Raw genomic sequence first — 57,671 nt, 5'->3', positions numbered from 1 at the left:
ACGGCGTCCGTCAGGTACACGGAGAAGACGAACGTGAGGATCACGGCGTTGAAGGCGGCCGATCCCCAGTCCCACAGCCCCCACGCGACAACCTGTCTGCGCGTCGCGGCCTCGCCGATCCCGGCCGGCGGACGAACGTCGGTGCTCATGCCCGCGAGCCTATGCGAGCGAACGGGAAGTTCGTACGGTCTGACGCGACGAGCGTCCCGTTCGCACGGAACAACTAAGTGTGCACTCAGTTGCATACGCACCTCGTTGCATACATACTTCGGTTCGTGGCACTCGAACATGCGCTCCTCGTCTCCCTGACCGAGCACTCCGGCTCGGGCTACGAATTGGCGCGCCGGTTCGACAAATCCATCGGCTTCTTCCAGAGCGCCACCCACCAGCAGATCTACCGCGTCCTCAAACGCATGGACGAGTCGGGATGGGTCGACGCCGAGGTCGTGGCGCAGGTCGGCAGACCCGACAAGAAGGTGTACCGGGTCAGCGCAGCCGGGCGCGCGGAACTCGAGCGCTGGATCGCCGAACCGACCGAGCCCAACCACCTGCGCAACGAGCTGGCAGTGAAGATCCGCGCTGCTCAGCACGGTGACATCGCCGCACTCACCGCCGAGGTCGCTCGCCACCGCGACGGCCACGCCGCCCGGCTCGAGGTCTACCGCATGATCGAAAAACGTGACTTCCCCGCACCGGCCCAGCTCTCCGGGGCAGCCCTGCACCAGTACCTCGTCCTGCGCGGCGGAATCCGCGTCGAAGAGGGATTCGCCGACTGGTGCCAAGAAGTACTCGACGCGCTCGCACAGTAAGGACACGCCGCCAATGACACAGTTCCCGCAGCTCCTCGCTCCGCTCGACCTCGGTTTCACGACGCTGAAGAACCGGGTGATCATGGGCTCCATCCACACCGGGCTCGAAGATCGCGCCAAAGACGTTCCCCGTCTGGCCGAGTACTTCGCCGAGCGCGCCCGCGGAGGTGTCGCGCTGATCGTCACCGGCGGATACGCACCCAACCGGACGGGCTGGCTGCTGCCGTTCGGCGCCAAGCTCACCAACCGTGTCGAGGCACGCAGGCACCGCGCGATCACGAAGGCGGTGCACGACGAGGGCGGCAAGATCGCCCTGCAGATACTGCACGCCGGCCGGTACAGCTACCAGCCGTTCAGCGTCTCCGCCTCGTCGATCAAGGCCCCGATCAACCCGTTCCGGCCCCGCAAACTCACCGGCCGCGGCGTGCGCTGGCAGATCCGCAACTTCGTCCGCTGCGCCCGGCTCGCGCAGCAGGCGAACTACGACGGCGTCGAGATCATGGGCGGCGAGGGCTACTTCATCAACCAGTTCCTGTGCGAGCGCACCAACAAGCGCACCGACAAATGGGGTGGCACTCCCGAGAACCGCAGGCGGATGGCCGTCGAGATCGTCCGCCGCACTCGCAAGGCGGTGGGCCCGAACTTCATCATCATCTTCCGCCTGTCGATGGCCGACCTCGTCGAGGGCGGTCAGACGTGGGACGAGATCGTCGCGCTGGCACAGGAAGTGGAGGCCGCGGGCGCGACCATCATCAACACCGACATCGGCTGGCACGAATCCCGTGTTCCGACGATCGTGACCTCGGTGCCGCGGGCCGCGTTCGCCGACATCACCGGCAAGCTCGAGAAGCACGTGAGCATTCCCGTGGCCGCGTCGAACCGGATCAACATGCCGGAGGTCGCCGAGGAAATCCTGACCCGCGGTGACGCGCAGCTCATCTCGATGGCGCGCCCGATGCTCGCCGATCCCGACTGGGTGCGCAAAGCCGAAGCGGGCACCCCCGACGAGATCAACACGTGCATCGCGTGTAACCAGGCCTGCCTCGACCACGCCTTCGTCCGCAAGCACGTGTCGTGCCTGCTGAATCCCCGTGCAGGCCGGGAGACGGAACTGACACTCTCCCCCACCCGGGCCGCGAAGCGTGTCGCCGTCGTCGGCGCCGGACCCGCCGGACTGTCGGCGGCACTGGGCCTGGCACAGCGCGGCCACTCGGTGACCCTGTTCGAGGCGGATTCAGAGATCGGCGGCCAGTTCGGCATCGCCCGCAAGATTCCCGGCAAGGAGGAGTTCGCGGAGACGATCCGGTACTACAACCGCCAGCTTCCGCTCGCCGGTGTCGACGTCCGGCTCGACAGCCGCGTCACCGCGACCGAGTTGGTCGGCGAATACGACGAGGTGATCGTCGCGACCGGGGTGACGCCGCGCGTTCCGTCCATTCCGGGTATCGACCACCCGAAGGTGCTCACGTATCCGGAGGTCGTGCGGGGTGGCAAGCCCGTCGGGCAGTCGGTCGCGGTGATCGGAGCCGGCGGGATCGGCGTCGACGTCAGCGAGTTCCTCACCCACGAGCACTCCCCGACGCTCGACCTGAAGGAGTGGAAGCAGGAGTGGGGTGTCACCGAACCCGAGGCCGCGGCGGGCGCCCTCACCACACCCATTCCCGAACCGTCGCCGCGTGAGGTGTACCTGCTGCAGCGCAAGAGCGGCCGGATCGGCGCCGGACTCGCGAAGACCACGGGCTGGGTTCACCGGGCAGCGCTGAAGAACAAGGGCGTGCAGGAACTGTCCGGGGTCAACTACGAGCGCATCGACGACGACGGCCTGCACATCACGTTCGGCGCCAAACGCGAGAAGCCCCGCACCCTCGCCGTCGACAACGTCGTGATCTGCGCAGGTCAGGAATCGGTGCGTGACCTCGTCGACGAACTGACCGTCGCCGGCGTCACCACCCACGTCATCGGGGGCGCCGACGTCGCCGCCGAACTCGACGCCAAACGGGCCATCGAGCAGGGCACCCGGCTCGCCGCGCGCATCTGACGCACTACGCTGCTGACCGTGAGCTTGCCGAACCCCACTCCCAGTGCCCGCGCCGTCGTGACCGGCGCCTCGTCCGGAATCGGCGAGGCGCTGGCCACCGACCTGGCCTCCCGGGGCCACTCCCTGATCCTCGTCGCGCGCCGCGGCGAGGTGATGGAGTCACTCGCCGGGACCCTGCGTGACGAGTACGGCGTCGAGGTCGACGTGCGCGCGTGCGATCTGTCGGACCGCGACGCGCGGGCCACCCTCGTCACCGAACTGTCCGGACGTGAGATCAGCGTCCTGTGCAACAACGCGGGCATCGCCACGTTCGGCCCGGTCGCCGGACTCGATCCGGCGTACGAGCGGGCCCAGGTGGAACTCAACGCCGTTGCGGTGCACGACCTCACCCTCGCGGTGTTGCCCGGGATGCTCGAACGCAAGTCCGGCGCCATCCTCATGGTCGGCTCCGCGGCAGGCAACATGCCCATCCCCCACAACGCCACCTACGCGGCCAGCAAGGCGTTCGTCAACACCTTCTCCGAGTCGCTGCGCGGCGAACTCAAGGGAACGGGAGTGAACGTCACGCTGCTCGCACCCGGCCCGGTCCGCACCGAGGAGCCCGATCCGGCGGACGCGTCGATCGTGGACAGGCTGGTGCCCGACTTCCTGTGGATCTCCAGCGAATACACCGCCAAGGTGTCGCTCGACGGTCTCGCCGACAACAAGATGCGCGTCGTGCCCGGCATCATCAGCAAGGCGATGTCCGTTGCCGGGCAGTACAGCCCGCGCGCCGTGGTCGCCCCGATCGTCGGAACGTTCTACAAGAAGCTGGGCAGCTAGACACTGGCGTGCAGCGGGTTTCACCGCCTGCGACGTTTACCCGTCCCGAAGATGCTGCGGGAGATTTCGCGGCCGGCGGCCGACGTGGCCGAGCGGAAGAAGCTCTTCACCGCGGAGTTCCCGAGAATCTGTTCGGCCATGTTCGGACCCTCCGGCTGTGCGGGCGGTGGTGTCGGCAGGTCGGGCAGCGGGGGCAGGTCGAGACCTGGTTCCGCGGCCGGGGCTCCGGCGACCTTGGCCGTCAGCTTCTCGTACGCCGATTCCCGGTCGACGGTCTGCCCGTACTTCGCCGACAGCGGGCTCGACGACGCCGCGGCCGTGATCGCGTCGGTGCCGATGGTGTCCATCAGCGAGCGGGGAGGCCGAATCCTCGTCCACGCCACCGGCGTCGGTGCGCCCCGTTCCGACAGGACCGTGACGATCGCCTCACCGATGCCCAGTGAGGTGAGGGCCTTCTCGAGGTCGTAGTTCTCGGTGGTCGGGTACGTTCGTACCGTTTTCGCGAGCGCCTTCTGGTCGTCGGGAGTGAAGGCGCGCAGCGCGTGCTGGATCCGCGCACCGAGCTGCGACAACACCGCATTCGGGACGTCCGTCGGCAACTGGGTGCAGAAGAAGACCCCCACACCCTTCGAGCGGATGAGCTTCACGGTCTGTTCCACCTGCTGCAGGAACGCCTTCGACGCGTCCGCGAAGAGCAGGTGCGCCTCGTCGAAGATGAAGACGAGCTTGGGTTTGTCGAGATCGCCTTCCTCGGGCAACGTCTGGAACAGGTCGGCCAGCACCCACATCAGGAAGGTGGTAAACAATGCCGGTCGCGCGGCCTGGGCGCCCAACTCGAACAACGTGATCACGCCCTTGCCGTCGATCACCCGGAGCAGATCCTCGGTCTCGAGCTCGGGCTCCCCGAAGAACGTGTCGCCGCCGTCGGCTTCGAGATTGACGAGGGCCCTGAGGATCACGCCGGCCGTGGCCGGGGACACGCCTCCGATGCCCTTCAGATCGGCCTTGCCCTCGTCGCTGGTGAGATGCGCGATGACCGATCGCAGATCCAACAGGTCGAGAAGCGCAAGCCCCTGAACGTCGGCCCAGTGGAAGATCAGCCCCAGCGTGGACTCCTGAGTCTCGTTGAGCCCGAGAACCTTGGCGAGCAGGATCGGCCCGAACGCCGTGATGGTCGCGCGGACGGGAATGCCCAGACCTTCCGTTCCCAGCGAGAGGAATTCGACCGGGGACGCCGCCGGCCGCCACTCGCCGTCACCCGTCTCGGACGCCCGGGTGGTGATCTTGTCGCCCGCCTCACCCGGCTGCGACAGGCCCGACAGGTCGCCCTTCACGTCGGCCATCACCACGGGAACCCCTGCAGCCGACAACTGCTCGGCAATACCCTGCAGCGTCTTCGTCTTTCCCGTCCCGGTGGCGCCGGCGACGAGTCCGTGCCGGTTGACCGTCGCGAGGGGGATACGCACCCGGGCCGCCGAATCCACGACGCCGTCGAGAACCACCGTTCCCAGCTCGAGAGCCGCACCCTCCGAGGAGTATCCGGCCGCGATGTCCGCGGCGGCACCGGAGGAGGCGGCGACGCCTGCGGGAGCACGGTTCTCCGCGGCCTCCGCGTCCCGGGCTTCCTTCTCGGCCGCCTCTGCCGCTGCCGCAGCCTCCGCCGCGATCCTGGCCGCCTCGGCGGCCGCCGCCCTCGCCGCCACCGCCCTCTCCGCCGGGGTCGAGGTCGCGTCGCCGTCCTGCGATTGCCGGGTCATCCAAGCCCTCCTCGGATCACGCACGTCGGGAGAAAGTGTCCACCGCAGACATTATCCCGTCACTCACGTGACTACTGTGTTCCTGGTGCAGGACAAACTTGTGTGGATCGACTGTGAAATGACCGGGCTCCGGCTCGGCACCGACAAGCTGATCGAGATCGCAGCTCTGGTCACGGACAGCGAGCTGAACGTGCTCGGTGAGGGTGTCGACATCGTCATCCACGCCGACGACGACGCGCTCGCGGCCATGCCCGACGTGGTGACCAAGATGCACGAGAACTCGGGACTGACCGACGAGGTCCGGAAGTCCACGGTCACGCTCGCCGAGGCCGAGCAGCAGGTGCTCGCCTACATCCGCGAGCACGTGCCGGTCGCCGGGACGGCGCCGCTCGCAGGCAACTCGATCGCTACCGACCGCGGATTCATCGCCCGCGACATGCCGGACCTCGACACCTACCTGCACTACCGGATGATCGACGTCAGCTCCATCAAGGAACTGTCCCGGCGCTGGTACCCGCGGATCTACTTCGGTCAGCCCGAAAAGGGTCTCGCCCACCGCGCCCTGGCCGACATCAAGGAGTCGATCCGGGAACTGAAGTACTACCGGAAGACGGCGTTCGTGCCCGAGCCCGGACCGTCTACCAGCGACATCGCCGCAGTTGTCGAGGAACTCGGGCCCGCCTGAGATACCGATTGGCTTCTCGGGCACCGGACGCGCTAGTATCTTCCTCGCCGAAGTTACTGCCCCCGGGCGGTGCCTGAAGCACATGGTGAGTGTAGTTCAGTTGGTAGAGCACCAGGTTGTGATCCTGGCTGTCGCGGGTTCGAGTCCCGTCACTCACCCCATACGGAAAGCCCCCGGCCTCGGCCGGGGGCTTTCCTCTTTGCGATTGGTCTGACGCCTGCCGTCAGGCGTTGGCGTTGCCCGCCTTCCACACATCCCACGGGATGTTCCAGTCACCGAGGCCGTCCGTGCCCGACAGCGTGCCGCCCAGCGTGTTCTTGACGATCACGATGTCGCCGCGCTTCGTGTTGTCGTACACCCACTTCGCGTTGGACGGGCTCAGGTTCAGGCAGCCGTGGCTCGCGTTCGAGTAGCCCTGCTGCCCCACCGACCACGGCGCCGAGTGGAAGAAGATGCCGCTGTAGGACATTCGCGTCGCCCAGTCGACGGGCGTCTTGTATCCCTGCGGGGAGTTGACCGGCACACCGTAGGTGGACGAGTCCATGACGAGGTTCGCGAACCGGTCGCCGATGATGTAGACGCCGTTGTCGGTGGGCGTGTCGTCCTTACCCATCGACGTGGGCATCGTCATGATCACTTCGCCGTTGCGCTCGAACGTCACCTGCTTGGTGTTGTCGTCCGCCGTCGCGATCAGGGCGTCGCCGATGGTGAAGGCCGTGTGAACATCCTCCTGGCCGAACAGTCCGTCACCGAGATCGCGCCCGTACACGGCGACCTTGACGTCCACGGCCGTGCCGGGGGCCCAGTAGCTCTGCGGACGCCACCGCACCTCACGGTTGTTCACCCAGTAGAACGCGCCCTCGACGGGCGGATTCGTCGTGACCGTGATGCCGGCCTCCGCGGCCTTGCGGTCGGGAATGTTCTCGTCGAACTGGACCGCGATCGGCTGACCGATGCCCACCACGTCACCCTCCGACGGCATCACGTACGGCTTGGTGACGTTGCCGGGCGCGCTGGTCGTGAACGCCGACGTCGAAGTGGTGCCGCCGCCGAGTCCGTTCGCCTTCACCTCGAGCCGGTACTCCTTGTCGTAGCCCAGCGGCTCCGTGTTGACCCAGGACAACCCGTCGGGGGCGATGGCGCCGTCGACCGGCTCGCCCTCCGGGTTGAGCATGGTGACCGCCGCCAGCGTGCCGTCGGCCACAGTCACCGTCACCGGCTGTCCGGGCGAGAATCCCACCGCACCATCGACGGCCGACGCCGTCAGCTTCGGCTTGATGAGTTCGGTGACCGGATTGGAATCGATCGGCGCCTCACCTTCCGACGTGACGCTGTCGGCACCGGAGACGGTGCACCCTGCGATCGACACTGCGAATACGAGTGATGCCGCCACAATCGTCGCCGTCTTCGAGACGGATCTCACCGATTGCGCACGCACGCGCCCGCCACGCCCCACACCCATGGATAACCCCACTTCACGTCCTCGCTCCGAATTCACGTTCAAGCCGGCACGTCCCTCGCCTTCGCAAGACGAATCAGCACGTCGAGACCGTGTGGTCTTCAATGATGCCAGCCACTGGAGAGCGGTTCCAACCAAGCGCCGAGCCGCTCAATAACGTTCGAATATCAATCGTGACCAGCGGCGCTCTTGTTACGCGCCACCGTGTGGATGGGGTCGCCACGGGCAGTCGCCACCAGGCGATTTGCATTCTCGAGAAGCGACCCGCTAATGTTCTGTCTCGCAAGAGCGAGCGCCTATAGCTCAGTTGGTAGAGCAAGTGACTCTTAATCACTGGGTCCGGGGTTCGAGTCCCTGTGGGCGCACTTGCACGAAGGCCCCCATCCTCTCACGAGGATGGGGGCCTTTCTCGTGTCACGATCTCACCGCACCGAGTGGGCGGCCGGATGACGAACGGGCCGCCGGAACGTGAAGTCACTGCGAACTTCACATCCGACGGCCCGTCACTGACGAGGGTCGTTCAGCGCAACGCTTTGCGGAGCACCAGGAGCCCTGCCACCGCACCCACGGCGATCAGTCCGTACTTGACCGCCGGCTCGTTCAGCTTCGCGATCAGCGTGCGCTTCGTGCTCTCCACGAGACGCTTCGGGTTGGTGCGGACCGTCAATTCGTCGAGAGTGCTCGCGAGCTGATTGCGCGCGTTCTCGATCTCACGCTCGATGCTCTCGGTGTCCCTGGGCACGTGTCCTCCAACTTGTTCGACTGGTTCGATCAGCGAGAGCGACGCTACCGCGACGATCCCACACTTGCGTCAACCGTAGACGAGAACTCCCGACCTGCGACTCCGTCTCCCCCGATCGCGCTTCGGGCCACGTCCACCCCGTCCCGGTAGCCTGACTTCTCGTGACCGACAACAACAGACTCGCCCCCGGAGACACCGCACCCGCCTTCACGCTGCCCGACGCCGACGGCAACGAAGTGTCGCTCGCCGACTACCGCGGCCGCAAGGTCGTCGTGTACTTCTACCCGGCGGCGAGCACGCCGGGCTGCACCAAACAGGCCTGCGACTTCCGCGACAACCTCGCCGACCTGAACGGCGCAGGCCTCGACGTGATCGGCATCTCACCCGACAAGCCGGCGAAGCTGGCCAAGTTCCGTGACAACGAGGAACTGACGTTCCCCCTGCTGTCCGATCCCGACAAGGCCACACTCGAGGCGTGGGGCGCGTTCGGCGAGAAGAAGATGTACGGCAAGACGGTGCAGGGTGTCATCCGCTCCACGTTCCTCGTCGACGAGGACGGGAAGATCGAAGTGGCCCAGTACAACGTCCGCGCCACCGGCCACGTCGCGAAACTGCGGCGAGACCTGTCCGTCTGATCGACGCGACGGGCGGCTGCGTGTCGTCGGCCGCCCGTCACCGGCGTTGTGGTGGGTCGGAATGCAGCCGTCGGCTACTTGTGGGCGATCACATCGTTCACACCGAAACGGCGCGAGCAGTCTCCTCGCCCAGGTGAAACCCGACGCGTCACCGGGAGGGATCTTCGGAATCCGGACGAAAGACGGATAGCCTGGGGCGGTGGAGTCTTCAGTCAGCAAGCAAGCGCCGCGCCGAGTGGACCCGGCGTTGGAGCTGCAGTCGGACCCGCAGGAACTACTGCCCCGCAGACGTCCGACCCAGGAACGTAGTCGCCGGAAGTTCGACGCGCTGCTCACGGCATCGCGGGAGTTGCTGGTGGACGTGGGATTCGAATCGTTCACGTGCGAGGAGGTCGCCGCACGCGCGGACGTCCCGATCGGCACCCTCTACCAGTTCTTCGCGAACAAGTACGTGATCGTCTGCGAACTCAACCGGCAGGACCTCGTCGGCGTCCAGCACGAGATCGCCCAGTTCAACGGTGAGGTCCCGTCCCTCGACTGGCTGCGGTTCCTCAATTCCTTCGTCGACCACATGGCAGGCCTGTGGACATCCGACCCGTCGAGGCGCGAGGTGTGGCTGGCGATGCAGTCGACGCCCTCGACCCGCGCCACCGGCGCCATCCACGAGAAGGCGTTCGCGGAGCAGGTGTCACGGATGCTCGCGCCCCTCACCCCGCGGACGTCGCGGGAGCGGCGCACGATGATGGCCGAGGTGCTCGTCCACGTCGTGTACTCGATGCTGAACTTCTCCGTGCAGGACAATCAGAGCCACGCGGACGCCGTCGCCGAACTCAAACGGCTGATGGTGGCATACCTGCTGGTCGCCGAGAAGGAATCGCGCTCCACCTAGCCGTTACGCGCCTGTGCGCCCTTCCGGTTGCCGGAGCTACCAGAAAGGCGCACGGGCGCCGGAGGCGCCTACACGGACTCGATGACGGCGAACGCGCCCGCCATGTCTCCGTCGTGTGTGAGGGAGATGTGAATCTTCACGTCGGTCAGATGCTTGGCGACGTCTCCGCGTAAGCGGATACTCGGCCGTCCCCACGCATCCGTCACCACCTCGATCAGGTGGTGGATCATCTCGGGCAGCACCGGCGGGCTGGCGAAGAGAGACGTGGACCAGGCCTTGATCACTGCCTCCTTCGCAGCCCACCGGGCGGCGAAATGTCTAGCCGGATCGGAGCTCCGGGTCACGGCGTCCCGACGCTCGCCCGGTGTGAAGTTGTCGAGCATTGCCGTCCCTGGCCGGTCCAGCTGCTCGGCGAACTCCGACACCGTCACGAGATCGAAGCCGATCCCCAGAACTCCCATCCGTTGTTCCTACTTGCAGCCGGGCAGACCCGAGCTGTACACGTCGTCCGCTCCGAGGCGCGCGGCCTCGGTGAGCAGGACGTCCGCCTCGAGCTGACGGGACGCTGCGGCCGGGACACTGTCGCCGCCGAAGCGACGATCCGCCGGACGCTCGTACAGGCTGCCGCCTCCGACCATGGCCTTCGCCAGACGACGCTGACCCTCGACGGTGCGCTTGCGTGCCTGCTCGAGGTACGCCTCACGCTTGTCGGCCGGGATGGCCTCGACGAACGCCTGCGAGTGCACGACGGCGATCAGTCCGGAGACGTGACCGAAGCCCAGGCTCGTGAGCAGACCGGCCTTCAGGGGGAACTGCTCACCGAATCGGAGCGGCTCCCGAGCCCACACGAGGTGTTCGAACTCGGCCATCTTCTCGTCGACGCAATCGAGGCTGCGGTTCGGCGGGACGACACCTTGATCCAGCACCTGGCAGAGACCGATCAGCTGGAATGCTGCGGCACCACCCTTGGAGTGTCCGGTGAGGCTCTTCTGCGAGACCACGAACAGCGGCGCACCTTCGCTGCGGCCGAGTGCCCCGGCGAGGCGCTCGTGCAGCTCCGCCTCGTTGGGATCGTTGGCCGCGGTGGACGTGTCGTGCTTGGAGATCACCGAGATGTCGTCGGCGCTGACACCGAGCTTGCCGAGGGACTGGGCGAGCTGCGAATCCGCTCCCCCACGACCTGCACCGAGCGCACCGATTCCGGGAGCCGGGATCGATGTGTGGACACCATCCGCGAACGAGCTGGCGTAGGCAACCACACCGAGGACGGGCAGACCCATCTCGAGTGCCACGTCACCGCGAGCGAGGAGGATGGTGCCACCGCCGGCCGACTCTACGAACCCGCCGCGTCGACGATCGTTGGCCCGCGAGAAGCGGCGATCCTCGATGCCCTTGGCGCGCATGTCGTCGGTCTTGGCAGTGGCAGACATGTCACCGAATCCGATGATGCCTTCCGTGCCGAGGTCGTCGTAGCCACCGGCAACGACCAGCTGCGCCTTGCCGAGCTTGATCTTGTCGACGCCCTCTTCGACGGACACCGCAGCCGTGGCGCACGCCGCAACCGGGTGGACCATGGCGCCGTAACCGCCGACGTAGGACTGGACCACGTGCGCCGCAATCACATTCGGCAGGGCTTCCTGCAGGATGTCGTTCGGCCGGTTCTCACCGAGCAGCGTGTCGATGTACAGCGACCTCATGGAGGTCATGCCGCCCATGCCGGTGCCCTGGGTGTTGGCGACCAGCGAGGGGTGCACCCACCGCAGCAGTTCGCTGGGTGTGAACCCACCGGTGAGGAACGCGTCCACCGTGGCGACGATGTTCCACAGGCCCACGCGGTCGACGGAATCGGCCATGTCGGCGGGGATGCCCCACTTGGTGACGTCGAATCCGGTCGGGATCTGACCACCCACGCTGCGCGTGAGCTTCATCTTGCGGGGGACGCGGATCTCGGTGCCCGCACGGCGGGTGACCTGCCAGTCACCGCTGTCCGGAACCGGCGCCGCGACCGTGTTCTCCGGGTCGGCCTCGACGAAGGCCAGTGCCTCCGCCTCGGTGCTGACCACGAAGCTCAAGTCCTTGTCGAGGAAGACCGACGTGAGGAGCGGTGCGGTGTTCTCGATCATCGCGCCTTCGTCCACGTAGCGGCGGATGCCGCAGCGCTCGACGACTGCGTCGTGGTACTTGTCCGCGATCTCGGCCTCCGGAACCAGTTCCCCGGTCTCGGCGTCGTACCAGCCTGCGGACGGCGTGGTCTCCCACACGACGAGTCCGGTGTTCCAGGCGAGTTCGAGAACGCCTGCCGCCGAAAGCTCTTCGTCGACCTCCATCTCGAAGCGGGTACGCGAGGAACCGAACGGTCCGAGCTCACCGGCGCCGACGATGACGACGAGGTCTTCCGGAGCCGCCGTGACGCCGGACCAAGCCGGTGCCACCGACTCGGAAACCCGCGGCGGGGCGGGCAGAGCCGCGATGGTGTCGAGCTCGACTGCATCCGCATCGGCCTCGGCAGCAGCGGTCGCAGCTTCCTGAGCCTGCTTCGCCAGCGCGGGCAGGTCCAGGTTCGCCTGGGCGAGCCCACCGGTCAGATCGGCCGCGAGCGGCTCGGTGGAGGCGAGGCGACGTGCCTCGGGCTCGCACCACTGCAGCAGCTCGGTGGCCATTTCCTGGGTGGACCAGGTACGGACTCCGGCACCTTCGACAGCCTCGACCAGCGGGTCGTTGCCGCCCATGAGGCCGGTTCCGCGGACCCAGCCGATGAGAGCGTGCACCAGGGTGACGCGCTCGGCCCAGTTGCGCTCGGCCTTCCAGCGGCCGACCACAGCGTCCAGCGCGGCCTTGGCCTCGCCGTACGCACCGTCGCCACCGAACAGGCCGCGGTTCGGGGAACCGGGCAGGACCACGTGCAGGTGGGTGTCGACGTCACGGTCGTAACCGACCTTCGACAGTCCGCCGATCAGACGCTCCACCGACCACAGGAGAACGCGCATCTCCATTTCGGCGCGGGCGCCGGCGTCGGCGAGGTCGCCTGCCACGCGGGGCGCGGCGAACGGGAACAGCAGCGTCGGGGTGACCGCTTCCTTGACGAGCTTCTTCGATCCACCGGCCGTCTCGTACTGCGCTTCACCGATCCACTCGATGAGCGCGTCGATGTCCGTGTAGGACGCCATGTTCGCGGGGACCACCCACAGGGCGGCACCGGCGCGAGCATTGCGGCGGTAGAGGTCGCGGTAGAAGCCGAGACGCTTGTCGTCGAGACGCGAGGTGGTCACGAAGACCGTCGCGCCGCCGGCGAGGAGCTTGCCTGCGACCGAGGCCGCGATGGAACCCTTGCTGGCACCGGTGACGACGGCGACCTGGTCTGCCCATTCCGGGGTCTCGTCGGTGACGACGACTGCCGCCTCCGCGATACGCCCGTACTTCTCGGCCAGAGCCGTGCGACCCTCGTCGGTTGCGCGGGCCTGCCACCATGCGGCCTGCGCCGCAACGGACTTGCCTGCACCGGCGAAGCCTTCGATCTCGAGAGACTCCACGCCTGCCGCGTCGATCCACAGACGAGCCAGATCCTCACGTGCACTCGCCCAGCGGTCGTCGAGCAGTACCGCCCGCTTGGCGTCGAACGCGGGAGCAACCAGTCGCGGCCAGTCGGAACCGAGCTCCGCCGACACGAGGTCGACGAGTTCGGTGTCGGTCGGCTGCGCTGCCGTCGCCGCGTCGCCCGCGAAGCCGAGCTGCTCGAGCACGAGGCGGGCGGCCGAGGCCAACACGCCGTCGCGGCCCGTGATGTGCTCGGTGAACTCGCCCAGCGCCGCGGCATCGACGGTGCCACCGGCTCCGCCACCCGAGGACGGGAGGGAGACGCTGATCCCGCGGCGCGAGGCCACTGCGGCCACTGCGCTGTCGATGACGGCGTCCACTGCGGCGCCGTCGGCGAGACCGCCGCCGGCCAGGCCGCCGAGGTCACCACCACGGATGCTGGAACCGTCGCGGGTTCCGAGCGCCACCTCGGCGGTGACGTGGTAGGCCCAGCCGTCGCCGAGTTCCCAGACCTTCTTCACGCGGTCCGCGATGGCCGCCGGACGACGACCCGAGGGGCCGAAGACCTTGCGGAGGTGATCGTTGATCGAGTCGGACAGCACCGGGCCGAACGGCTTGTACGTACGGGCCAGGGAGTCGACCGTGCCGGCGAGCGAACCCATGTCGGCGTCCGCGGCACCGTCGATCGCACCGAGCGAGAGCTCGGAGCCGAGGTCGACGAGCAGCTGGTTACGCCGCGAGGACACGCCGTCGCACAGCGCCTCGATCGTGTCGACGGGGCCGACCTGATCGGGACGGAGCTTGGTCCACAGGCTGATCAGGACCTTGGTGGCGTCGGCGGCCTTGAACGCGATGTCGTCGGGACGCGGTCCACCGGACGGTGCAGCGGCCGGGGCCGGAGCCGCGGCGGGTGCGGCCGATGCGGCGGGCGCCTCGGCTGCGGGTGCTGCGGGCTCGTCGTCCTCGACCGGCGCCGGATCGACGTCGGTGGAGTACACGATGGACGCTTCACGCTCGATGTTGAGGACCTCGACCGGGTAGCCGAAGCGGCCCGGCAGCTTCAGGGTCTGCGAGGCGAGGTTCGCGACGGTCGGGACGGAGCCCAGACCGATCTCCACGAACCGCTCGACACCCAGTCCACCTTCGGACTCGTCGGCGAACAGCAGATCCTGCGTCTCGATCCAGCGCACCGGGCTGGCGAACTGCCAGGCCAGGAGCTCGGTGAGGACCACGCGGGTGAGCTGGACCGGCTTCTTCGTCCAGGAGTCGAAGTCCTTCAGCACCTTGTCGAGGGGCTTCGACGGCACCAGGTCGGCAATCTCCTGCACGAACTCCTTCTTCAGGGAGAACGGCTTGGGGACCAGGTTCGGGATGTAGCGCCCGATCAGGATGGCCGGGTCGATGTCCTGCGGAAGCAGTTCCTCGAGACGTCCACGGAAGTCGTCGACGCCGCCACGCAGCACCGTCGAGTGGAACGGGACGTCGATGCCCGGAACCATGATGTACGCGCGCTTGCCACCGAAAGCCTCACGGCGGATGTCGATTTCCTTCTCGAGCGCGTTGAGCCCGGCGACCGTGCCCGCGATGGCGTACTGCGAGCCACGCAGGTTCAGGTTCACGATCTGAAGGAACTCACCGGTCGCCTCGGCGACACCGGCGACGAACGCCTCGACGTCGTCGTCGGCCAGACCGATCTGCGACGGGCGGATGGCAGCCATCCGGTAGTCGGAACGGCCGGCCTCGTCGCGGGGAACGAGTGCGTGCATCGCGGAACCACGCTGGAAGACCACCTCGAGAACAGCTTCGAGAGGCAGCACACCGGCGACGGCGGCGAGAGCGTTGTACTCACCGACCGAGTGGCCTGCGAGCAGGGCGCCCTCGACGAAGGCACCGGATTCGCGGAGCTCGGCGACCTGAGCCACACCGAGCGTCGCCATCGCGACCTGGGTGAACTGGGTCAGGTGCAGAACACCGTCCGGGTGCTTGTGCTCGACACCACGGGCCTTGACGACCGTCGGGTTGTCGCGGACCACGGCGAGGATCGAGAAGCCGAGGGCCTTGCGGGTGTGCTTGTCGGCGCGGTCCCAGATCTCACGGGCGGCCTTGGAGCGGGCGCGGGCGTCGAGGCCCATGCCGGGACGCTGGATGCCCTGTCCGGGGAACGCGTAGACGGTCTTCGGGGCGGCGGTGCGACCCGTTGCGACCATCACCAGTTCACCGTCGATGCGGCAGCCGACCTCGACGATCTCGGCGCCACGGTCCACCGCGATGCGGTCGACGCGGACGTCGATCTCGGCGCCCGGGCGAACCATGCCCAGGAAGCGTGCGGTCCAGGCGGTGAGACGACGCGGCGGCGTCTTGGTCTCGGCCGGATCCACGGCGGTGACGACCTGCTGGGCAGCGGCGGAGAGCCACATGCCGTGCACGATCGGGCTGCCGAGGCCGGCGAGCAGTGCCGCGTTGTCGGAGGTGTGGATCGGGTTGTGGTCGCCCGACACCTGGGCGAAGGAGCCCATGTTGCGGGGAGCGACGATCGTGGTGTCGCGGCGACGACGACGCGGGGTGTCGACGGCCTCGTCACTCAGCGAGCCACCGGCGCGGGCCGGGTCGGACAGTTCGCCCTTGCCGGTGCGGCCGCGGATCGCGAAGCGCTCCGACAGGGTGACGACAGCAGGCGCGTCCAGGCCCTCACCGAGCATGGCGCCGACCTCGACCTTGACCTCGACGACGCGGCCCAGGTCGGTATCGAGAACCGAGGCGACCTCGGCCTTGACGACGAGAATGCTGGTCTCTGAAGGCAGTTCGCCGACGAAATCGACGCTGTGGTCCAGGTGGACCAGGTCGAGCATGCCCTCGATGACGGACAGCGAGTCTTCGGTCTTGGCAGCACCGAGCACGGCGAACACGGCCGGCCAGCAAGCGCCGACGACCACGTCCGGGACAGCCTTGCCGCTGACGCTCAGCGTCGTGGGCAGACCCGAACCGGTGACACCGGCGTGGTCGGCGACCAGGTCGGGCGTCCAGGCGAGGTTGAGGCGTGCGACACCGTTCTTGACGGCGGGCAGTTTCTGACCGGCCGCGACCGCAAGGAGTGCGGTCATCGACTTCTCGGCGTCGGCCTCGGTGACCACGGGAGCGCCGCCGTCCGCGACGGACGCGGGGACGGTGATGGTGATCTGGACGGACTTGGCTGCCACCAGCGGGACGGTGAGGAGCACCTGCTGGTCGTCGATGACGGACAGCTCGGCACCGGTGGTCTCGTGCACCGCGAGGGTGTCGGACTCGATCGACCACTTGTCGAGGTCACCGAGCCGGCGAACCGGGTTCAGCGTCAGGCGCGAGGCCCACTGGATGTCGGGAGCCGACAGCACGGTGTCGAGGAGGCCGCGGGCAATGTCCGCGTGACGGCGTGCGGGCAGCGACAGCGGCGCGACACCGGCGGTGACCAGCTCGTCGTACGTGGCCTTCTCGAAGCGGTCCAGCAGCTCGCCGACAGGCTCGTCGACGCGCGTGATGCCGGCGACGGCGACGGTGCCGGGGATGACGCAGACCTGGTCGGCCGTGTAGCGAGGATCGTGTGCCTGCCACAGCGAGTCGGAACGCCACCAGCGGCGGACGTCACCGTCGACGACGGGCACGAAGTTGACCGGCTTGCCGGGGGTCTTGCACAGCGAGACGAAGAAGGAGACGTCCGCGGGGTGCAGAACCGTGGTGGCGTAGTCGGGGTACTGCGCCTGCAGGGCGCAGACGGCCGCCTCGGGACGCTCGAGAATCGCGTCGTCGGCGAACAGGGTGGGGATGGGGCCACGGTCGACCGGGTGCAGACGCGACTCGGTGCGCTGCAGCATCTCACCGAAGCGCGCACGCCAGGTGATGTCGAGCCACGGGCTCTCGGTGGCCTCGGTGATGGCGTCCTGGAGGTCGGTGCCGCAGTCGAATGCCTTCGCCGCGTCGATGCCGACGGCCAGCTCGAGGTAGCGGCGCAGCCACTGCTCGTACGTCATGGTCGCGACGTCGCCGAAGTACGGCTTCGCCGTGATGTTCAGTGCCTCGATGATCTCGTCGCGACGCTCGGCGACGGCGTCGGCGTCACCGGCGACCTCGTCGAGCAGACGGCCGGTGCGGGAGGCGGCGTTGTCGATCTCGTGGATGTCGGCGCCGAGCTGGCTGCGGCCGGAGGCCATGCCGCCCTCGGCGGTGCCTGCTCCGACCCAGTCCGGAGTACCGGGGGTGTCGACGAGGAGCTGCTTCACCTCGGCAGAGGTGGTCGCCTCGAGGGTGGCCATGGCGGCGGTGCCGACCAGGATGCCGTCCAGCGGCATGGCCGGGAAGCCGTGTGCAACGGACCAGCGGCCGGTCAGGTAGTCGGCAGCCTGCTCGGGCGTGCCGATGCCGCCACCGACGCACAGGACCAGGTTCGGCCGGGTGCGCAGCTCGGCGTAGGTGTCGAGGAGCAGGTCGTCCAGGTCTTCCCACGAGTGGTGACCACCGGCGCGGCCGCCCTCGATGTGGGCGATGACGGGGAACGAGGGAACCTCGTTGGCGATGCGGATGACCGAGCGGATCTGCGCGACCGTGCCCGGCTTGAACGCGACGTAGCTGAAGCCCGCGTCGGTGAGGTCGCCGATGATCGAGACGGCGTCCTCGAGTTCAGGGATACCGGCGGTGACGACGACACCGTCGAACGGGGCACCCGCGGCACGGGCCTTCGGCACGAGGCGCTTGCCACCGACGTGGAGCTTCCACAGGTAGGGGTCGAGGAACATCGAGTTGAACTGCACGGCGCGGCCCGGCTCGAGCAGCCCGGTGAGCTTCTCGACGTTGTCGGCGAAGATCTGCTCGGTGACCTGGCCACCGCCGGCGAGCTCGGCCCAGTGGCCTGCGTTCGCTGCTGCGGCGACGATCGTCGGGTCGACCGTGGTCGGGGTCATGCCTGCGAGCAGGATCGGCGAACGACCGGTCAGCTTCGTGAACGCGGTCTCCACGCCGATGCGGCCGCCCGGCAGCGACACCGGCTTCGGGAGGAACTCGGTCCACGCGGCGGGAACCTCGGGGGTTGCGCCCGGGGTGAGGAGGTTGCGGTGACCGCCACGGGTCGCGGCGGCAACGATGCCGACGCCCTGGCCGCGGACACTGGCCGACGTCATGCGGGTGAGGAGGTCACCGGGTCCGAGGTCGAGGATCCACGCGGCACCGGCTTCGAGGGTGCTGTCGACGGCGGCGACCCAGTCGACGGGATCGACGAGGCAGGCGCTCGTGAGAGCGCGGGCCTTCTCCTCGTCGAGACCGCAGCGCACGGCCCACTGGCCGACGATGTCGATCGTCTCCGCGAGTGCGGGGTGGTGGAAGCCGATCTCGACCGCGAGGGGCTCGAAGACGGGCGCGAAGATGGAGCCGCCACGCTTCTTGGCGTCGCGCTCACGGGCCTCGTCGGCCTCGATCTGCTCGCACCGCTGCTGGACGCGTGCCAGCTGGGCGGGCGGGCCGGACAGTACGACGCGGCGACGGGCGTTGCGGATGCCGAGGACGGCTGCACGCTCGGGCTCGAGGCCCTCCGCGAGCTCCTCGACGATCTGACGGAGTCGTTCCGGGTCGACGTTGGAGACAGCGAGCATCGGGGTGGAGTCGGCGGCGGCGATCACTCCGCGACGACGGCCGACGAGGCCGGCAGCCGCACCGATGAGCTGAGCGAGGGCGAGGAGTTCGCCGTCCTTCTGACCCGAGGAGGCAACGGCCTCCGCGGCGAGGAGTCCCTGGGAGTGGCCGATCACCGACACGGGAGCCGTAACCGCGGGATCGAGGCCCTGAGCTGCCAGCGCACGCAGCGCTGCGATCTGGGTGAGGAAGACGCCGGGGAGAGACACCGCCGCCGAGGTGAGCGCTGCCGCGGAGGGACCGGCCGCCTGGGCGCCGTCCTCTTCGTCGGCGAGTTCCTGCTCGAGGATCCAGGCGATGGGGTCGAATCCGACCGGGCGCACGACGAGGAGTTCCTGCGCCACGGGGGCCAGGTAGTCGGCCGCGTCGTTGACGATCGTGGTGAGTGCCGGCTCGAGTCCGTTGTCGCGGCTCAGTTCCTCCAGCGAGCTCAGCCAGGGCGCACCCTGACCACCGAAGGCGAGCGCGTACGGCTCACCTCCGAGCAGACGATCCACGAGGGTGCCCTTGCTCGACGACCGAGTGTCGTCCCGGTCTACGCCGATGCGCCGCGAACCCTTCGAGTTTTTTCCGTTTCCTGCGGGTGTCGTGTCGTCAATCGTCACGCGTATGTCCTCTCCTGGTCCCCTCTGGGGGGAGGTGGGGATAGTGTCTGCCGCCCTCGGCATCGTGTGCCAGCTGTATCGGCTCTGATCAGCTCTTCCGGGCTGTTCAAGGTTGACACAGAATCATGAGGATTTCCTCACGTTCACGAGCCGTCGGGGTGTCACAGCCGTGCATCGGAGAAATATCGCGTGATGTCCCTCACAGATCTCCCGCGAAGTGACCGGTGAGTAGATCGCGTCCGTGCTGGACGAGGGCGGTGCGAGGACGTCCAAGAACCTGAGGAAAGCCTCATATTAATCGTTATCAATCTGTTACCACCTTGACGAAGTCCCAGGTTCATGCAGGTCTGCGCCCTCGAATCCGGGTCCGCGACCTGCGAAAGCGAACCTGTCGGACCCTCGCACGAATGTTCGAGTCCAGGAACAGCCGACAGCCATTCTCCGGGGGGAAGAAATGAGCACAGCCCACGTCCGCGCCTTACTCGATCACGTCGCCGCCGAACTGCCACCAGAGTCGTGGCCGCACTGGACGGAGGGCTGGCCGTGCGAGATCGAAGCCGGTCTGCTCGATGCCGCGTTCTCCGCCCGCGCCACGTACGGCACGCCCACCACGGGGGTCCGCGCCGTCATCACCCGCTGGCGCGATCACCGGGCCGCACCTCTCGACGACCTCACGGCGCTCGCCGCGCACGCCGCGCACGCCGACGAACCCGAAGGCCTCCTGGCCGTCCTGGACAACCGGCAGCGAGCACCGGGGAACTACACCACCAAGGCCGAGGCCGTCGCCTCGGCGGCACGCTCGCTCGCCGAGCTGGGCTGCACCACCTCGGCGGATCTCCGCGACGACGAGGCCCAGCGGAGCGCCCTCGTCGGGGTGCCCGGGTTCGGTCCCGCCACCTGGGAGTGCCTCGCCATGCAACTCGGCATCCGCACCGCCGACTCTCACCGCGTGGTGGGCGAGTTCCTCGGCGAGGCGCTCGACCTCGAAACACCCCCATCGACTGCAGACGCCGAACACCTCGTCGCCGAGGCAGCAGCGCGGCTCGGGATCACGCCCGCCACCTTCACCCACGCCGTCTGGCGGTACCAGCGCGCGCAGCGGCGGGTGGCGGGTGCGAGATGAAGTACACGCGAGAAGTGCTCGAGCAGGCGGTCGCAGAATCGACGAGCTACGCCGGCGTCATGCGCTACCTCGGCCTGAAACCCGCGGGTGGGACACACGCGCACCTGCGGCGCCGGATCAACACTCTCGGCATCGACACGTCACACTTCACGGGCCAGGCGCACACCAAGGGCAAGCGTGCCCGCAACCGAATGACGTGGCAGGAGATACTGATCCGTCGCCTGGCGGGCAGCAGGCGCGTCCAACCCCACCTCCTGAGAAGGGCTCTGATCGAGGCAGGAGTGCCGTACAAATGCGTCGCATGCGGCGTGCAGGACGAGTGGTGCGGACTCCCGCTGATCCTGCATGTCGACCACATACGGGGAGACCCATCGGACTCCCGCTTGCAGGAAGTTCGATTCCTGTGCCCCAACTGCCACAGCCAGACTCCATCGTGGGCCGGGCGAAAGAGCCTCGACCGGGGCCGGCGATCCGATTGACATGTGCTGCGGGGGGTGCCTTGTTCATGGCGTAGTCTGTGCTTCGCGCGCGAGTGGCGTAATTAGGCAGCCGCGTCAGGTTTAGGTCCTGGTGTCCGAAAGGACGTGGGGGTTCGAGTCCCCCCTCGCGCACTGCTCGGGTTCTTTGCCGATTTTTCGGCGGCCCTGTTTCGCTTAGATCGACGGCTCGTCGGGCGCCTGCGGCGGCTGTGACGGCCGCCATAGGCGCAACCTCTCCTAGCAGCGCATTCAGCGATTCAGGTACCGTCGTTACGTGTCCGGTAACCGTAAGCAACGCCGCCCCGCGCTGGTCCTGTTGGTGGTCGTCGGGGCTGTCGGGTGCCTCGCACTCGGCTGGTGGCAGTGGACACGTTTCGAAGCGGTCGGCGGGACTGGCCAGAACCTCGGATACGCGTTCCAGTGGCCACTGTTCGCGGCGTTCCTCGTCTACGCCTATCGGCGATTCGTGCAGCTCGAGGATGCCGAACCAGCTGACACCACCGACGTCCCGGATGCTCCCACCGAACTGCGGGAGATCCCGGCCGACGTCTTGCCCCCTCGCCCCTCGGTGGCCGAGGACGACGATCCGGACGACCTCGAGAGCCGGCAGATTTCGCAGTACAACCAGTACCTCGCCGAGCTGTCTGCTCGCGAGACCGATAGGAGCACCACGTGAGCACGGGCCAAGACGAATCGACTGCCGGTTCGGTCACAGACACCGCGAAGCAGAAGAAGATCGCCCCCGCGCTCCTGCGCTACCGCGTCCTCGCCTACGCCACCGGTGTGTGGCTGCTGGTCCTCACCGCAGAGATGGTGGCCAAGTACATCTTCAAGGTCGACAACCTGCCCAGCTGGATCGCCGTGGTGCACGGCTGGGTGTACTTCGTCTACCTGCTGGTGACGCTCGACCTGGCGGTCAAGGTGCGCTGGCCTGCGGGCCGGACGGTCGGGACGCTCCTCGCGGGCACCATTCCGTTCCTGTCGTTCTACGTGGAGCACCAGCGGACCAGGCAGGTCCGCCGCGACTTCGGTCTCTGATCGAACCGGTCGGCTCCCTCACATGATGACCGGCTGCCCGGTGATCATCGCGATCACGTAGGTCAGCCAGCCGAGCGGTGTCTGCGGCACCATCATCGGCGACATGCGAAACCTCCTCCCGTGAAGCGTAGCGAGGGTCACTGCCCGGTGAGCGCCGCCAGGGCGGGGACGAGTTGAACGAGCGCCCGCCCTCGGTGCGAGGACGCGTCCTTCTCCTCGGGTGACAGCTGGGCGGCCGAGCGGGTGTCTCCGTCGGGCACGAAGACCGGGTCGTAGCCGAATCCGCCGTCGCCGACCGGCTCGCGGGCGATGCTTCCCCGCCATTCGCCGCGGACCACCGATTCTTCGCCGCCGGGCACCACGAGCGCGCACGCCGAGACGAACGCCGCTCCCCGGCGGTCGTCGGGCACGTCACCGAGCTGAGCCAGGACCAGGGCGGTGTTCGCGGGATCGTTCCCGTGCGTGCCCGACCACCGGGCGGACAGGACTCCGGGCATGCCGTTCAGCGCATCGACTTCGATTCCGGAATCGTCTGCGACACAGGCCATTCCGGTTGCGGCGGCACCGTCGCGCGCTTTCGCCAGGGCGTTCTCCTCGAACGTCGCACCCGTTTCGGGGGCCTCGGGGTACTCGGGTACGGCATCGAGCCCGACCAGTTCGATCCCGTCGACACCGGCCGCCGCGAGCACCCGATGCAGTTCCCGGAGTTTCTTCGCGTTGCGGCTGGCCACCAGCACCCGTGTGGTTGGCACCGAGCTAGCCCCCGAACTTCTTCTTCGACGTCTCCGGGACCTTCGGCTCCGGAAGCGCACCGGGGTAGGGCAGTTCGAGCGCGGCCTTCTGGATCTCGAACAGCTGCTCGCACCCTGCGAGTGCGGAATCCAGCAGTTTGTCGAGCGTGCTCCGCGGGAACGTCGCGCCTTCGCCGGTGCCCTGGATCTCGACGAGGGTGCCCGTGTCGGTGGCCACCACGTTCATGTCGACCTCGGCGCGCGAGTCCTCCTCGTACGGCAGGTCGAGGCGCACACGGCCGTCGACGACGCCCACGCTCACCGCGGCGATGCCGCAGGAGATCGGCTGGGGGTCGGCGAGACGGCCGGCGGCGCGGAGGTAGGTCACCGCGTCGACGAGGGCCACATAGGCGCCGGTGATGGCTGCGGTGCGGGTTCCGCCGTCGGCCTGCAGCACGTCGCAGTCGAGGGCGATGGTGTTCTCACCGATGGCGGCGAGGTCGATGCAGGCGCGGAGGGAGCGTCCGACCAGCCTGCTGATCTCCTGGGTTCGTCCACCGACCTTGCCCTTGACGGACTCTCGGCCACTGCGGGTGTGGGTGGCGGCGGGCAGCATGGCGTATTCGGCCGTCAGCCAGCCGAGTCCGGAGCCCTGACGCCAACGGGGAACACCGTCCTCGACGCTGGCCGTGCACATCACCCTGGTGTTTCCGAATTCCACCAGCACCGATCCCGCGGGATGAGTGGTGAAGCCCCGGGTGATCTTGACCTCGCGGAGTTCGTCGTCCGCCCTACCGTCTTCTCGTGTGGTCACGGCAGAGAGCCTAGTCGCCCCCGTGCGGGGCGCGGGCACACGGCTTCAGACGGTGTAGACGCCGCCCGCGGACACCGCGTGCACGGGGCCGGAGAATTCGGCCTTGGCCTCGGCGATGACGTCTTCGCGGGACGTCCACGGCGGTATATGGGTGAGCAGCAGTTCGGCGACACCGGCGCGGTGTGCGACCTGACCGGCCTCGGTCCCCGACAGGTGGATCCCTTCGGGCCGGTCCGGGCTGTGCGTCCACGACGCCTCGGCGAGCAGTACGTCGGCCCCGCGGGCGAGGTCGATCACTTCTTCGCACATGCCGGTGTCGCCGGTGTAGACGAGGGTGCGCCCGGCGCCGTTGGTCAGCCGGAACCCGTACGCCTCGGGCGGGTGGTTTACCCGGCGCGCGGTGATGGTGAGGTCGCCGAACGTGACCGGTTCGCCGTCGGTCCAATGGTGCAGGTCGATCGTGTCGGAGATGTCGTCGATGTCGCCGCCGCACTCCGCGGACGCGACGCCGATCCGGCGGGCGGTGTCGGACGGGCCGTAGACGAGTGCGCGCCCCTTCGGCGGGTGCGGATGATAGCGACGCCAGACGAGCAGTCCGGGGAGGTCCAGGCAGTGGTCCGCGTGCAGGTGGCTGAGGAGGACGGAGACCTCGCCGGGATCGGCGAACCGCTGGAGCGCACCGAGGACACCGGGTCCGAAGTCGAGTACCAGCGGCGGTGTGTCCGGCGCGGTCAACAGATAACCCGATGCAGGTGAGTCTGGTCCGGAGACGCTCCCTGAACATCCCAGGACGGTAATGCGCATACCCGCCATGCTGCCACGGCGACCCGTTTCGGAAAAAGCTTCCGACGGAATTGGCGCGTCGACCTCACAACCGATGGGGAACTGTGACCTGATCGCAAGGCGTCGAGGGCCTGCGCCGACCGGGCTGGCCCGATCACCCGAACGATTGAGGCCCCACCGCTTTCCGGGCCCGCTGCCTCCTGGCGTCCGCGGAGAGGAGCCAGGCCGCGACGACTCCGCCGACGGCGCCGAACAAATGCCCCTGCCAGGACACACCGGGAGCGCTGGGCAGGACACCCCACAGCAGGCTGCCGTAGACGACGAACACCACCACGCCGACGAGGATCTGGCCGAGGCTGCGGGCGAAGATTCCCCGGACCAGCAGGTAGGCGAGCCAGCCGAAGATCAGGACGGAGGCGCCGATGTGGTTGGAATAGGATCCGCCGGTCAACCAGGTGCCCAGACCTCCGACCACCCAGACGATCCCGGTGGCGGCGAGGCCGCGGGCGATGCCCGACAGCAGCACGAGGAACCCGAGGACCAGCAGCGGGACGGTGTTCGCGAACAGATGCGCCCAGTCGTCGTGCAGGACCGGGGCGAACAGAATCCCCCACAGCCCGTCGATGGAGCGCGGCCCGACGCCGTTCTCTTCGAGTCGCTCGTCGGACGCCACGTCGACGATCTCGATGACGTACAGCAGCATCGTGAAGGTGCCGATGAGGATTGCGGACTGCAGCCACAGCGGTTTCGACTTCGAGGCGGGCGCCGGCTTCGCGCCACCCCTGGGCACCGGCGAGTCGAATCGCGAGGAGTCGAACGACGACGTCATGATCCACACACCCCTGTCGTCATGCCCACAACTGCCCTTCCAGTGCTTCTTCTGCTTCCTCGACCGTACCGCCGTATGCGCCGGTCGACAGATATTTCCATCCGCCGTCGGCGACGATGAACGCGATGTTCGCCGCGCGTTCGGCCTTGACGGCCTTTCGTGCGACCCCCAGCGCGGCGTGGAGGATCGCGCCGGTCGAGATGCCCGCGAAGATGCCTTCGTTGTCGATCAGTTGCCGGGTGCGGCGGACGGCGTCGGCGGGGCCGACGGAGAACCGCGAGGTGAGGACGGATTCGTCGTACAACTCGGGGACGAAGCCCTCGTCGATGTTGCGGAGGCCGTACACGAGTTCCCCGTAGCGGGGCTCGGCCGCCACGATCTCGATGCCGTCGACGTGTTCGCGGAGATAGCGCCCCACGCCCATCAGGGTGCCGGTGGTGCCGAGACCCGCGACGAAGTGGGTGATCTCGGGAAGGTCGCGCAGGATCTCGGGGCCTGTGGTCTCGTAGTGGGCCAGCGCATTCGCGGGATTGCCGTACTGGTACAGCATCACCCACTCGGGATGCTCCGCGGACAGCTCCTTGGCCACGGCCACAGCCTGATTCGATCCGCCGCGCGCGGGTGAGTCGATGATCTGCGCACCGAACATCGCCAGCAGTTGCCTGCGTTCCACGGACGTGTTCTCGGGCATCACGCAGATCAGCTGGTAGCCCTTGAGTTTCGCGGCCATCGCGAGCGAGATCCCGGTGTTCCCGCTGGTCGGCTCGAGGATCGTCGCCCCGGGCGTCAGGGTGCCGTCGTTCTCGGCCTGCTCGATCATGCGGAGGGCGGGCCGATCCTTCACCGAACCGGTGGGGTTGCGGTCTTCGAGCTTCGCCCACAGCCGGACCGGCGCTGTGCCGTTCCAGCTCGGCGACAGGCGGGGCAGCCCGACGAGGGGTGTGTCGCCGAGGGTGTCGATCAGCGAATCGAACCGCGCCACGGCCGCGATCAGCCTCCGGCGACGGCGGGCAGGATCGTCACGGAGTCCCCGTCGGCCACCTCTGTGTCGAGTCCGCCGGAGAATCGGACGTCCTCGTCGTTGACGTACACATTGACGAAGCGGTGCAGACGGCCGTCGTTGATCAGGCGGTCCTTGATGCCGCCGTAATTGCCGTCGAGATCGTCGATGACGGCGGAGAGTGTGGGACCTGTTGCCTCCACCCGCTTTTCACCGCCGGTGTGGGTACGCAGGATGGTGGGGATCGAAACTGTGACAGCCATGGTCGGCTCCTCGGGATGTGGGTGTCTTACCTGCCGCGGGCCCGTCGCGAGGGACGGCGCCGTCACTTGTCGGGGACGTCTGCCACGGACGTGTGGGCGAACTTGTAGCTTTGGACCACGTCGACGGGTTCCTCGGTGACGACACCGTCGACGATGCGGTAGCTGCGCAGTTCGTGGACGTCGGGGTCGCGGGTGGAGATCAGCACGTAGTGGGCGTCCGGTTCGGACGCGAAGGAGATGTCGGTCCGGCTCGGGTACGCCTCGGTGGCGGTGTGCGAGTGGTAGATCACGACGGGCACCTCGTCGGCGTCGTCCATCGCCCGCCACACCTTCAGTTGCTCACCCGAGTCGAATCGGTAGAACGTGGGCGAACGCTCGGCGTTGATCATCGGGATGTGCCGTTCGGGGCGGTCGGAGCCTTCCGGCCCGGCGATGACCCCGCATGCCTCGTCCGGGTGGTCGGCGCGCGCGTGCGCGACCATCGCCTCGACGAAGTCCGATCGAATCACCAGCACGTCATCTACCTCCGTGAGCGCCATCCTAGGTGCGCACCGGCGAGTCGGCCACCGACCGGCCGGTACCTCAGGAACGCAGTGCTGAAGGGAACAGGTCGCGGTAGGTGGGAATTCCCGCGACGGGGGTGGCGCTGAGGACGGCGTCGACGATGGCCTTCTCCACCACTTCGGCGGCCGCGGTGCAGACGGCGTCGACGACGGGCAGATCGGGCGGGAACGCGTCGGGCACTCCTGCCGGGTGGTGGACCGGGTGGATGCCGGTGGAGAGCGCGAAGATCGTGTCGCCGTCGAGCGGCGAATGCGCAGGCCGGATCGCGCGGGCCAGCCCGTCGTGACCGGCGACGGCGACGCGGCGTAGCGCCGCCTTGCCCAGGACGGCGTCGGTCGCGACGACGCCGATGGTCGTGTTGAGGACGGTGCTCTTGGCGATCAGTTCGCGCGCCGCCGACACCTCGGCGGCGACGGGGGGTCGGAGCCCGAAAGCGGCTGCACCCACGGTGGCGACACCCCAGGGCAGTCCGGTCGCCGGATCGAACACGGTTCCGACGGGATTGGCCACCATCAGCGCGGACACCGTGATGCCCTTCGCCGGACCGTCCGTGACGACGACGCTCGCCGTACCGACACCGCCTTTGATCGCGCCCGCCCGCGCCCCGACCCCGGCGCCCACCGAACCGGAGAGGACGGTGTGCGACGCAGAATCTGCTGCCCGGTAACCGAATTCGGCGGTGGGACGCGTGCGCCAGTCACCGACCGGCAGATCGAAGATCACGGCAGCGGGAACGATCGGGACCACCTGATCGGGTTCCCCCATGGCGATTCCGTGACCGTGCTCCTCGAGCCACCGCATGACGCCGTCGGCGGCGGCGAGTCCGTACGCGCTGCCGCCGGTCAGGACGATCGCGTGCACCTTCCGGACGCTGTGACTGGGGTCGAGGAGGTCGGTTTCCCGGGTGCCCGGTCCCCCGCCACGGACGTCGACCGCACCGGTCGCGCCGTGCGGCGCGAGGACCACGGTGCATCCGGTGGCGGCACCGCGTCCGAGCGCGGCGTCCGCGTCGAGTTCGTGGTGGTGCCCGACGCTCAGGCCCACCACATCGACGAGCGAATCGGTGCGGCCCGGCGTCGTGGCCGTCACGGTGCGAGCGCCTGAACGAGCGAGTCCTGCATCCAGGTCAGCCAGTGGTAGATGTCGAGGTGCGGTGCGCGGGGATCGGCGGGATCGAGTTCGTCCGGCGTGTCGGCGTCGATGCCCAGGTTGGTGCCCAGCGCCAGCCGCACGTCGTTGAGACCGCTGAGCCAGGCGTCGGCCTGCTCCGGCGTGAGCAGCACCTTGCCGCCGTTCTCCGGCACCGTGTGGAGAATGACCGAGCCCGCCGCCACTTTGGCGTCGATGATCTCCGGTTCGTGGAGTCCGCGCAGCGCACCGTTGATGTCGGCGTTCGATTCGGCCCGGATCTCGTCGTCGTCCGGCGCGTCCATGTCGGGACGGTGGAAGTCGGGCAGCAGCCGCGCGAGGACCTCCTCGTCGGGTGCCGTCGTATTGCCGGTCCGCATCCCGGTGAGCGCCGCGAGTTCGTCCTCCGGGGCGGACGCGGCCCGCTCCTCGAGAAGACCGAGGACGGAGGCGACCAGCGATCGCAGCACCGTGGCCTCGTGCGCGTCCATCTCCGAACGCAGCTTCACACCGCCGAGCGAGTTCTTCCTGCTCCACATCCGCACGTCGCGTACCGAGTTCCTTACTGTCCGAACGGAAAGTTAGCTGCCGTCGTGCTGCATCGTGGCCCACAGGCCGGCCGCGTGCAGCTTGCGTACATCGTTTTCGACCTTGTCCCGGGAGCCGCTCGACACCACGGCCTTCCCCTCGGAATGGACCTGCATCATCAATTCCGTGGCCTTGGCTTTGCTGTACCCGAAGAGCTTCTGGAAAATGTAGGTGACGTAGTGCATCAAATTCACCGGATCGTCCCACACGACGGTGACCCAGGGACGATCATTGGCTTCATCGATCTCGACGACCTCCGACTCTGCAGGGGTGACCTGCGGCGATGCCGGCATGGCATCCACGAATGGAGCTGTCGTCGAGCAATGAGCCATGACACCAGGGTACGACGCTCCTCCACTGGGCGACACCGCGGCTTACAGTGGCCGGGTGTCCAGAGACAGCACCGCCTTGTTCACCGACCAGTACGAGTTGACGATGCTGTCGGCGGCCCTCGCCGACGGTTCGGCCCACCGACGCTGCAGTTTCGAGGTGTTCGCCCGCCGGCTCCCCGACGGTCGCCGGTACGGAGTCGTCGGCGGCACCGCCCGTCTGATTGCCGCGCTGTCGAACTTCCGCTTCGGCGAGCCGGAACTCGCGATCGTGTCCCGCTTCCTCGACGAGGCGACCGTCGCTTGGCTACGTGACTATCGCTTCAGCGGGGACATCGACGGCTACCGCGAGGGCGACTTCTACTTTCCCGGCTCACCGATCCTCTCCGTCCGTGGAACGTTTGCCGAATGCGTCCTGCTCGAGACGCTGAGCCTGTCGATCCTCAACCACGACAGCGCGATCGCGTCCGCCGCCGCACGCATGGTCAGCGCTGCCGACGGACGCCCCATGATCGAGATGGGTTCGCGGCGCACCCACGAGGAATCCGCGGTGGCGGCCTCCCGCGCCGCCTACCTGGCGGGGTTCACGGCCACGTCGAATCTGGAGGCGGTCCGCAGGCACGGAGTGCCCGGTGCGGGTACCAGCGCGCACGCGTTCACCCTGTTGCACACCACTCCGGACGGGCCGGACGAGGCGGCGGCGTTCCGCGCGCAGGTCGCGGCACTCGGAGTCGGGACCACGCTTCTCGTCGACACGTACGACATCACCGACGGCGTCAAGACCGCCGTCGAGGTGGCGGGCCCCGAACTCGGAGGCGTCCGGATCGACTCCGGTGATCTGGGTGTCCTGGCGCGGCAGGTCCGCAGGCAACTCGACGACCTCGGTGCGACCGGGACGAAGATCGTCGTCTCCGGCGACCTCGACGAATACGCCATCGCCGCGTTGCGGGCCGAACCGGTCGACGTCTACGGCGTCGGCACGTCCGTCGTCGTCGGCTCCGGCGCGCCGACCGCCGGAATGGTCTACAAACTCGTCGAGGTGGACGGCATCCCCGTCGAGAAGAGGAGCAGCAACAAGGCGTCGCGGGGCGGCACCAAACGGGCGTTGCGGTTCGCCCGGGACACCGGAACCCTGGTGGAGGAGGTCGTGTACTCGGCCCACTCGGACGCACCCGGCTCGGCGGGTCTCGACGCGCAGGAACTGCTGGTCCCACTGGTGCGGGGCGGTGAGACCGTCTGCGACACGACTACCCTGGAGGACAGCAGATCCCTCTTGGCGGCGGGCCTCGTCAGCCTGCCCTGGGAGGGCCTGAAGCTCTCCCACGGCGAGCCCGCGATCCCGGTGCGCTTCGCCGAACCCGAGTCCAGGAGGGCACCATGACCGACATCGAGAACACCGACGCCCGGCGCGCACTGCTCGTGGTCGACGTCCAGAACGACTTCTGCGAGGGCGGCTCCCTCGCCGTCGACGGCGGTTCCGCGGTCGCGGCCGCGATCACCCGCTTCCTCGCCTCGAACGAGTACGACGCCGTCGCGGCCACCATCGACCACCACATCGACCCGGGCCACCATTTCTCCGACGAACCGGACTACGTCGACACGTGGCCGGTGCACTGCAAATCGGGAACGTCCGGCGCGGACTTCCACCCCGACCTCGACCTGACCGGCATCGAATCGGTGTTCTCCAAGGGCGAGTTCTCGGCGGCCTACTCGGGCTTCGAGGGCAGGAACGCCGACGGCCAGAGCCTGGAGAAATGGCTGCAGGCGGCCGGAGTCACCGAGGTCGACGTGGTAGGGATCGCCACCGATCACTGCGTGGTCGCGACGGCACTCGACGCCGTGGCCGCCGGGTTCCCGACGCGCGTCCACCTCCCCCTCACCGCCGGTGTCGCCCCCGCGACCGTCGAGGCCGCGATCACCGCGATGCGGGCCGCCGGGGTGCGCCTCGTGGGCCGCGACTCGGACACCCCCTCGGACCGCGTGACAATTTCTGACGTAGGTCCCGAGTAACCTGCTCGGGTGCCTGAAAACCTCCCCAACGTCCCCGAGCTGTTGCGCACGGCGGTGCGGTCGCTGGGCGGTGCCGAGCGGTCCAACCAGCTGACCATGGCTTCCGCCGTCGCGCATTCGATCGATACCGGGGAGCATCTGGCCGTCCAGGCCGGGACGGGCACCGGCAAGTCCCTCGCCTACCTGGTGCCGAGCGTCCGGCACGCGGTGCAGAGCGGGAAGACGGTCATCGTCTCGACGGCCACCATCGCACTGCAGCGTCAGCTGATCGACCGCGACATGCCGCGGCTCGCGGACGCGCTCGAGGATTCCCTCGGCCGGAGACCGCACTTCGCGATCCTCAAGGGCCGCAACAACTATCTGTGCATGAACAAGATCCACACCGGGTCCGCCGAAGAGCCTCCCACGGACGAGCTGTTCGACCCGTTCGCGGTGTCGCGGCTCGGACGGGAGGTCCAGCGCCTCACCGAGTGGTCCTCGGACACCGAGACCGGCGACCGCGACGACCTGACCCCCGGGGTCAGCGACAAGGCGTGGCGCCAGGTCAGCGTCACCGCCCGGGAATGCCTCGGCAAGTCCCGGTGCCCGGTCGGCGAGGACTGCTTCGCCGAGCGCGCCCGCACGGAGGCCTCGCAGGTCGACGTCGTGGTCACCAACCACGCCCTGCTCGCCATCGACGCCATCACCGGAATCGCGATCCTCCCCGAACACGATGTCGTGGTCATCGACGAGGCGCACGAACTGGTCGACCGGGTCACCAACGTCGCCACCGCGGAACTGGCGGCGTCGACGATCAGTGCCGCGGCGCGGCGCTGCGCGAAGCTCGTCGAGGAGCAGGACGCGGACCGTCTCGAGGCCGCGGGTGAGGGCTGGGCGGCACTGCTCGAGGAGCTGCGGCCGGAACGGTGGGAGGCGCTGCCGCCCGGCGCGGCCCCCGCGCTCGCCGCGGTCCGCGACGCCGCGTGGTCGCTGCGCACGGCCATCGGCCCGTCCCGTCCCGGTATGGCGTTGAGCGATCCGGAGGCCGCCGCGGCGCGCAACACCGCACTCGCGTCGGTCGAGGAGGTCCACGACAGCGCCGTCCGCGTTCTCAGCGCGTTCGACGAGCCGGATCCGGCCAAACGTCACGACGTGGTGTGGCTGGCCGCCGACGACAATCGCGGTTCGATCCGCCGGGTGGTGCGGATGGCGCCGCTGTCGGTCGGCGGGCTGCTGCGTTCCCGGCTGTTCGCCGAATCGACCGTGGTCCTGACGTCCGCCACGCTGACCGTGGGCGGGTCGTTCGACGGTCTGGCGGTCAACTGGGGACTTCCGGCCGAGTCGTCCGTCGTGATCGATCCGGCGATGGCCACCGGCTCCGAGGCACCGTCCGATTCGGGCACACTCAAATGGAACGCCCTCGACGTCGGGTCGCCGTTCGACCACGCCCGCGCCGGCATCATCTATATCGCGAAGCAGCTTCCGCCGCCGGGCCGGGACGGCCTCTCCCCCGCGTATCTCGACGAGATCGCCGAACTCGTCGAGGCGGCGGGCGGGCGCACACTGGGATTGTTCTCGTCGATGCGGGCCGCCAAGGCCGCGTCCGAGGCGATGCGCGACCGGCTCGACACCCCGATTCTGTGCCAGGGCGACGACTCGACGGGCGCCCTCGTCCGGGCATTCGCCGGCGACGAGCCGACATCGCTGTTCGGCACGCTGTCGCTGTGGCAGGGTGTCGACGTGCCGGGCCCGTCCCTGAGCCTCGTGATTCTCGACCGCATCCCCTTCCCCCGCCCCGACGACCCGTTGCTGGTCGCCCGGCAGAAGGCCGTCGAATCGCGCGGCGGAAACGGGTTCCTCTCCGTCGCAGCCAATCACGCGGCACTGCTGCTCGCCCAGGGTGTGGGACGTCTGCTGCGCAGCGTCGACGACAAGGGTGTGGTGGCCGTCCTCGATCCGCGGCTCGCCACCGCCCGCTACGCCGGGTATCTGCGGGCCTCGCTTCCACCGTTCTGGGAGACGTCCGATCCGGAAGTCGTGCGTAAGGCACTGGGGCGGATTCGCGATTCGCGCCCCTGAACCGCGGCCGCGCACTGAGTCGGACAGCGACGGGGTGCGCACCTATGCTCGACCGATGGAGCTTGCGATCTCAGTCCGCGGACTCACCAAGAAGTTCGGCGAAGTCCTCGCCCTCGACGGCCTCGATCTGGAGGTGAAGTCGGGCGAGGTGCATGGATTCCTCGGACCCAACGGCTCGGGCAAGTCCACCACCATCCGGGTGCTCCTCGGTCTCCTGCGCGCCGACGGCGGTTCGGCGTCCGTTCTCGGTTCCGATCCGTGGCAGGATTCCGTTCCCGTTCATCGGCGACTCGCCTACGTTCCGGGGGATGTGAACCTGTGGCCCAATCTGTCCGGTGGCGAGGCGATCGACCTTCTCGGGCGACTGCGCGGCGGACTCGATCCGGTCCGTCGTGCGTCGCTGATCGAGCGGTTCGAACTCGACCCCACCCGCAAGGGCCGCACCTATTCGAAAGGCAACCGGCAGAAGGTCGCTCTCGTGGCTGCACTCGCCGCCGACACCGAACTCCTCATCCTCGACGAGCCGACGTCGGGCCTGGACCCGTTGATGGAGGCGGTGTTTCAGGAGTGCATCACCGAATTCGCGCGCGGAGGACGCACGGTGCTGTTGTCCAGCCACATCCTCGCCGAGGTCGACGCGCTGTGCCACGCCGTCACCATCATTCGCGCGGGCAGGACCGTGCAGGCGGGAACGCTGTCCGAACTACGCCATTTCACCCGCACCACGGTGACGGCGACCACCCGGATCAAGCCCACCCCCATCGCGAATGTCCCGGGCGTGCACAACCTGCAGAAGGGTGAGGACGCGAACACGGTGACGTTCGACGTCGATTCCGATCAGATCGATCCGGTCATGACCACGCTGACGGGGCTGGGCATCGTCTCGATCACCGCCAACCCGCCGACGCTCGAGGACCTGTTCCTCCGCGAGTACCGCGACGAGGTCGAGGCACTCGGGATCGGACGGCCGCAGTGAGTCGATTGAGCGGAACGGGTGTGCTCGCCGAACTGGCGGTGCGCACCGACCGGGTCCGGATTCCGGTGTGGACGGTCGCGGTGGCGGGCCTCACCGTCCTGATCACGTCGAGTTACTCGACCATCTACCCGACCGCCGAATCACGGCAGGCCCGTGCCGAACTCATCTCGTCGCCGGCAGCCACGGCACTCGCCGGGCCGGGTTACGGCCTGGACGACTACACGCTCGGTGCGATGGTCGCCAACGAGATCGCCGGCATGACGATGGTGGCCGTCGCGATCATGTCGGTGCTGCTGGTGACGCGGCATCTGCGGACGGAGGAGGAGACCGGACGCACGGAACTGGTACGCGCCGGCGTCGTCGGGCGGTACGCGGGAATCACGGCGGGACTGATCTCCGCGGCGCTCGCAAACCTGTTCGTCGCGCTTCTGCTCGTCATCGGGCTGCTCGGTGCGGGTCTGCCTCCGGCGGGTTCGCTGAACATGTCCGCGGGTGTGCTGGTGGTGGGTCTGGTGTTCACCTCGCTGTCGGCGCTGGCGTCCCAGTTCACCGAACACGCCCGCACGGCAAGCGGTGTCGGGATCTCCGCGATCATCGTCGCGTACCTGCTGCGGGCGGTGGGCGACGTGCAGCAGGGACACAGCGGGAGCCTGCTGACGTGGGTGTCGCCGATCGGCTGGTCGCAGGCCACCCGCGCCTATGTCGACGAACGCTGGTGGCCGTTGCTGATCGGCATCGTCGCGGCGGCGCTGACCGTCGGGTGTGCGTATGCCGCCATCGGTCGCCGGGACGTCGGGGCGGGGCTGCTTCCGCCGCGGGGCGGGCGCGCCGAGGCGTCCCCCCGCCTGACCGGTGTCACCGCGCTGGCGGCGCGTCAGCAGCGCGGTCAGATCCTCGCCTGGGGTGTCGGTGTGTTCGCGCTGTCGCTGCCCATCGGTTCACTCGGCAGGCAGATCAGCGATTTCATCGACCAGGATCCCGATCTCGCACAGTTGCTGCCGGGTGGCGCCGCGGCGGCGGCCGACGGTGCGTTCGCCCTGTATCTGGTGTTCCTGGTGGTGATGGCGGCGATGTACGCCGTCGGTGCCGTCATATCCATCCGCTCCGAGGAATCGTCCGGTCGCGCCGAGGAGGCACTGGCCACCCCCGTGTCGCGGGCGTCGTGGCTCGGTGGCCAGCTGGCCGTGATCGCCGCTGCGGCGGTCGCGATCGCGGTGGCGGCGGGGGTCGGCATGGGGATCACCGCTGCATTCACGCTGTCCGATGCGGGGGCGCTCGGCCGGTTGATCGGCGCGGCCCTGAATACCGTGCCTGCCGTGCTGGTGATCGTCGGTTCGTGCGCGGCCGTCTACGGCCTGAGCCCCCGCGCGCTGCCGGCGTTGTGGGCATTCCTGGGTTACGTGCTCGTCGCCGGAATGTTCGCGGAAGTCCTCCCCGACCAGTTCGGGGTGCTCTCCCCCTTCCACTACACACCCGCCCTGCCTGCCGAGAATTTCTCGGCCACTCCCCTCGCGGTTCTGCTGCTTCTCGCAGCCGCCCTGTTCCTCGCCGCCGTCACCGGATTCCAGCGCCGGGACATCGGCCGGTGACGGCTCGGTAGCGCCGGTCAGGGATTCGGCGCCGTCACCAGACCCAGCTCGGACGGGGCCACGAGCAACCGGTGGTGCGGAAGGACCCGCACCGTGTATCCGACCGACCCAGACAGCGGCAGGGCCAGGTCGGCGACGAACAGTTCCCCCGACTCGTCCGATGCGGAGTGGGTCATCGGGACCGTGACGATGTCGGTGAGCTCCTCGTCCGGTCCGGCCTTCCCGATCACGGCCTGCACGGTGACGTCCGAGACGGACAGTTCGCCGAGGCGGATGCGGGCGCGCAGCACCAGGTTGGCCCCGATCTCGGGAGTGTCGGGCAGTCCGGCGCCGTCGACCTGCAGGACCGCCACCGCCGGCCAGGCGGCCTCGACACGGCGACGGAACGCGGCGAGTTCGCGGGCCCCGGCGTAATTCTCTTCCGCCACCGTCCGGGCCGCTTCGGCTGCGGGCGCGTAGTACTGGACGGCGTAGTCGCGCACCATCCGCGACGCGAGCACCTTGGGTCCGAGATTCTGCAATGTGTGACGGACCATCTCCACCCAGCGCACCGGCAGGCCGTCCGCACGGTCGTAGAACCTCGGCAGGACGGCGCGTTCGAGCAGTTCGTACAGTGCGCTGGCCTCGAGATCGTCGCGCCGTGTCTCGTCGACAACGCCGTCCGCGGTCGGGATGGCCCAGCCGTTCTCGCCGTCGAACATCTCGTCCCACCAGCCGTCACGGATCGACAGGTTCAGTCCGCCGTTGAGGGCGGACTTCATCCCCGACGTGCCGCACGCCTCGAGCGGGCGCAGCGGGTTGTTGAGCCACACGTCGCAACCCCAGTAGAGGTACCGCGCCATCGACATGTCGTAGTCGGGCAGGAAGGTGATGCGGTGCCGGACGTCGGCGGCGTCGGCGAACCGCACGACCTGCTGGATGAGGGCCTTCCCGCCGTCGTCCGCGGGGTGACTCTTCCCGGCGACCACCAGCTGCACGGGCCGCTTCTCGTCGAGGAGCAGGGCCCGGAGCCGCCCGGGGTCGCGGAGCATCAGCGTCAATCGCTTGTAGGTGGGCACCCGCCGGGCGAAGCCGACGGTGAGCACGTTCGGGTCGAACACCTCGTCCGTCCAGCCGAGTTCGGCGGACGTCGCACCGCGTTCGATCCAGGATGCGCGTACCCGGCGGCGCACCTCCTCGACCAGTTTCCCGCGCAACGCGTTGCGGGTCGACCACAGTTCCTCGGCGGACAGGTCCTGCAGCCGCTCCCAGCCGCGGGCTTCCTCCACCAGTTCGGGGCCCAGGATGCGGGTGGCGAGATCGATCCATTCGGGTGCGGCCCAGGTGGGCGCGTGGACACCGTTGGTCACCGAGCCGATCGGTACCTCTTCGGCGTCGAATCCCTGCCACAGCGGCTGGAACATCTCGCGGCTGACGATGCCGTGCAGCTTGGACACGCCGTTGGCCCGTTGCCCGAGCCGCAGGCCCATGTGGGCCATGTTGAACACCGACGGATCCGATTCGCGGCCGAGTCCGAGGATCCGGTCGATCGTCAGCCCCGGCAGCAGGGAGGATTCGTTCGCACCGTTGTCGCCGCCGAAGTAGTGCCGCACGAGGTCGGCAGGGAACCGGTCGATTCCCGCGGGCACCGGGGTGTGGGTGGTGAAGACCGTGCCTGCCCGGACCGTGGCCAGTGCCTCGTCGAAGTCGAGCCCGCCGGTGGTGACCAGTTCACGGATCCGCTCGATGCCGAGGAAACCCGCATGCCCCTCGTTCATGTGGAAGACGGCGGGGTCGGGCAGGCCGTAGGCGTGGGTGTAGGCGCGCACGGCCCGGACACCGCCGATGCCGGCGAGGATCTCCTGTTTGATGCGGTGGTCCTGGTCGCCGCCGTACAGACGGTCGGTGACGCCCCGCATCTCGGCGTCGTTCTCCGCGATGTCGGAGTCGAGCAGCAGCAGCGGGACGCGTCCCACCTGGGCGATCCACACGCGGGCGCGCAGAACCCGGCCCCCGGGGATCGCGACGTGGACGAGGACGGGTGCCCCACCCGAGGACTGCGGCCCGGACTCGGTGAGCAGACGCAGCGGCAGGCCCTGCGGGTCGTGCGGCGGGTAGTGCTCGGCCTGCCAGCCGTCCGCGGTCAGCGACTGCCGGAAGTAACCCGAGCGGTACAGCAGGCCGACACCGATCAGCGGCAGGCCCAGATCGGACGCCGCCTTCAGGTGGTCGCCCGCGAGAATTCCGAGTCCACCGGAGTAGTTGGGCAGCACTTCGCTGACCCCGAACTCCATTGAGAAATACGCGATCCCACCGTCGAGCGACACTCCCTTGGCCTGCTGGTTCTGATACCAGCGGGGCCGGGACAGGTAGTCGTCGAGGTCGGCGGCCGCGGCGTCGAGCCGGGCCAGGAACGCGACGTCCTCGGCCAGTTCGTCGAGGCGGGCGGGATCGACCTCACCGAGCATGCGGACCGGGTCGAACTGCACCTGCCGCCACAGTTCCGCGTCCAGCAATCCGAACAGTTCCTGCGTCGCCGGATGCCACGACCAGCGAAGATTGGTGGACAGCGGACCGAGGGCAGCGAGCCGCTCCGGAAGGTGGGCTCGGACAGTGAACCGACGCAAGGCTTTCACCTCGCGAACGATAACGCACTACGGGCGTCGTTGCGCCGTGTCGGGGCGGGTAGACGTCAGATCTCCAATACGGACAGGAACCGGTCGACTCCATTACGGTTGAACGGGCGGCCCAGCCCACGAGCCGCCGGCAACTTCCGGCTATGGAACGGAGCCCAGCGTGACAGGTCGACTCGGTATCGACGACGTGGAACCGAACATCGGGTGCGGCCGGTACCCCGCCAAGGCCGTTGTGGGTGAGGTGTTTCCCGTCCGGGCAACCGTGTGGCGTGAAGGTCACGACGCCGTGGCCGCCACGCTCGCGGTGCGGGGACCGCGCAGTGCCGCGTCGGGCGGCTCGGCGACCTTCCGCATTCCGATGACCGGCGGTCCGGTACCCGACACCGTCGACGGTTCCTTCACCCCGACCGGCGAGGGTGTCTGGACGTTCCGGATCGAGGCCTGGAGCGATCCGGTCACCACGTGGAAGCACGCGGTCGAAGCCAAGCTGGCGGTGGGGCAGGGGCCGGCCGAACTGGCCAACGACCTCGAGATCGGTGCGCGGTTGTTCGAGCGTGCCGCGAAGGGCGTGCCCCGCGCGGACCGCTCGCGGCTGGCGGGGGTCGCGGCGTCGCTGCGTTCCGACCATCACCTCTCCGAACGTGTGGCCCCGGCGTTCGGGTCGGACGTCACCGAACTGCTGCGCGCACATCCGCTGCGCGATCTCGTCACGAAGAGCGAACCGCACACCGTGCTCGTCGATCGCACGCGTGCACTGTTCGGGTCGTGGTACGAGTTCTTCCCGAGGTCCACGGGCGGCTGGGACGAGAACGGCAAGCCCCGGCACGGCACGTTCGCCACGTCCGTGGCCGCACTTCCGCGCATCGCGTCGATGGGATTCGACGTGGTGTACCTCCCACCGATCCACCCGGTCGGCAAGATCAACCGGAAGGGCCCCAACAACACGCTGACCCCTGGCCCCGACGACGTCGGTTCGCCGTGGGCCATCGGCTCGGACGAGGGTGGCCACGACGCGATTCATCCCCAACTCGGGACGATGCGTGATTTCAAGGCGTTCATCGCTGCCGCCGAGAAGCTGCACATGGAGGTGGCGATCGACCTGGCCCTGCAGGCCGCACCCGACCATCCGTGGGCGAAGAAGCACCCCGAATGGTTCACCGTCCTCCCCGACGGCACCATCGCCTACGCCGAGAACCCGCCGAAGAAGTACCAGGACATCTACCCGGTCAACTTCGACGACGACCGCGACGGCATCTACGCGGAGGTCCTGCGGGTCGTCCGGCACTGGGTTGCGGCGGGCGTCAAGATCTTCCGGGTCGACAACCCGCACACCAAGCCGCCGGACTTCTGGGAGTGGCTGATCGCCGAGGTCAAGAAGTCGGATCCGGACGTCCTGTTCCTGTCCGAGGCGTTCACCCGTCCTGCACGGTTGTACGGTCTCGCCCGCCGCGGTTTCACCCAGTCCTACACGTATTTCACGTGGCGGACGGACAAGTGGGAGCTGACGGAGTTCGGCAAGGAGATCGCCGCCAAGGCCGACGAGGCGCGCCCCAACCTCTTCGTCAACACCCCGGACATCCTTCACGAGAGCCTGCAGACCGGGGGCCCGGGAATGTTCGCCCTGCGCGCCGCGCTGGCGGCGACACTGTCCCCCACGTGGGGGGTGTACTCGGGATACGAACTGTACGAACACGTTCCGGTGCGACCGGGCAGTGAGGAATACCTCGACTCGGAGAAGTATCAGCTGCGCCCCCGCGATTTCGAGGGCGCCGCCGCGCGCGGCGAGTCCCTCGAACCGTGGATCACGGCGCTCAACCGGATCCGCAGGCAGCATCCGGCGCTGCAGCAGTTGCGCAACATCCATTTCCACCACGTCGACAACGACGCCCTGATCGCCTATTCCAAGTTCGACGCCACCACCGGGGATGCCGTGTTGACGGTGATCAACCTCAACCCGTACGGCGCCGAGCAGGGCAACGTGTGGCTGGACATGCCCGCGCTGGGCCGCGACTGGCACGACCACCTGACCGTGCTCGACGAGGTCACCGGGGAGCAGTATCACTGGGGGCAGACCAACTTCGTGCGCCTGGAACCCTGGCGTTCGGTGGCCCATATCCTGGCATTACCGTCGATCCCCTATCCGGCCAGAACGAAGCTGGCCTACCGCGGAGGTACATAGTGACCGTCGAACCGCCTGTCGCCATCGCACCGGACGCCGCCGACCTCGACCTGCTGTCCCGGGGTGAGCACCACAACCCGCACTCGATCCTGGGCGCGCACCCGCACCCCGACGGCACGGTGATCCGCGCACTGCGCCCCCACGCCGAGGCCGTCGACGCCGTCATCGGGGGGACGAGCTTCTCGCTGGAGCACCTCGCGCACGGTGTGTGGGGGGCACTCGTCCCGTACCGGGATCTGATGGACTACCGGCTGTCCACGACGTGGCCGGGTGGCCACAACGACGTCTCCGCCGACGGGTACCGGTTCCTGCCCACGCTGGGGGAACTCGACCTGCACCTGTTCGGTGAGGGCAGGCACGAGCGGCTGTGGGAGATCCTCGGCGCGCACCGCCGCCGCTACGACACCCCCGACGGCACCGTCACCGGCACCTCGTTCGCCGTGTGGGCTCCCAATGCCCGCGGAGTGAGTGTGATCGGCGATTTCGACGGGTGGAGTGGGCGGAACTACCCGATGCGGGTGCTCGGCTCCACCGGGGTGTGGGAGTTGTTCGTTCCCGGTATCGAGGTCGGCGACCTGTACAAGTTCCGGGTCCACGGCCCCGACGGCAGTGTGCGCGACAAGGCCGATCCCATGGCCTTCGCGACCGAGGTCCCGCCCGCCACCGCGTCCCGGGTGTCGGTCAGCACGTACGAATGGAACGACGCCGAGTGGCTGGCGCAGCGCGCGGCCACCGAGCCGGCGCAGTCCCCGATGAGCGTGTACGAGGTCCACCTCGCTTCGTGGCGGCCCGGGCTGAACTACCGCGAGATGGCTGAACAACTCGCTGTCCACCTCACCGAGACGGGATTCACGCACGTCGAGCTGCTGCCGGTCGCCGAGCACCCGTTCGGCGGTTCGTGGGGGTACCAGGTCACGTCGTACTACGCGCCCACCTCACGATTCGGTTCCCCCGACGACTTCCGGTGGTTCGTCGACCATCTGCACGCCGCCGGCATCGGGGTCATCGTCGACTGGGTTCCCGCGCACTTCCCCAAGGACGAGTGGGCGCTGGCACGTTTCGACGGCACACCGCTCTACGAGCACAGCGACCCCCAGCGCGGCGAGCAGCTCGACTGGGGAACGTATGTGTTCGATTTCGGGCGGCGCGAGGTGCGCAACTTCCTCGTCGCGAACGCGCTGTACTGGCTCGACGAGTTCCACGTGGACGGTCTGCGCGTGGACGCGGTCGCGTCGATGCTGTACCTCGACTACTCGCGGCCGGAGGGCGGTTGGACGCCGAACATCCACGGCGGCAGGGAGAACCTCGAGGCCGTCGCCTTCCTGCAGGAGACCAACGCCACGGTCCACAAGCAGCACCGCGGGGTCGTCACCATCGCCGAGGAGTCGACGGCGTGGCCGGGTGTCACCCGCGCGACCAACGTCGGCGGTCTCGGTTTCAACATGAAATGGAACATGGGGTGGATGCACGACACCCTCGGTTTCATGGCGCACGATCCCGTCCACCGCAGCTATCACCATCACGAGATCACGTTCTCCCTGATGTACGCGTGGAGCGAGAACTATCTGCTGCCCATCAGCCACGACGAGGTGGTGCACGGCAAGGGCACGCTGTGGACGCGGATGCCCGGCGACGACTACGCGAAGGCCGCCGGTGTTCGTGCCCTGCTGGCGTACATGTGGTCGCACCCCGGCAAGCAACTGCTGTTCATGGGTCAGGAATTCGGACAGACCGCGGAATGGTCCGAGGAGCGCGGACTCGACTGGTACCAGCTCGACGACCCGTACACGGGCGGCTTCCACCGCGGTCTGCTCCGGCTCGTCCACGACCTTAACGCCACCTACCGCGAACACCCGGCGTTGTGGACTCTCGACACGTCTCCGGGCGGGTTCTCCTGGATCGACGCCAACGACACCGCGAACAACGTCCTGAGCTTCCTGCGTTACGGCACCGACGGGTCGATCCTGGCGTGCCTGTTCAATTTCTCGGGTTCCCCGCACGCGAATTATCGTGTGGGCTTGCCAGAACGGGGCGAATGGCGTGAAATTCTCAACACCGACGCCGAGATCTACGCGGGATCGGGTTGGGGAAATCTCGGTGCGGTGACGGCAACTTCGCAGCCGTGGCACGGCCGTCCCGCCTCTGCCGAGGTGGCACTGCCCGCGAACGGCGCGATCTGGATGAGTCTGGAGCGTTGATGAAGGCACGGCCTTGCTGACCCGACGTCGGCAGTGGGCTGCGAGCATGGGCGTTCTGGCCGTGACTGCGGTCGTCCTGTCCGGGTGCACGCGCTCGGTGGACGGTGAGGCCGCGTCCATCTACGACGATCCGTTCAAGGTGGCGGGCCTCGATGCCACGTCGGGTCCGAGCGGTGCCCGCAAGGGCGTGCCCGACGCCGACCTCCCCGTCACCGGCACCGACGGCGGTGACATCGACACGATGGCCGCCAACGCGGTCAGCGACATCGAGGACTACTGGCGCACCGAGTTCCCGGCGCTGTTCCAGCGCAACTTCGAGCCGGTCGAGGAACTGATCTCCTGGGATCCGCGCGACTCCGACAGCCCGCGCTTCTGTGGGGACAGCACCGAGGAACTCCTCAACGCCGGCTACTGCAGCACCGACCACACGATCGGCTGGGACCGGGCGCTGCTGCTGCCCGAGGTCGTGGAGAAGTTCGGTGTCGTCGCCGCCGTCTTCGTTCTCGCGCACGAGTACGGGCACGCCGTCCAGACGAAGGCGGGAATCGCCGACGAGAACGTGGGCGGTGGCATCGTGCGGGAACAGCAGGCCGACTGCTTCGCGGGGGCGTTCATGCGGTATATCGCGGAAGACAAGGCGACCCACTTCACGCTGAACACGTCGGACGGGCTGAACAAGGTGCTCGCGTCCGCGGTCGCGATCGGGGACACCGACCCGAACGATCCCGACAACGTGCACGGCTCGGCGTTCGAACGTGTGACCGCCACCCAGATCGGTTTCACGGACGGTCCGGCGCCGTGCACGCGCATCGACGAGAAGGAGATCGACTCGCGTCGCGCGGATCTGCCTCAGCGGTTCGCCGACGAGAGCGACGACGGCGAACTCCCTGTCACCGAGGAGTCGCTCGAGGCGTTCTTCACGTCCTTCCAGCAGATCTTCGATCTCAGCGATCCCCCCACGCTGCAACTCGACGGTGCCGACCTCGACTGCGCGGACGCCGACGCGACCGAACCGGTGTCGTACTGCCCGGCCACCAACACGATCGGCGTCAGTGTCGACGCCCTCGCCGAACGCGGCACACCGGGCCGTCCGGGCAGGCGGGAACTCTTCCAGACCAAGCTCACCGGCGACTACAACGCGTACGTCCTGCTCGCCTCGCGGTACACCCTGGCGTTGCAGCGGGACCGGGGCAACGATCTGCACTCACCCCAGACCGCGCTGCGAGCCGCCTGCCTGTCCGGCGTCGTCACCAGCGCGTTGAGCCCGGACAGTCCCGCCACCCTGGAGGCGGGCAGCGTGTGGTTGTCCCCCGGCGACCTCGACGAGGCCGTGTCGGGGCTGCTCACCGACGGTCTCGCCGCCAGTGACGTCAGCGGGGAGACCGTGCCGAGCGGATTCTCCCGGGTGGACGCGTTCCGCACCGGAGTGCTCGGCGGTGAGCAGGCCTGCGAGGGCCGCTACCGCTGACCGTCCCACCACGTGACGTCCCCCGACCGCTGCGTCAGATCTCCCGGTAGCCGAGCGTGCGACGGTGATCGGCTTCTACACGTCCGGGCAGTTCATCGGACTGGCCCTGCTCACTCCCTTCCTGTCCTGGCTGCAGTCCGTGCTGTCCTGGCACTCGGTCTTCATCGTGACCGGAACGATCGGGGCGATCTGGGGTGCCGTGTGGTACGCGTTCCGTCGCGAGCCACGCGATTCGCGGGCGAACGACGCCGAGATCGACCTGATCCGCGACGCGGCGGCGGACTCGTCGACCTCCTGGACGAGCAGCAGCCCGAACGTCCGGCCGTGACCCGGAACGGTGTCGCCACCGTCCTCGGCCGGCGCAAATTGTTCCCCAGGTACCTCGTCGAGTACCGGGACATGGATTACATCAAGTCCGGATTCCTCGCCTCGCTGCCGTTCGTCGCGGCACTCGTGGGCGTGCTGTTCTCCGGAGTCTTCTCCGACTTCCTGCTGCGCAAGGGAGTGTCTCGCGGAGTTGCCCGCAAGGGCCCGATCATCGTGGGCCTGTTGCTGACGTCGCGATGATCGGCGCCAACTTCACCGATTCGACCGCGATGGTGATCGTGTTCCTGTCCATCGCGTTCTTCGGCAACGGACTCGCGTCGATCACGTGGTCGCTGGTGTCGGCACTCGCGCCGGAACGACTGCTCGGGCTCACCGGTGGAATGTTCAACTTCATCGGCAACCTGTCGGCGATCGCGACACCCATCGTGATCGGGTTGCTCGTCACCGACGTCAGCTTCGCGCCGGGATTCGTTTACATGACCGTGGTGACCGCAGTCGGGATCGCGTCGTACGTCTTCCTGGTCGGACGGGTGGAGCACGTGCGGAGCTGACCGCCGGACGGGTGACCGGGGTGAGTGCCGAGAGCGCTCACCCCGGTTTTCTCGTCAGTCCTGGTTTCTCGTCAGTACAGTGCGGCGGCGAGTTTCCGGCGGGCGGTCATGACGACCGGTTCGGCCGGGTCGAACAGTTCGAACAGTTCCAGCAGGCGAGTCCGTACCCGCGTCTTGTCGTCGCCGGCGCTGCGGGCGACGACACCGATGAGGCGGGCGAACGCCGCGTCCGGGGCCTGGGAGTAGACCTCGACGTCCGCGGCCTGCAGCTGGGCGTCGATGTCGTCCGGGGCGGCGTCCGCGGCAGCGACGGCACCGGGATCGACGGACTGCACGCGGGCTAGGAAACGCACTTGGCGGATCGCGCCCTGCGCTTCGGCGTTGGCCGGTTCCTCGTCGAGGATCTTCTGGAACTCGGCTTCGGCTGCCGACAGGTCGCCTTCGTCGAGCGCGGCCTCGGCGGCGACGAAGCGCGGGTCCTCCGGCTCGGGCTCGTCCGCGTTCCCGTCCGCGGCCGGCGGTCCGGACAGCTTTCCGGCGGTTGCCTGCTGGACGGCGGCGAGCCACTGACGCAGTTGTGGTTCGGGCTGAGCGCCCTGGAAGTCGGCGAGCGGCTGCCCGCCGGCGATGGCGACGACGGTCGGGACGGACTGGACGCCGAAGGCCTGCGCGATACGCGGGTTGGCATCGACGTCGACCTTGGCGAGCACCCAGGTGCCGCCGGCCTCGCGTGCCAGCTTTTCGAGCAGGGGTGAGAGTTGTTTGCACGGCTCGCACCAGGTGGCCCACAGGTCGACGACCACCGGGACCTGCTGGGACCGGACGAGCACCTCCGCCTCGAACGTCGCCTCGGTGACGTCGATGACGGGGGCGAGTCCGGTACTCCCGGGTGCGGCCGGAGCGGCGCCGTCCCCGGAGGGTGCGGACGCCGGCGGGGGCGGAGCGGCCGCACGCTCCTTGAGGGCGGAGAGATCGACTGCTCCGCTCATGGCCGCGGCCACTGCTGAGGAACGCGCTGACGGACGAGAACCTGGTCGAGTCACGTCCACCAGTTTGTCACGATTTGAGCGCGCACCGGAATGCGGGCCGCGCCTACCACGGAGTGGATCAGACGAGCGACGGTTCGCTCTTCGCTGCGCTCGACCGGGACAGTTCGCCCATCCGGCCGGTGCGGGCCGCCCAGACCTCGAACACGACGGTGCCGAACGGCGGAACGCTGGCAACGAGCGCCCAGAAGGTGGTGACCAGATTCCAGCTCAGCTTGCGGGCGGTCCACAGCGAGATGAGCAGGTACAGGACGAAGACGCCGCCGTGGATGGGGCCGAAGATCTTCACGCCGATCTCGTTGCCGTCGGCAGGCAGGTACTTGAAGGCCATGCCGATGAGGAGGCCGAGCCAGGTGAAGGCCTCCAGAATTGCGACAAATCGGAAGCGCGTGGCCGTGGTGCTGAGATCGAAGACGTTCGCCATGCCGACCATTGTGCCCGACCATCTACGACAGTCCGTAGTGGTGTGAGATACACCACCACGGACTGTCGTCGTGTCACGCCTTGGGGACGCGGACGATCAAAGCGTCACCCTGACCGCCACCACCGCACAGTGCCGCAGCGCCCACACCCCCGCCGCGACGACGCAACTCCAACGCCAGATGCAACGCGATCCGCGCCCCCGACATCCCCAGCGGATGCCCCATCGCGATCGCCCCGCCGTTGACGTTCACGATCTCCGGATCCAACCCCAACTCCCGTGTCGACGCGATCCCCACCGCCGCGAACGCCTCGTTGATCTCCACCAGATCCAGATCCTTCGGGTCGATGCCCTCCTTGGCGCACGCCTTCGCGATGGCCCGCGCCGGCTGCGACTGCAACGTCGAATCCGGACCCGCCACCACCCCGTGCGCGCCGATCTCGGCGATCCACGACACCCCGAGTTCCTGCGCCTTCGCCTTGCTCATCACCACGACAGCGGCCGCACCGTCGGAGATCTGCGACGCCGACCCTGCGGTGACCGTGCCGTCCTTGCTGAACGCCGGCCGCAGCCTGGCCAGGGATTCCACCGTCGTATCGCCGCGCACACCCTCGTCGGAGCCGACCAGCACCGGATCACCCTTGCGCTGCGGCACCGGCACCGGCACCACCTCGTCGTCGAACACCCCGTCCTTCCAGGCCCGGGCCGCCTTCTGATGCGACGCCGCCGCGAACGCGTCCTGCTCCTCGCGGCTGATCCGCTGACCGTCCTCCGCGTTCTTCGCCTCGGTCAGACTCCCCATCGCCTGATCGGTGAAGATGTCGTACAACCCGTCGAAGGCCATGTGGTCGCGCATCGTGACGTCGCCGTACTTGAAACCCTCCCGCGACTTCTCCAGCAGGTGCGGGGCGCGCGACATCGACTCCTGGCCCCCGGCGACCACGACGTCGAACTCGCCGGCCCGGATCAGCTGATCCGCCAGTGCGATCGCGTCGATCCCCGACAGGCACACCTTGTTGATGGTCAGGGCCGGCACATCCATCCCGATCCCCGCGGCCACCGCGGCCTGCCGCGCCGGGATCTGACCCGCCCCCGCCGTCAGCACCTGACCCATGATCACGTACTCGACCTGCCCGGGAGCGACACCCGCCTTCTCCAGCGCACCACGAATCGCCACCCCACCCAGATCCGAACCCGACACATCCTTCAACGAACCCAGCAACCGGCCCATCGGGGTCCGGGCTCCGGCGACGATCACAGAACTGGTCACGATTTCCTCCGCGTGCGACGAGTAGACAGGTGCGGGGCGACGGAAGTCACATCCCGACGAGAACTACCGAAACGGTAGCGCTAACGTCGGGACCATGACACAGTCCTCCCCCACCCAGACCACGTCACCGCTGTCCTCGGACCTGGTGACCGCCATCGACCACGTCGGCATCGCCGTCCCCGACCTCGACGCCGCCATCGCGTGGTACTCCGAACACCTCGGCATGGTGTCGACGCACGAAGAGGTGAACGAGGAGCAGGGCGTGCGCGAAGCGATGCTGAGCGTCGTCGGCTCCCCCGAGGGCAGCACCGCGTTGCAGCTTCTCGCACCGTTGAACGAGAACTCGACCATCGCCAAGTTCATCGATCGCAGCGGCCCCGGTCTCCAGCAGCTCGCGTACCGCGTCACGGACATCGACGCCATCTCCGCCCAGTTGCGCGAGCGCGGTGTGCGGCTGCTGTACGACGCACCCCGCCGCGGCACCGCCGATTCGCGCATCAACTTCGTCCACCCGAAGGATGCGGGCGGAGTTCTCGTCGAGCTCGTCGAGCCGTCGGCGACCCACTAGAGGTGTGGCCGGCCGCCGGGTACCGGGCGCAGAGACAAGTTCTACTTTGCCCAGGTAGATTGGCGGCCATGGTAAACGAGCAGGACCGTGGTTCGATCCCCCTTCCCTTTTCCACCGTGCGCAAGGGATTCGACCGGGACGAGGTACGCAACTACTTCGAGCGATTCGACGCCGAGCTCCGCGTCACTGCCGCCGACCGCGACGCCGCGGCGGCGCAGGCGCGGGATCTCGCCAAGCAGCTGGACGATGCGCGGGACGAGATCGACGATCTGCGCAAGGATGTCGACCGCCTGTCCGTTCCGCCGACCACCGCGGAGGGAATGAGCGACCGCATCTCGCGCATGCTCCGGCTCGCGTCGGACGAGGCGTCCGAGGTGCGTGCGAAGGCCGAGGCCGACGCCGCCGAGATGATCTCCGTCGCCGAGCAGGAGGGCGCGCAGCTCCGCGGCCAGTACGAGTCGCTGGTCGCGGAACTCGAAGACCGCCGGAGCGCTCTCGAGATTCAGCACGAGCAGACGATGGCGAAGGCCCGCACGGAGGCGGCGAAGATCGTCGAGGCCGCTCAGTCCGAGCGCGACCGCCTGGCCGCCGAGGCCGAACTGCGTCGGTCGCAGGTGCAGGAAGACTTCGACCTCGCGATGTCCGAGCGCCGCCAGAAGACGATCACGGCGGTCAACGAACTCGAGTCCACCAGCAAGGCCGAGGCGCAGCGTCGTCTCGCGGACGCCACGCACGAGGCGGAGCGCAGGCTGCAGGCGGCCACCGACCAGTCGGAGCGCAAGATCGCCCACGCCAAGGAACTGGCGGAAGAACTTCGCGTACTCCGCGGCCGGATCCTGGCGCAGCTCTTGGGAATTCGGGGACAGCTCGATTCCGTTCCGGCAATGTTGGCGTCGGTCAACCGGGAGAGCGAACTCCTGGACGCGCAGCCCGACACCGCGGCATCGAACTCGGAGAAGCGCTCCAACGAGAACACGAACAGCAAGTCGGCATCGGGCGGTGCCGCGGACCGGAAGTCCGCGCAGAACGAGTCCGGGACGAACTCCGCGGACGAGACCGACAACTCCGACGAGGACACCGCGGTGCTGTCCACCGTCGAGAAGAACCCGGCGAACCGGCCGGTGGCTCAGCGGACCGTGAAGACGGGAAGCTAGGACCACCTGCGTGTGAGGCCCCGGGTGCTGCGTCCCGACCAGCACCCGGTGTGCCAGTGCCGCCGGTCCTCGGCTCCGCCGTATTCGGCCGGCCAGGTGACCAGGTGGGCGACGCCCGGCCGGATGTCGTGATCGCAGCCGGGGCACCGGTACGACTTTGTGGCCCGGGCCCCGGGGATCGTGCGGACGATGAAGCTCTCGTCGGCGTAGCCCGCGGGCCCGGCTTCCTGACGCATCATTGCGCTACCGAACAGCGAGCCCTCGGAGGTGTCCGGGGGCGCACTGCGGCGTGTGTTCTTCCGCTGCGGTTTACGACGGGGCACGGGTTCAGCCTAGGCCTCAGAAGAGCCGGAACTCGGTGCTCTCGGTGCCGCGCAGCGCTTCGTAGTCGAGCACCAGGCACCGGATTCCGCGATCGGTGGCAAGGGTTTTGGCCTGCGGCTTGATCTGCTGGGCGGCGAAGACACCGCTCACCGGCGCCAGCAGCGGATCCCGGTTGAGCAGTTCGAGGTACCGGGTGAGTTGCTCGACACCGTCGATGTCTCCGCGGCGCTTGATCTCCACGGCGACGGAAGCCCCGTCGGCGTTCCGGCACAGCAGGTCGACGGGACCGATGGCCGTCATGTATTCGCGCCGGACGAGCGTGTAACCGCTGCCGAGCGTTTCGACGTGTTCGGCGAGCAGTTCCTGCAGGTGTGCCTCGACACCGTCCTTGACGAGCCCCGGATCGACACCGAGTTCGTGACTGGAGTCGTGCTCGATCTCCTCGATGGTGATCCGCAGTTCCTCACCGGCCTTGTTGGTCACCACCCACAGCGCTTCGGCGTCTTCCACGGTGTCTTCGACGAGCCAGCAGGGCGGGCTCATCCAGTTCAGCGGCTTGTAGGCGCGGTCGTCGGCGTGGATGCTCACGGAACCGTCTGCCTTGATCAACAACAGGCGACGAGCGGTGGGCAGATGTGCCGTCAAACGGCCTACGTAGTCGACTCGGCATCTGGCAATCACTAGGCGCACCCGCCCACCCTAAGGGATCGCGCCGACTAGTCTCGAATGACTATGCGCAGCCCCCGCCGATCCGTCGCCCCGCTGGGGTCGTGGTTGCTCGGATCACCGGACGAGAGTCCCCGCAGGCGCCGGATCCGGGTCCAGCTGCTGCTGACCGCCCCACTGGTGTTCACCAACCTGGTCGGCGCGGTGATCACCTGCCTGCTCGTCAGTGTCGTCGTCCCCGGCCCGAATGTGTGGTCGAGCGAGTTCGTGATCGCCAACTTCGTTGCGGTGCCCGTCTTCGTGCTGTGCGCGGTCCTGGTCGGCGTGACGTGGGGCACCAAGCGGCTGGTGTCGGATCTCCGGTGGGCGACGGAGGACGACGTGCCCACCGACCACGACCGGTCGGCGGCGTTTCGCGCACCGTGGCGTCTGACGCGAGTCCAGGCGGCGTTGTGGGGCATCGGGCTGGTGTTCTTCACGACGCTGTACGGCATCATCGATCCCCAGACCATTCCGAAGGTCGCGTTCACGATCGCGTTGGCCGGGATCACGGTCTCCGCGTTCTGCTACCTGCTTACGGAGTTCGCGCTGCGCCCCATCGCCGCCCGGGCACTGGGCTCGGACGGGCCACGACCCCGTCGGACCCTCGGCATCACCGGCCGCACCGCGCTGGCGTGGATCCTCGGGACCGGTGTTCCCGTGCTCGGTCTGATGCTCATCGCGATCTTCAGTTTCATCCGGCCGGCGAGTCCGACCAGCCTCGCGGTGTCGATCCTCGCGCTGGGTGGTGTGATCCTGCTCTTCGGCCTGCTGCTGGTCGTGATCAGTGTCCGCGCCACCGAGGCACCCATCCGCTCGGTGTCGCTGGGCATGGCGAAGGTGGCGGAGGGCGATCTGGATGCCGAGGTCGTCGTGTACGACGGCACCGAACTCGGCGCGCTGCAGACCGGGTTCAACCGGATGGCCGAGGGACTCCGCGAACGTGAGCGGATCCGCGACCTGTTCGGTCGCCACGTCGGGCAGGAGGTCGCGTCCCAGGCTCTCCTCCGCAACCCCGAACTCGGCGGGGAGGAACGTGACGTGGCGGTCCTGTTCGTCGACATCATCGGGTCCACCACGATCGCGGCCACCCGGTCGCCCGCGGAAGTCGTGGACCTGCTCAACCGGTTCTTCAACGTGGTCGTGGACGAGGTCGATCGGCGAGACGGGTTCGTCAACAAGTTCGAAGGTGACGCCGCGCTGGCCATCTTCGGGGCACCCGTGGCGCTCGACGACCATGCAGGCGCTGCGCTCTCCGCCGCTCGGGCCCTCCGCGAACGGCTCACCGCCGAGGTACCGGAGTGCGATGCGGGAATCGGGGTGGCGGCGGGTCGCGCCGTGGCCGGAAACATCGGCGCCCACGAACGTTTCGAGTACACGGTGATCGGCGATCCGGTCAACGAGGCGGCGCGGTTGTCCGAGCTCGCCAAGAACGTGTCCGGACACGTCGTCGCGTCCGAGCGGGCGATCGACGCGGCCTCCGACGACGAGCGCAGGCGGTGGCAACTCACCGACACCGTCACCCTGCGTGGCCGTGTCGAGCCGACCACGTTGGCCGTTCCCGCCGAACTACTCCCCGCCGGTTCCGCCGTCGACGATGAGGGCGCCGACTCCGTCGAGTAGCCGGGTGAGCCCGAATTCGAAGGCGTGGGCAGGCACGTACGCGGCGTCGTGGTGTTCCCCCGCCGAGGCCCCGACCCGGGCGGCCAGCGGGAACCGGTCGGGGTCGAAGACCTTCTCGAAGTGCGGAGCGACGCGCTGCCACCATTCACTGTCCGCCTCCCCCTGGGCGGCGAGCGCAGCCGCATCCACCGCGGCGCGCGCCGCGCCCGCGACGAAACTGTCGAGAAGCGTGACGACGGAGTCCATGTCGAGGTCCGACAGTCCCAGCCCCTCGACCGCACGTAGTTCCCGCTCGTACTTGGCCATCCCGCCGGGCCCCAGAACCGGCCGGCTCAGCGCGACGACGCCGAGCATCCACGGGCGGGCGCACAGCAGGTGGAAGTAGTCGTGAGCGGCGGCCGCGAGACGCTCGCGCCACCCCTCATCGGCGTCGTCGGCCGGCTCGAGTGTGGACAGCGCGCGATCGAGCATCACCTCCACCAGTTCCGTCTTTCCGGGAACGTGCGTGTACAACGACATCGCCCCGGCGCCGAGCTCGGATGCGAGGCGGCGCATCGAGACTGCGTCCAGCCCTTCCGCATCCGCGACGGACACGGCGGTCTCGACGATCCGGTCGAGGGTCAGGCCCGGCTTCCCGTTGCGGGGGCGCGAGATCGGCGTGCTGCCGCCGCCCCACAGCAGCTCCATGGTGCGGGCGGGATCGCCCTCCGGTGTCGCGCTTCTACCCATGTCGAGATCTTCCCACGACGCCCGGGAACAATTCCGACCGCCGCCTCGTTGACGTACGGCGTACCGTAAACGAGGCGAAAGGCGCAGTAGTGACAGCAGAGCCCATCCTCGCCACCGACAGCGAACTCACCCGGCTGGTGGCTCTGAGCCCCGACTACGACTTCGGAGGTGACCTGTGACCGACGCCGTCACGCTTCCCCGTTTCCCGGCGCAGAAGGGCCGACGCACCCGCGGCAGGACATGGTGGGCGCAGCGATGGGTCGACGACGTCGAGCACGCTGTGCTCGACTCGGACACGCTGAAACGCGGACGCGCCTACGCCCGTGGCGGACTGGTCGGTCCGCTCACGTTCGCGGCCGGGCTCGTCTCCGCGGACGTGCACACGGACGAGGAGAGCCTGCACGTGCGGATCCGGGTGGACCAGCTGGACGAGCGCCAGTGGGGCGCGGTGCTCGCCACCCTCGCGTCGCGGAGCGGTCACGTCGCCCAGTTGTCGAGTGGGATGCTCCCTCGCGAACTCGACGACGACCTCGCTGCCGTCGACGTGTCCCTCGTACCGTCGATGTTCGATGCCGACGCGACGTGCACCTGCGAGGAGTGGGACGTGCCGTGCCGCCACGCTGCCGCGGTGCTGTATCAGGCCGCGTGGGTGCTCGACGACGACCCGCTGCTCTTCTTCCTCCTGCGCGGACGGGAGGGACAGGAGGTTCTCCAACTCAGGCACGGCGGGCACGAGGAGACGTCCCGTTCCTCGTTCGACGCTTCGCACTCCCCGGTGCCGGCGTCGGACGCCTACTCCGCGGTTCCCGGACCGCTTCCGGCGCCGCCGCGTTCCGGCGGAACCCCGGTGCGCCCACGCTGGCTCGACGACGCTCCCCCGGAGATTCAGGCGGACGCCGTCTGGTCTGCGATCGTCACTGCGATTTCGCGATACGGAGACCGTGTCTGAGGTCGTCCGACGGTCCGGGCACCAGGCTCGGTGCGACCACCCGGGCCCCGGTCGCCGGATACGGCGTGCAGATCTGGGCGTCGTGCACGAAGCACCAGCGCCAGTTGTCCCCCGCGTGAAGCGACTGGACTATCGGATGACCGCTGCGTTCGGCGTGGTGTCGCGCGTGCCGCATCGGTGATCCGTCGCTGCATCCGACATAGCCGCACGTCAGGCACAACATCAGGTGCTCCCAGCGGGTGCCGAGTGCGAGACAGCCCTCGCACCCGTCCGACGTGTGCGCGACGACATCGCGAATCATGTTCAGATCGGGATCGTGCCAATTATTGGATTGGGTCATATTGCCACCCCTCAGTAACCAAGATTGGCGGCTGATCCGTCTCGCCACATGGTCACAGCGGAACGAAAGAATCCCCCGAAATCTGGCCTCAGCGGACAGCGTCCCGGTTTCGACGGCGCAAAACGGGGTAGTTCCAAGCCATGGATCTGGAAGCAGCCCCAGAACCGAGGGTGGACCACACGCCGCGGGCGACGAACCTGTCCGCGGTCGTGGCCGTCACCGCGCACATGCACGACTGCGGGAATCGCGACGAGATCCTCGCCCTGCTGGTCGAAGCTCTCCCTGAACTCGGTCCCTTCATGGTGGAATCCGTATCGGCTCCGACGGACGAATCCGACGACGTCTGGCGTCACCGCGTGCTGCTCGACGATTCGTGGTCGAGGCCGGTGTCGCTCACCCTCCGGGCCGACTACCCGCCGACCCCGGTGCAGGCCACCCTGCTCGAGCTGCTCATTCAGCACACGGGGTCTGCCCTGCGCGCCGCATCGCTACGATCACGGGCAGCCACACAGGAACGTCACTTGCGCGAGGCCGCGGACGAGATCGCCGCGCTCGGAGCGCGGGCCGTGCGGCTGGAGGAGGAAGCGAAGATCCACGACACGTTCGGGCGCCTCGCCGCGACCGGCGCCGACGAGGCCGCCATAGCCGAGACACTCCACCAGGTGACCGGACTCGCCGTCGGGATCGAGGACGCCTTCGGCAATCTGCGCGTGTGGGCCGGCCCGGACAAGGCCCTTCGGTACCGCAAGATCGGCGGCGGGAACCGGGTCGACGTCCTGCGCCGTGCCGCGATGGAAGGGCGCCCGCTGCGGAACGACAACCGGATCGTGCAGATAGTCCGGCCCGGCCAGACACTTCTCGGCGTCCTGTTTCTGTCGGACCCGGAACATCGGGCAACCGACCTCGACACGGTCGCCCTCGAACACGCCGCGACGATGCTCGCCATCGACATGTCGCACCGCAGATCACTCGCCGAGACGGAGGCACGGCTCAGTCGCGACCTGGGCGCCGACCTGCTTGCCGGCACCGACGACGACAGCGCCTACTCGCGGGCCGACGCACTCGGCTACGACCTGCACACGCCGCAACGCGTCCTGGCAGTGCGCTGGGGGCCGGACACGCCCGTCGAGTCCGTCACGGAAGCCTTCCGGCGCCACCTGACATCCGCCGACTCGTCGGCCCTCCTCGTCCACGGCAACGAACACCGAACCGGGATCCTCGCCGCCGTCATGGACGCAAAGACAGATGTGAACATCATCTTCACGGCATTGGAGAAATCGCTCGGTCCCGCGGTCGGAGTGATCGGTGTCGGATCCGAATGCACCTCCCCCAGTGGTCTACCCGACTCGTATACCCACGCGATACGGGCGCTGGAGATCAGAAAGCAGTCGCTGTCGCCCCGCGGCGTGGCGCTGTTCGACGAACTCGGCGTCTACCGCATCCTCGACTCGCACAGCAGCACCGGAGACGTCGAGGCATTCGTGCAGGAATGGCTCGGCCCGTTGCTCGCCTACGACCGGGAACACCGCAGCACGATGACGGCAACGCTGGCCCAGTACCTCGAATGCGGTGGCAAGTATGACGAAACTGCACAGGCTCTCAGGATCCACCGCAGCACCCTGCGATACCGGATGTCCCGCATTCACGAATTGACGGGGCGTGATCTGCGCAGCGTCGACACACGCCTGAATCTTCATCTGGCGTCCCGCGCACTGCAGGTCCTGGCCGGCGGTGCGCCGGGGTGAAAGGACGTGTGCGGCACGGGTGTTCGTGACCCGGGAAGGCCGAAAGCCCCCCAACAAGGTTGGGGGGCTTTCGGTAACGGATGTTCGGCGGTGTCCTACTCTCCCACACCCTGTCGGGTGCAGTACCATCGGCGCTGGAGGGCTTAGCTTCCGGGTTCGGAATGGGACCGGGCGTTTCCCCTCCGCTATGGCCGCCGTAACTCTATGAAACTGTCACACGGAACATCAGCGAAGACACACATCACCACTTCTGTGGTGGGGGTGTTCTTCTTTCTTCTGTTCTGAAACGTGTGTGTTGTTTCAGATACTGCACAGTGGACGCGTAGCTTCTTTGTGGTAAGTCCTCGGCCTATTAGTACCAGTCACCTGCATCCGTTACCGGACTTCCAGTTCTGGCCTATCAACCCGGTGGTCTGCCGGGGGCCTTACCCCCTCGAGGGGGTGAGAAACCTCATCTTGGAACAGGCTTCCCGCTTAGATGCTTTCAGCGGTTATCCCTTCCGAACGTAGCTAACCAGCGGTGCTCCTGGTGGAACAACTGGCACACCAGAGGTTCGTCCGTCCCGGTCCTCTCGTACTAGGGACAGCCTTCCTCAAGTTTCTAACGCGCGCGGCGGATAGAGACCGAACTGTCTCACGACGTTCTAAACCCAGCTCGCGTGCCGCTTTAATGGGCGAACAGCCCAACCCTTGGGACCTACTCCAGCCCCAGGATGCGACGAGCCGACATCGAGGTGCCAAACCATCCCGTCGATATGGACTCTTGGGGAAGATCAGCCTGTTATCCCCGGGGTACCTTTTATCCGTTGAGCGACACCGCTTCCACTTGCCGGTGCCGGATCACTAGTCCCGACTTTCGTCCCTGCTCGACCTGTCAGTCTCACAGTCAAGCTCCCTTGTGCACTTGCACTCGACACCTGATTGCCAACCAGGCTGAGGGAACCTTTGGGCGCCTCCGTTACATTTTGGGAGGCAACCGCCCCAGTTAAACTACCCACCAGGCACTGTCCCTGAACCAGATCATGGTCCGAGGTTAGAGGTCCAATACGATCAGAGTGGTATTTCAACAACGACTCCACACTCACTGGCGTGAGCGCTTCACAGTCTCCCACCTATCCTACACAAACCGAACCGAACACCAATACCAAGCTGTAGTGAAGGTCCCGGGGTCTTTTCGTCCTGCCGCGCGTAACGAGCATCTTTACTCGTAATGCAATTTCGCCGAGTCTATGGTTGAGACAGCTGAGAAGTCGTTACGCCATTCGTGCAGGTCGGAACTTACCCGACAAGGAATTTCGCTACCTTAGGATGGTTATAGTTACCACCGCCGTTTACTGGGGCTTAAATTCTCAGCTTCGCCACCGAAGTGGCTAACCGGTCCTCTTAACCTTCCAGCACCGGGCAGGCGTCAGTCCGTATACATCGTCTTACGACTTCGCACGGACCTGTGTTTTTAGTAAACAGTCGCTTCTCACTGGTCTCTGCGGCCCCACCCAGCTCACACTGCAAGAGTGATCACCGGACGAG

At 67.9% G+C, this 57,671-nt stretch carries 50 protein-coding genes, 3 tRNA genes and 2 rRNA genes (2 of these 55 running past the window's edge); 29 read left to right on the top strand and 26 right to left on the bottom strand.

All coding sequences use genetic code 11. The features are described 5' to 3' along the window. Positions 1 to 149, bottom strand: partial view of an MFS transporter gene (locus tag JVH1_RS30285; RefSeq protein WP_009474112.1) — the 5' portion only. It extends 1,177 nt beyond the left edge of the window; 149 of the gene's 1,326 nt are visible here — the first part of the coding sequence; its start codon is at positions 147 to 149; the stop codon falls past the left edge of the window. A gap of 126 nt (positions 150 to 275) precedes the next feature. On the opposite strand from JVH1_RS30285, the gene JVH1_RS30280 reads away from it, so the two are divergent. The 3 genes from JVH1_RS30280 to cmrA are packed head-to-tail and all read left to right on the top strand — an operon-like array spanning position 276 to position 3,669. Next, entirely contained in the window at positions 276 to 809 is a 534-nt protein-coding gene (locus JVH1_RS30280; RefSeq protein ID WP_011594436.1) for a PadR family transcriptional regulator, read from the top strand. 13 nt (positions 810 to 822) lie between these two features. Next, positions 823 to 2,847 carry an NADPH-dependent 2,4-dienoyl-CoA reductase gene (locus tag JVH1_RS30275; protein ID WP_009474114.1) on the top strand — a complete coding sequence of 675 codons (2,025 nt, stop codon included), beginning with the start codon at positions 823 to 825 and terminating at the stop codon, positions 2,845 to 2,847. Positions 2,848 to 2,865: 18 nt separating this feature from the next. Further along, positions 2,866 to 3,669, top strand: coding sequence for a mycolate reductase (gene cmrA / locus JVH1_RS30270; protein ID WP_011594438.1), 804 nt, complete (start codon positions 2,866 to 2,868; stop codon positions 3,667 to 3,669). A gap of 20 nt (positions 3,670 to 3,689) precedes the next feature. Here the strand turns inward: cmrA and JVH1_RS30265 are convergent, their stop codons facing one another. Then, complete coding sequence (locus JVH1_RS30265) at positions 3,690 to 5,426, bottom strand: helicase HerA-like domain-containing protein (protein WP_009474116.1); 1,737 nt, start codon at positions 5,424 to 5,426, stop codon at positions 3,690 to 3,692. 85 nt (positions 5,427 to 5,511) lie between these two features. On the opposite strand from JVH1_RS30265, the gene orn reads away from it, so the two are divergent. Beyond that, positions 5,512 to 6,111: an oligoribonuclease gene (gene orn / locus JVH1_RS30260; protein ID WP_005570251.1), complete on the top strand. Its 600-nt coding sequence runs from the start codon at positions 5,512 to 5,514 to the stop codon at positions 6,109 to 6,111. Positions 6,112 to 6,196: 85 nt separating this feature from the next. Further along, positions 6,197 to 6,272, top strand: a tRNA-His gene (locus JVH1_RS30255). Between the two features lie 62 nt (positions 6,273 to 6,334). Here the strand turns inward: JVH1_RS30255 and JVH1_RS30250 are convergent. Next, positions 6,335 to 7,573: an Ig-like domain-containing protein gene (locus JVH1_RS30250; RefSeq protein WP_011594441.1), complete on the bottom strand. Its 1,239-nt coding sequence runs from the start codon at positions 7,571 to 7,573 to the stop codon at positions 6,335 to 6,337. A gap of 289 nt (positions 7,574 to 7,862) precedes the next feature. Here JVH1_RS30250 and JVH1_RS30245 point away from each other — a divergent pair. Beyond that, positions 7,863 to 7,935 (top strand) — tRNA-Lys (locus JVH1_RS30245). Between the two features lie 155 nt (positions 7,936 to 8,090). Here the strand turns inward: JVH1_RS30245 and JVH1_RS30240 are convergent. Further along, positions 8,091 to 8,312 carry a DUF3618 domain-containing protein gene (locus JVH1_RS30240; protein WP_009474119.1) on the bottom strand — a complete coding sequence of 74 codons (222 nt, stop codon included), beginning with the start codon at positions 8,310 to 8,312 and terminating at the stop codon, positions 8,091 to 8,093. A gap of 161 nt (positions 8,313 to 8,473) precedes the next feature. On the opposite strand from JVH1_RS30240, the gene bcp reads away from it, so the two are divergent. Further along, complete coding sequence (bcp, locus tag JVH1_RS30235) at positions 8,474 to 8,947, top strand: thioredoxin-dependent thiol peroxidase (RefSeq protein WP_009474120.1); 474 nt, start codon at positions 8,474 to 8,476, stop codon at positions 8,945 to 8,947. 199 nt (positions 8,948 to 9,146) lie between these two features. Further along, positions 9,147 to 9,836, top strand: coding sequence for a TetR family transcriptional regulator (locus JVH1_RS30230; protein ID WP_011594442.1), 690 nt, complete (start codon positions 9,147 to 9,149; stop codon positions 9,834 to 9,836). A 68-nt stretch (positions 9,837 to 9,904) separates the two neighbouring features. On the opposite strand, the gene JVH1_RS30225 is transcribed toward JVH1_RS30230, so the two are convergent. Both JVH1_RS30225 and JVH1_RS30220 read right to left on the bottom strand, forming a co-directional pair. Then, positions 9,905 to 10,297: a holo-ACP synthase gene (locus JVH1_RS30225; protein WP_009474123.1), complete on the bottom strand. Its 393-nt coding sequence runs from the start codon at positions 10,295 to 10,297 to the stop codon at positions 9,905 to 9,907. Between the two features lie 9 nt (positions 10,298 to 10,306). Further along, entirely contained in the window at positions 10,307 to 19,630 is a 9,324-nt protein-coding gene (locus JVH1_RS30220; RefSeq protein WP_009474124.1) for a type I polyketide synthase, read from the bottom strand. Positions 19,631 to 20,084: 454 nt separating this feature from the next. Here JVH1_RS30220 and JVH1_RS30215 point away from each other — a divergent pair, with 454 nt between their 5' ends. From JVH1_RS30215 to JVH1_RS30195, 5 genes are all read left to right on the top strand, one after another. Further along, positions 20,085 to 20,753 carry a hypothetical protein gene (locus JVH1_RS30215; protein ID WP_009474126.1) on the top strand — a complete coding sequence of 223 codons (669 nt, stop codon included), beginning with the start codon at positions 20,085 to 20,087 and terminating at the stop codon, positions 20,751 to 20,753. Further along, on the top strand, positions 20,750 to 21,232 hold the full coding sequence (locus tag JVH1_RS30210; protein ID WP_009474127.1) for an HNH endonuclease: 483 nt from the start codon (positions 20,750 to 20,752) through the stop codon (positions 21,230 to 21,232). Before JVH1_RS30215 ends, JVH1_RS30210 begins: the two co-directional genes overlap by 4 nt. A 47-nt stretch (positions 21,233 to 21,279) precedes the next feature. After that, positions 21,280 to 21,364, top strand: a tRNA-Leu gene (locus JVH1_RS30205). Positions 21,365 to 21,506: 142 nt separating this feature from the next. Beyond that, positions 21,507 to 21,908: a hypothetical protein gene (locus JVH1_RS30200; protein WP_009474128.1), complete on the top strand. Its 402-nt coding sequence runs from the start codon at positions 21,507 to 21,509 to the stop codon at positions 21,906 to 21,908. After that, positions 21,905 to 22,270 (top strand): DUF3817 domain-containing protein, encoded by a 366-nt coding sequence (locus tag JVH1_RS30195; RefSeq protein WP_009474129.1) that lies wholly within the window; start codon positions 21,905 to 21,907, stop codon positions 22,268 to 22,270. Before JVH1_RS30200 ends, JVH1_RS30195 begins: the two co-directional genes overlap by 4 nt. Positions 22,271 to 22,407: 137 nt before the next feature. Here JVH1_RS30195 and rdgB read toward each other — a convergent pair whose 3' ends face one another. The 10 genes from rdgB to clpS all read right to left on the bottom strand — a co-directional run bounded on the left by rdgB (position 22,408) and on the right by clpS (position 29,302). Continuing rightward, positions 22,408 to 23,022, bottom strand: coding sequence for an RdgB/HAM1 family non-canonical purine NTP pyrophosphatase (gene rdgB, locus JVH1_RS30190; protein WP_043778422.1), 615 nt, complete (start codon positions 23,020 to 23,022; stop codon positions 22,408 to 22,410). Positions 23,023 to 23,026: 4 nt separating this feature from the next. Next, a complete protein-coding gene (gene rph, locus JVH1_RS30185) occupies positions 23,027 to 23,815 on the bottom strand; it encodes a ribonuclease PH (RefSeq protein WP_007296580.1) in 789 nt (262 codons plus the stop codon). 45 nt (positions 23,816 to 23,860) lie between these two features. Then, complete coding sequence (locus JVH1_RS30180; protein ID WP_167540927.1) at positions 23,861 to 24,619, bottom strand: cyclic nucleotide-degrading phosphodiesterase; 759 nt, start codon at positions 24,617 to 24,619, stop codon at positions 23,861 to 23,863. A 133-nt stretch (positions 24,620 to 24,752) separates the two neighbouring features. After that, a complete protein-coding gene (locus JVH1_RS30175) occupies positions 24,753 to 25,427 on the bottom strand; it encodes a rhomboid family intramembrane serine protease (RefSeq protein ID WP_043778457.1) in 675 nt (224 codons plus the stop codon). Positions 25,428 to 25,446: 19 nt separating this feature from the next. After that, positions 25,447 to 26,409: a PLP-dependent cysteine synthase family protein gene (locus tag JVH1_RS30170; RefSeq protein ID WP_009474134.1), complete on the bottom strand. Its 963-nt coding sequence runs from the start codon at positions 26,407 to 26,409 to the stop codon at positions 25,447 to 25,449. 8 nt (positions 26,410 to 26,417) lie between these two features. Next, positions 26,418 to 26,690, bottom strand: coding sequence for a MoaD family protein (locus JVH1_RS30165; RefSeq protein WP_009474135.1), 273 nt, complete (start codon positions 26,688 to 26,690; stop codon positions 26,418 to 26,420). 62 nt (positions 26,691 to 26,752) lie between these two features. Then, on the bottom strand, positions 26,753 to 27,229 hold the full coding sequence (locus tag JVH1_RS30160) for a M67 family metallopeptidase (protein WP_085998398.1): 477 nt from the start codon (positions 27,227 to 27,229) through the stop codon (positions 26,753 to 26,755). Between the two features lie 43 nt (positions 27,230 to 27,272). Continuing rightward, positions 27,273 to 28,343, bottom strand: a complete 1,071-nt coding sequence (locus JVH1_RS30155; RefSeq protein WP_009474137.1) for a P1 family peptidase — start codon at positions 28,341 to 28,343, stop codon at positions 27,273 to 27,275. Then, positions 28,340 to 28,927 carry a DUF2017 domain-containing protein gene (locus JVH1_RS30150; RefSeq protein WP_009474138.1) on the bottom strand — a complete coding sequence of 196 codons (588 nt, stop codon included), beginning with the start codon at positions 28,925 to 28,927 and terminating at the stop codon, positions 28,340 to 28,342. The genes JVH1_RS30155 and JVH1_RS30150 overlap by 4 nt, the downstream gene beginning before the upstream one ends. A gap of 36 nt (positions 28,928 to 28,963) precedes the next feature. Next, positions 28,964 to 29,302 (bottom strand): ATP-dependent Clp protease adapter ClpS, encoded by a 339-nt coding sequence (clpS, locus tag JVH1_RS30145; protein WP_011594453.1) that lies wholly within the window; start codon positions 29,300 to 29,302, stop codon positions 28,964 to 28,966. On the opposite strand from clpS, the gene JVH1_RS30140 reads away from it, so the two are divergent. From JVH1_RS30140 to JVH1_RS30120, 5 genes are read left to right on the top strand one after another with little or no spacing between them, the layout of a single operon-like run. Beyond that, positions 29,301 to 30,680 (top strand): nicotinate phosphoribosyltransferase, encoded by a 1,380-nt coding sequence (locus JVH1_RS30140; RefSeq protein WP_009474140.1) that lies wholly within the window; start codon positions 29,301 to 29,303, stop codon positions 30,678 to 30,680. The genes clpS and JVH1_RS30140 overlap by 2 nt on opposite strands. Continuing rightward, positions 30,677 to 31,309, top strand: coding sequence for an isochorismatase family protein (locus JVH1_RS30135; RefSeq protein WP_009474141.1), 633 nt, complete (start codon positions 30,677 to 30,679; stop codon positions 31,307 to 31,309). Before JVH1_RS30140 ends, JVH1_RS30135 begins: the two co-directional genes overlap by 4 nt. A 9-nt stretch (positions 31,310 to 31,318) precedes the next feature. Continuing rightward, positions 31,319 to 33,367: an ATP-dependent DNA helicase gene (locus tag JVH1_RS30130; protein ID WP_009474142.1), complete on the top strand. Its 2,049-nt coding sequence runs from the start codon at positions 31,319 to 31,321 to the stop codon at positions 33,365 to 33,367. Positions 33,368 to 33,422: 55 nt separating this feature from the next. Then, positions 33,423 to 34,343, top strand: coding sequence for an ABC transporter ATP-binding protein (locus JVH1_RS30125; protein ID WP_009474143.1), 921 nt, complete (start codon positions 33,423 to 33,425; stop codon positions 34,341 to 34,343). Then, on the top strand, positions 34,340 to 35,932 hold the full coding sequence (locus JVH1_RS30120; RefSeq protein WP_157173955.1) for an ABC transporter permease: 1,593 nt from the start codon (positions 34,340 to 34,342) through the stop codon (positions 35,930 to 35,932). Before JVH1_RS30125 ends, JVH1_RS30120 begins: the two co-directional genes overlap by 4 nt. Before the next feature lie 17 nt (positions 35,933 to 35,949). Here the strand turns inward: JVH1_RS30120 and glgP are convergent, their stop codons facing one another. Next, positions 35,950 to 38,547 carry an alpha-glucan family phosphorylase gene (glgP, locus tag JVH1_RS30115; protein ID WP_043778428.1) on the bottom strand — a complete coding sequence of 866 codons (2,598 nt, stop codon included), beginning with the start codon at positions 38,545 to 38,547 and terminating at the stop codon, positions 35,950 to 35,952. 160 nt (positions 38,548 to 38,707) lie between these two features. Between glgP and JVH1_RS30110 the strand changes: the two genes are divergently transcribed. The 6 genes from JVH1_RS30110 (at position 38,708) to JVH1_RS30085 (ending at position 45,270) form a co-directional block, all read left to right on the top strand. Further along, positions 38,708 to 40,726, top strand: coding sequence for an alpha-1,4-glucan--maltose-1-phosphate maltosyltransferase (locus JVH1_RS30110; RefSeq protein ID WP_009474146.1), 2,019 nt, complete (start codon positions 38,708 to 38,710; stop codon positions 40,724 to 40,726). Next, a complete protein-coding gene (glgB, locus tag JVH1_RS30105; RefSeq protein ID WP_009474147.1) occupies positions 40,726 to 42,924 on the top strand; it encodes a 1,4-alpha-glucan branching protein GlgB in 2,199 nt (732 codons plus the stop codon). The genes JVH1_RS30110 and glgB overlap by 1 nt, the downstream gene beginning before the upstream one ends. 46 nt (positions 42,925 to 42,970) lie before the next feature. Then, complete coding sequence (locus JVH1_RS30100; RefSeq protein ID WP_043778431.1) at positions 42,971 to 44,392, top strand: neutral zinc metallopeptidase; 1,422 nt, start codon at positions 42,971 to 42,973, stop codon at positions 44,390 to 44,392. A 64-nt stretch (positions 44,393 to 44,456) separates the two neighbouring features. After that, on the top strand, positions 44,457 to 44,720 hold the full coding sequence (locus JVH1_RS30095; protein WP_009474149.1) for an MFS transporter: 264 nt from the start codon (positions 44,457 to 44,459) through the stop codon (positions 44,718 to 44,720). Beyond that, entirely contained in the window at positions 44,717 to 44,959 is a 243-nt protein-coding gene (locus JVH1_RS30090; protein WP_009474150.1) for a hypothetical protein, read from the top strand. The genes JVH1_RS30095 and JVH1_RS30090 overlap by 4 nt, the downstream gene beginning before the upstream one ends. Next, positions 44,956 to 45,270, top strand: a complete 315-nt coding sequence (locus tag JVH1_RS30085; RefSeq protein WP_009474151.1) for a glucarate transporter — start codon at positions 44,956 to 44,958, stop codon at positions 45,268 to 45,270. The genes JVH1_RS30090 and JVH1_RS30085 overlap by 4 nt, the downstream gene beginning before the upstream one ends. Positions 45,271 to 45,341: 71 nt before the next feature. Here the strand turns inward: JVH1_RS30085 and JVH1_RS30080 are convergent, their stop codons facing one another. The 3 genes from JVH1_RS30080 to JVH1_RS30070 form a co-directional block, all read right to left on the bottom strand. Next, positions 45,342 to 46,259, bottom strand: coding sequence for a tetratricopeptide repeat protein (locus JVH1_RS30080; RefSeq protein ID WP_043778459.1), 918 nt, complete (start codon positions 46,257 to 46,259; stop codon positions 45,342 to 45,344). Positions 46,260 to 46,377: 118 nt separating this feature from the next. Then, on the bottom strand, positions 46,378 to 46,749 hold the full coding sequence (locus JVH1_RS30075) for a DUF3817 domain-containing protein (RefSeq protein ID WP_009474153.1): 372 nt from the start codon (positions 46,747 to 46,749) through the stop codon (positions 46,378 to 46,380). A 64-nt stretch (positions 46,750 to 46,813) separates the two neighbouring features. Then, on the bottom strand, positions 46,814 to 48,007 hold the full coding sequence (locus JVH1_RS30070; RefSeq protein ID WP_009474154.1) for an acetyl-CoA C-acetyltransferase: 1,194 nt from the start codon (positions 48,005 to 48,007) through the stop codon (positions 46,814 to 46,816). 94 nt (positions 48,008 to 48,101) lie between these two features. Between JVH1_RS30070 and mce the strand changes: the two genes are divergently transcribed. Then, positions 48,102 to 48,575, top strand: a complete 474-nt coding sequence (gene mce / locus JVH1_RS30065) for a methylmalonyl-CoA epimerase (protein ID WP_005248354.1) — start codon at positions 48,102 to 48,104, stop codon at positions 48,573 to 48,575. Positions 48,576 to 48,643: 68 nt separating this feature from the next. Next, positions 48,644 to 49,729: a hypothetical protein gene (locus JVH1_RS30060; RefSeq protein ID WP_009474155.1), complete on the top strand. Its 1,086-nt coding sequence runs from the start codon at positions 48,644 to 48,646 to the stop codon at positions 49,727 to 49,729. On the opposite strand, the gene JVH1_RS30055 is transcribed toward JVH1_RS30060, so the two are convergent. Both JVH1_RS30055 and nucS read right to left on the bottom strand, forming a co-directional pair. Further along, positions 49,726 to 50,052, bottom strand: coding sequence for a hypothetical protein (locus JVH1_RS30055; RefSeq protein ID WP_011594467.1), 327 nt, complete (start codon positions 50,050 to 50,052; stop codon positions 49,726 to 49,728). The genes JVH1_RS30060 and JVH1_RS30055 overlap by 4 nt on opposite strands. Before the next feature lie 16 nt (positions 50,053 to 50,068). Then, positions 50,069 to 50,743, bottom strand: a complete 675-nt coding sequence (gene nucS, locus JVH1_RS30050; RefSeq protein WP_005248359.1) for an endonuclease NucS — start codon at positions 50,741 to 50,743, stop codon at positions 50,069 to 50,071. A gap of 36 nt (positions 50,744 to 50,779) precedes the next feature. On the opposite strand from nucS, the gene JVH1_RS30045 reads away from it, so the two are divergent. Next, positions 50,780 to 52,381, top strand: a complete 1,602-nt coding sequence (locus tag JVH1_RS30045; RefSeq protein WP_011594468.1) for an adenylate/guanylate cyclase domain-containing protein — start codon at positions 50,780 to 50,782, stop codon at positions 52,379 to 52,381. Here the strand turns inward: JVH1_RS30045 and JVH1_RS30040 are convergent. Next, positions 52,328 to 53,110, bottom strand: a complete 783-nt coding sequence (locus JVH1_RS30040; protein ID WP_043778434.1) for a TetR/AcrR family transcriptional regulator — start codon at positions 53,108 to 53,110, stop codon at positions 52,328 to 52,330. The two genes, JVH1_RS30045 and JVH1_RS30040, sit on opposite strands and share 54 nt — an antisense overlap. A gap of 175 nt (positions 53,111 to 53,285) precedes the next feature. Here JVH1_RS30040 and JVH1_RS30035 point away from each other — a divergent pair, with 175 nt between their 5' ends. Then, entirely contained in the window at positions 53,286 to 54,059 is a 774-nt protein-coding gene (locus JVH1_RS30035) for an SWIM zinc finger family protein (protein WP_009474160.1), read from the top strand. On the opposite strand, the gene JVH1_RS30030 is transcribed toward JVH1_RS30035, so the two are convergent. After that, positions 54,025 to 54,399, bottom strand: coding sequence for a UBP-type zinc finger domain-containing protein (locus JVH1_RS30030; RefSeq protein ID WP_009474161.1), 375 nt, complete (start codon positions 54,397 to 54,399; stop codon positions 54,025 to 54,027). The two genes, JVH1_RS30035 and JVH1_RS30030, sit on opposite strands and share 35 nt — an antisense overlap. A 140-nt stretch (positions 54,400 to 54,539) precedes the next feature. Between JVH1_RS30030 and JVH1_RS30025 the strand changes: the two genes are divergently transcribed. Beyond that, positions 54,540 to 56,144: a CdaR family transcriptional regulator gene (locus JVH1_RS30025; RefSeq protein WP_043778438.1), complete on the top strand. Its 1,605-nt coding sequence runs from the start codon at positions 54,540 to 54,542 to the stop codon at positions 56,142 to 56,144. An 82-nt stretch (positions 56,145 to 56,226) separates the two neighbouring features. Here the strand turns inward: JVH1_RS30025 and rrf are convergent. Beyond that, a 5S ribosomal RNA gene (gene rrf, locus JVH1_RS30020) occupies positions 56,227 to 56,343 on the bottom strand. Positions 56,344 to 56,476: 133 nt separating this feature from the next. Next, positions 56,477 to 57,671, bottom strand: a 23S ribosomal RNA gene (locus JVH1_RS30015); it runs 1,941 nt beyond the window's last position.

The organism is Rhodococcus sp. JVH1, assembly GCF_000280725.2.
GTDB lineage: Bacteria > Actinomycetota > Actinomycetes > Mycobacteriales > Mycobacteriaceae > Rhodococcus_F > Rhodococcus_F jostii_A.
Note: the sequence above shows the minus strand (reverse complement) of the source record. Positions and strands in the feature narration are given on the sequence as shown.

Coding starts and splice junctions, on each gene's coding strand:
- JVH1_RS30275 (WP_009474114.1), top strand. CDS start 823: ATGACACAGTTCCCGCAGCTCCTCGCTCCGCTCGACCTCGGTTTCACG.
- clpS (WP_011594453.1), bottom strand. CDS start 29,302: ATGGCTCATTGCTCGACGACAGCTCCATTCGTGGATGCCATGCCGGCA.
- JVH1_RS30265 (WP_009474116.1), bottom strand. CDS start 5,426: ATGACCCGGCAATCGCAGGACGGCGACGCGACCTCGACCCCGGCGGAG.
- JVH1_RS30085 (WP_009474151.1), top strand. CDS start 44,956: ATGATCGGCGCCAACTTCACCGATTCGACCGCGATGGTGATCGTGTTC.
- JVH1_RS30180 (WP_167540927.1), bottom strand. CDS start 24,619: ATGCGCATTACCGTCCTGGGATGTTCAGGGAGCGTCTCCGGACCAGAC.
- JVH1_RS30025 (WP_043778438.1), top strand. CDS start 54,540: ATGGATCTGGAAGCAGCCCCAGAACCGAGGGTGGACCACACGCCGCGG.
- JVH1_RS30160 (WP_085998398.1), bottom strand. CDS start 27,229: ATGGCGCTCACGGAGGTAGATGACGTGCTGGTGATTCGATCGGACTTC.
- JVH1_RS30075 (WP_009474153.1), bottom strand. CDS start 46,749: ATGGTCGGCATGGCGAACGTCTTCGATCTCAGCACCACGGCCACGCGC.
- JVH1_RS30040 (WP_043778434.1), bottom strand. CDS start 53,110: ATGGGTAGAAGCGCGACACCGGAGGGCGATCCCGCCCGCACCATGGAG.
- JVH1_RS30135 (WP_009474141.1), top strand. CDS start 30,677: ATGACCGACATCGAGAACACCGACGCCCGGCGCGCACTGCTCGTGGTC.
- mce (WP_005248354.1), top strand. CDS start 48,102: ATGACACAGTCCTCCCCCACCCAGACCACGTCACCGCTGTCCTCGGAC.
- JVH1_RS30100 (WP_043778431.1), top strand. CDS start 42,971: ATGGGCGTTCTGGCCGTGACTGCGGTCGTCCTGTCCGGGTGCACGCGC.
- JVH1_RS30140 (WP_009474140.1), top strand. CDS start 29,301: ATGACACCAGGGTACGACGCTCCTCCACTGGGCGACACCGCGGCTTAC.
- JVH1_RS30225 (WP_009474123.1), bottom strand. CDS start 10,297: ATGGGAGTTCTGGGGATCGGCTTCGATCTCGTGACGGTGTCGGAGTTC.
- JVH1_RS30175 (WP_043778457.1), bottom strand. CDS start 25,427: ATGACGTCGTCGTTCGACTCCTCGCGATTCGACTCGCCGGTGCCCAGG.
- JVH1_RS30125 (WP_009474143.1), top strand. CDS start 33,423: ATGGAGCTTGCGATCTCAGTCCGCGGACTCACCAAGAAGTTCGGCGAA.
- JVH1_RS30045 (WP_011594468.1), top strand. CDS start 50,780: ATGACTATGCGCAGCCCCCGCCGATCCGTCGCCCCGCTGGGGTCGTGG.
- JVH1_RS30080 (WP_043778459.1), bottom strand. CDS start 46,259: ATGAGCGGAGCAGTCGATCTCTCCGCCCTCAAGGAGCGTGCGGCCGCT.
- JVH1_RS30060 (WP_009474155.1), top strand. CDS start 48,644: ATGGTAAACGAGCAGGACCGTGGTTCGATCCCCCTTCCCTTTTCCACC.
- JVH1_RS30250 (WP_011594441.1), bottom strand. CDS start 7,573: ATGGGTGTGGGGCGTGGCGGGCGCGTGCGTGCGCAATCGGTGAGATCC.
- JVH1_RS30210 (WP_009474127.1), top strand. CDS start 20,750: ATGAAGTACACGCGAGAAGTGCTCGAGCAGGCGGTCGCAGAATCGACG.
- JVH1_RS30215 (WP_009474126.1), top strand. CDS start 20,085: ATGAGCACAGCCCACGTCCGCGCCTTACTCGATCACGTCGCCGCCGAA.
- JVH1_RS30165 (WP_009474135.1), bottom strand. CDS start 26,690: ATGGCTGTCACAGTTTCGATCCCCACCATCCTGCGTACCCACACCGGC.
- JVH1_RS30030 (WP_009474161.1), bottom strand. CDS start 54,399: ATGACCCAATCCAATAATTGGCACGATCCCGATCTGAACATGATTCGC.